This window comes from Pseudomonas sp. AC229, assembly GCF_979254655.1.
On sequence record NZ_CEEDHK010000007.1, the window covers coordinates 113,065 to 170,023 of the forward strand.

The following is a 56,959-nucleotide window of genomic DNA, read 5'->3' on the forward strand; positions in this document are numbered from 1 at the left end:
AGCGAAACACCAACGCACTCGTGCCCGAGCCGGACACGTAGGTGGCAAAGCGCGTGGTTGCGCCGACCGTCAGGGCAATTCGCGGCGTGCCGCCGGAAGAATCGACGGTGACGGCTTCGCCGAAATTCACCGTGAAGTCCAGGTAGTCGCCGGTGTGGTAAGTGGCACTCGGCGGTACCGCCACCGCTGTGGTGGCAGGTGCCGAGGTGTCCAGCGTGTACGCCTGAATGCTCGTGACGCTGTCGTTTCCCGCCAGGTCGGTGACGCGAAAACGCAGGGTCGAGTTGGTGGAAACGAGCGTGGCGCCCGTCCACGTTAGCGTTGTGCCGCTCACTTTGCTGGTGACGTTGGACCAGGTAGTGCCGTTGTCGGTAGACGCCCACACGGTATCCGTGCCGCCTGGCACTGCGCTGAGGGTGGCTTGAATGGTTTGGCCGGAGAGGTTGGTGACCAGATCATTGGATGACGACCCGGTATCGGCGGAAAACGTGACGTTGCTGAACGAGATGGTGGGCGGTGTGGTGTCGAGGGTGTAGGTATGCGTGTAAGGCGTAGTGGTGTCGCCGTTGGCAGCGATGACGCGTGCCTGAAAGGTATTGGAACCGGCCAACGTGGTGCTGGTGCTCCAGGTATTGCTGCCCACGGAGTAGGTGGAAGCATCCGCCCAGTTGGCCCCGTTATCGAAAGAAACCTGTACCCGCTCGCCGGTCGAGAGGTTCCCGGAAAGCGTGCCACTGATCGTTTGTGCCGCCGTCTTGGTGACGAAGTCGGTATTGGTGGTGCCGTTGGCGGCGGTGTCGGCCGATAGCGTGGCGCTGGCCACGGTCGGCGGTGCGAAGAGGGTGATGCCGAAGTCTTGAAAGGTGGTGTAGTTGGCCGCGGTAAAAATAAGGCTGGTGACATTCTGCAAATTAAGCGTGATCGGATGAAGCAGGCCGTCGGCCGGGCCGAGGTTGACCGTCACATTGTCGGTGGTGCCGTCGGCCCGGGTGAGGGCAATATTCATTGAACTAACGAACGAAGCCACTTGAACGTTGCTTAAGTTGAAGCTCGAGCCGTTTTGGATGGTGACCTTTAAATAAATACTGTCTTGGTCGGCAGACATCGAATACAAACCCGAGCCGTCGCTATAGACATACAGCTCTGGCCCGCCGCTTTCGAATCGGATCGGTGTTCCACCGACCACTTTGTTAATGGAATTTACCTGTCCGTTGCCATCGATATCTGCGCCGTTGTCATCGCCATCCTGGCCGTTAACAAAGCTGACCGTTTGCAGCACGCCGTTGTAGTCTGGCAGCGAAAGCGCTTGCGCTTCGATAGCGCCGCTATGCGCTTCCAGCACCCAGTCTCCTCCCTGTTTCGCGGCGCCGGTCAGGTCAGTCGATGCCGCCACATCCGCCCCGGTTGCTTGCGCCAGACCATTAAGCAGCGCGGCGCTGTCACCGGTGTCGCAGCCGTACAGCAGTAAATCGCCTTCACTGCCCAATGCCTGACCTAACTGCGCGAGTTCGGCTTTGGTGCTCGCATCGCTCAGCGACGCTTCGGTGATGTGCGCGGTGCCCAGGTTGAGCACGCCTTCGGAGCCATGGGAAAGGATATGAATGGCGTCCAGCCCGCTCTGGGTCGAGGCCCATTGGGCAATCTGCGCCAGGCCGTCTTTGCTGCCGTCGAATTCGACAATGCCCACGCCATCGCGCACGCCCGCTTCCAGCGCTTTGTAGTTGGCGAGCGAGGTGTCGACCAGCACCACTTCCTTCTTGCCGTTGTCTTTGGCCGGCTCCGCCTCACGCACGGTGACGGCTGGCGGCAAGGCGGGTGCGGCGGTGGCGGCAGCGTCCGGGGTTTGCGCGGCGTGGGCAGCATCGGCCACGGCGGCGCCGTCGAACATAAAGCGTTGTTCCAGAGACAACAGCTGCGAGTTGCGCCGCAAGCGCGGGCCGGCCGTTGCGTTCATGGCAGAACGAAGCAGGGACGCGATGGACTGGTTCATGGCTAACTCCTGAGACAGCTGTTCGGAACAACGCTGATCACGTAAAGGCGGCTCGGGCCGGTTTTGTTGTTTATTGCGACGGCGGGTTCATCACCACGTTGCCGCTCATGCCGGCCATCAACTCGTCAAAGCGGCCGTCGATCACCGCGCTGAGTTTGATCGACTGGGTTACAGCGTCCACCCGCGCGCCGATTCGCTGCACCTTGGCCGGGTAGGTTTTGCCGGTTTCATCGATGTTCACGTCAAACGTGGCGCCGGGCCGTAGCCACGCCAGCCAGCGCGAGGGCACGATGAATTCAAGTTCCAAGGTGCTGTCATCGAGAATTTCCAACAGCGCCTGGCCGGGCTGAACGAACTGTTGCTCGCGCACTTTCTGCTCGGCAATTCGACCGGGGAAGGGCGCGGTGATCTGGCATTTGCTGAGCAGCGTGCGGTTGGCTGCCACCTCGGCCTTGGCTTTCAGCGCCTCGGCTTTGGATACATTCAATTCGATGTTGCCTACCGAGTTGAGCTCCGCCAGTTTCTGGTTGCCTTTCCAGCCGACGTCGGCGGCCATTTGCGCGGCCTCGGCCTTGTTCAACTGCGCTTGCTGGAGCAGGCAATCGAACTGCACCAGCGTTTGCCCTTGCTTGAACGACGCCCCTTCAGCCAACGGCAAACGGGTGATCTTCGCGCCGATTTCTGCCGAAAGCGTGGTGTAGCGCTGTGGCGTGAGCTGGGCGCGAATCTCGCGGTTGTCCAGAGACGACTCAGCCGCATTCACGCTGCCGGTCGCGAGCATGGCGACCAGCGTCAGCGCTGTGCAACCCGCTTTCATTGGGCCGCCTGCACCGGCGGCAGTTGGCCCTGGTTCCAGGTGTGCAGGGCGTTGCCGACCACATCGGTGAGCTGCGCCAGCGGCATGCTGTCGGAGCCTTCAACCACCGGCTCCAGACCCAATGTAGCTTGCAAGCGCGACGCCGCGGCCTGGCTGTTGGACAGCGCCTGGTAACGACGCAGCTGCGACAGCACCGCCGCGCTTTGCTGCGAGACGCGGTCCAGCGGGGTGAGCTTCGAGGCCTCAGCCTGGTTGCTGATTTGCGTAGACATGCGCTCGTCTACCGAGGCAATGGCGTCCGCGCGCGCCAGTTGGCGAGTGGCGTTGGCGTATTGCAGGCGGGCGATATGCAGTTTGGTCAGCACCACCATTTGTGTGGCCATGCGGCGCTGATCGGCCAGGGCGACGCCGGCATCGGCCAGACGCATTTGCGCTGGTGCGGCCAGCAGACCCATCAGGTTGTACGAGATCTGCACGCCTGCGTCGGTCCAGTGGCGGTTGATCAGGTAGTCGTCATCGCTGGTGCGGTAGCTGTAGTTGAACGACACCCCGGGGAACAGTTTGAGCAGGGTGCGGCGCGTTTCTTCCTGTGCGATGCGGCCGTTATAAATACCTTCGCGCAGGTCCGGGTTACGCAGCAGGGCATATTGTTCCAGCTGGTCCACCGGTTGGTTGAGCCAGGCGCCGTTGTTGTCGTTAGCCGGCTCGACCACGGTGAAGTCGGCCACCAGCGGCAGGTTGGTCAGCGCTGCCAGTTCGATGCGCGCGGTCGACAGTTCTTGCTGAATCATCTCCAGCAGGCGCAGGTTTTCCAGCAACTGACGCTGGTAGCGCAGCGGTTCGAGCGGCGAACGGATTTTCTCGTTTTCGGCGGCTTGGGCGTCTTTAAGTGCTAACTCGGAATCGGCAATGGTGGTACGCAAAACCGGCAGCAGCTTCTGCGCTGCCACCACGCGCCAGTAAGCGCCGCGCACCTCTTCCATCAAGTTATGCAGCGCCTTGCGGCGACGCTCGCCAGCGATAAACGCGCGGTCGGCGTTCTGTTTGGCGGCGTAATAGCTCTGGCCGAAGTCCAGCAGGCTCCACGAGATACCGACGTCGGTGGTGATCGCTTCGCGGCTGGAGGAAATGTACGGGTTAGCCAGGGACGGTTCGCCGGTCACCGAATCTTCGCTGCGCGAGATCAGTTCTTTATCACGGCCACGGTAGCCGGCGGAGGCGATGAGCTTGGGCAGCATGTCGAATTGGCCGACTTCAAACGTGCCTTGCGCCACCGCTTGTTCCATCGCGTGGTAGCGCTGCTCGGCGTTGTACTTGATGGCCCGGGCTACGGCGCCTTCGAGGGTGAGCGGGCCGATGAGCGGCTCAACGTCGCGCGCCAGGGCGGCCTTGTCGGCGGCGACGGTGCTGCGCACTTCGTCTTCGGTCAACGCGGCGGTGCCGAAATTCAGCGTGGAGCAACCCGCCAACATCAGCAGCCCCCCAACAAAGACAAAGCGTGTAGACATGCGCAACGTTGATGCTGGGAAGGACAGGGGCATTGAGGGCTCTCTTATTCGAAGTCACAAAGCGACCTGTCAACGAACTTCCGTGGTCGCACAGCGGTTCGCGAGTGTAAGCGCAGCAATATTTCGATGAATAGAGGGGAACTTTAATAATTGTGCTGGTTCTAAGCGCGTTTTTTTCGACGACGCGATAGATTTGGCGGCCAGCACCGGTCAGCGCCGCGTGCGAACCCATCACCACAATGGGCATCCACTGTTGAACACCCCCACAAACAGGAGACCAGCATGAGCCAGTACCAGCCAATGAATTGCGACTTGTACGACTACCTCGAAATCGCCTGCATGCACGCTTATCCGTTGCGGATTGAGCTGGTCGATGGCGGCGAACTTCAGGCCACTGCGCTAGACACCCGCACCGCGCCAAGCAAGGAAGAGTTCCTGCGGGTGCGTGACGAGCAGGGCGAGCGGGAGATTCGTCTGGATCAGCTACTCGCCATAACGCCACTTAACGAAGGTGCGCAGTTTGGCCGGGTGGAATTGTCCGGCCAGGCGTGCGAAGCGCCGAAGTCGTAACGCAAATAGAAAAGCCGCCCACATGAGGCGGCTTTTTTACGGGTTAACCGAGCTTCACGTTCATGGTGATGCGCGCCGTAAAAACCTTCACGCCGCCTTCGTCGAAGATCTCCACCGGCACTACTTTGTCGCCGCCGGTTTGCCAGTCAATGGCGCTGCCGTCGGCGATGGCGCGTACCGAAGTTTTGGCTTTGGCCAGGTATTCGACGGTCATGCCTTTGGGAATCCAGCGCGCACCGGCTGGAATCGACACTTCAGTCATCATGCCGCCCGCCAGTTCGGCTGCGTTGCACAGGGCGATGGCGTGAACGGAGGCGAGGTGGTTGGTGATTTCCTTGCGAAACGGCACGTTGACTTCGCCACGGCCGGGTTCAAGCACGGAAATTTCCGGGGTGATGGTGCTGAAGTACGGCGCCATTTGGCAGGCCATGGAACTGAACGCCGAGGCGCCAACGCTTTGGTACATGCTGAGTGTTTGACTCATGGACGGTGACCTTTAACGAGTGAAGAAAGCGAAAATAAACACAGAAGTAGAATTCTGTTCTAGAACAATATTCTGGTTATTCGATTCTGTCAATCACTCGTCGGGTCGATGCGTTTGTCTTACCATCGCGCTTTTTCCGGACGCGACCATGGAACCTGTTGATCTGCTTGAGCGCTGCTACCCTGGGCGTCGCGCCGAGACCAAGCGGCAAATCCTGCGCACGGCGTTGGCGCTGTTCAATTCGCAGGGTATTGAAGCCACCACCATCGACACCGTGCGCGCCGAAAGCCAAAGCAGCGTCGGTTCGATCTATCACCATTTCGGTAACAAGGAAGGGCTGGTGGCGGCGCTGTACCTCGCTGCCCTCGACGATCAGGCGCGGCTGAGAGATGCGTATCTGGCTGGCATCACCTCCACACAGGCGTGGGTGCATGCGCTGGTGCACAGCTATTTGGATTGGGTAGTGAGCGAGCCGGACTGGGCGCGCTTTCAATACCAGGCCCGCCACAGCGTGGCGCAGGGCGCTTTCAGTGAACAGCTCAAGGAGGCCAACCTGGCCAGAAGCGCGCAATTGCGCGACTGGTTCAGCGACGCCGCGCACCGCGAAGAATTGCTCGATCTGCCGCGCGAGCTGATTCCCTCGCTCATCATCGGCCCGGCCGAAAACTTCTGCCGCGCCTGGCTCTCGGCGCGGGTCAAACAAAGCCCCGACGCCTATCGCCAGCCATTGGCCGAGGCGGCGTGGCGGGCAGTGGGAAGGCTGTAGCGCGGCAGCAGCGCGGGCCCAGACGACTCTCGTCAAATTGGGCAAGAAACGAAACAAATCAGGCAAGAAGCCGCCAACCGCTGTGCGCATACTTCCGCGATCCATTCGTAGGAGTCGCCTGTGAAACATGCCGTCAAATCCCCTGCAGGTGAAAACCCCAACGTTGCCGTATTGGCGGACGCCGTGGCCCGGCTGTTGCGTGCCGACGACGACCTGGTAACGGCCTATCCCGCCCTCAGCCTGTTCCGTCGCCGCTCGGTCACCGAGCCCATGCATTGCCTCTACGGGCTGGGCATTGGCTTGGCATTGCAGGGCGCCAAGCGGGTGATGGTCGGCGACGAGGTGCTGCATTACCGGCCGGGCGAATCGATTGTCACCAGCGTCGACCTGCCGGTTCTGGCCCATGTCACCGAAGCCAGTGCGGCCAAGCCGTACCTCGGGTTGATGCTGACGTTCGACCGCGCGCTGGTGATGCAAGTGGCGGAAACCCTGAACCTGGCCCCGCGCATGAAAGACGAGCGCTTCCGGCCCATTACCGTGCAAGCCCTGGATAGCGACGTGGTAGATGCCCTGATCCGCCTGGTCGCCTTGCTCGACAACCCGGAGCTGTTGGCCCCGCTGGCGCCGCTGATTCAAAGCGAAATCATCGTGCGCTTGCTTAGCGGTGTTCACGGCCCGCAGCTGCTGCACATCGTGGCGGCAGGCTCGCCCAAACAGCACATCGCTAAAACCGTGGCCTGGCTGAAGAAAAACTTCCGCGAAACCCTGCGCGTCGACGACATGGCGCAGAGCGCGCACATGAGTCCTTCCACCTTTCGCCAGCACTTTCGCGCGGTCACCGGCATGAGCCCGCTGCAGTACCAAAAGCAACTGCGCCTGCAGGAAGCGCGGCAATTGATGCTCAGCCAGAACGTCGACGCCAACAGCGCCGGTGCCATGGTCGGCTATGAAAGCTCGTCGCAATTCAGCCGTGAATACAGCCGCCTGTTCGGCGCGCCGCCGCAGCGCGACATCCGTCGCATACGCCTATAACGCGCGGCTTGCAGCCCAACGGTTGTGTCTGCAAATTTCGTTGAATCAGGCAATTGCGCGCGTGGATCAGGCAAGTGATCCGCGTGCTCGGCCGCGCATACTGGCCGCCAGCTATTCCCTCGACCATGCCGCACCGCGTTCTTCGCGCCGGAGGATTTCATGCTCACGCTCACCGTCAATAACCAAGAAATGCGTGTCGACGTCGCCCCCGATACGCCGCTGCTGTGGGTTCTGCGCGACACCTTGCAGCTCACCGGCACCAAGTTCGGCTGCGGCATGGCGATGTGCGGCGCGTGCACCGTGCACCTCGACGGGCAGGCCATTCGTTCCTGCGTAACACCGGTGTCGGCGGCGGTGGGAAAGCCGGTGCACACCATCGAACGCATCGGTGAAAACGGCACCGGCAAGGCGGTGCAACAAGCCTGGCAACAGTTGGATGTGGTGCAGTGCGGTTACTGCCAGTCGGGGCAGATCATGAGTGCGGTGGCGTTGCTGGAGAAAAACCGCACGCCCACCGATGCCGATATCGACCAGGCCATGGCCGGCAACGTATGCCGCTGCGCCACCTACGTGCGCATCCGCGCCGCCATTCACCAAGCCGCCAAGACGCTGGCGTAAGCGAGGGATCGGCCATGAGCCACTCGATAGAAAACCAGAGCCGTCGCCGCTTCCTGCAAGGCTCCGCTGCGGGGCTGACCTTGGCGGTGTACTTCCCCTGGGCGATGAAACCGCAGCTCGCCCTCGCAGACGGCCAAGCCGCCGCGCCGGCATTCGAGCCCAATGCGTTTGTGCGAATCGGCGAGGACAACAGCGTCACCGTGTACGCCAAGCACCTGGAGATGGGGCAGGGCGCCTACACCGGTCTGGCGACCATCGTGGCTGAAGAACTGGACGCCGCGTGGTCGCAGGTGCGGGTCGAAAGTGCCGCCGCCGATGCCAGTCGCTACAGCAACTTGCAGTGGGGCTCACAAGGCACCGGCGGCAGCAGCGCCATCGCCAACTCGTGGGAACAACTGCGCAACGCCGGCGCCTCGGCGCGCGCCATGTTGGTGGCAGCCGCTGCCCAGCGCTGGCAGGTGCCAGCGAGTGCCATCACGGTCGCCGACGGGGTGGTCAGCCACGCCGCCAGCGGCAAAACGGCGACCTTTGGCGAGCTGGCCAACGCCGCCGCCGAACAGCCAGTGCCGGCGCAGGTGCAGCTCAAAGACCCGAAAGACTTCAAGCTGATCGGCCAAGCGATACCGCGCAAAGACTCCGCCGCCAAGGTCAACGGCACCGCGCAGTACACCCAGGACATTCACCTGCCCGACATGCTCACCGCCGTGGTTGCCCACCCGCCGCGCTTTGGCGCCACGGTGAAATCCTTCGACGCCAAACCGGCGTTGGCGGTGCCCGGCGTGGTCGACGTGGTGCAGATTCCCAGCGGCGTCGCCGTGCTCGCACGCGACACCTGGAGCGCCAAGCGTGGGCGCGACGCGCTGGTGGTGCAGTGGGATGAGACGGCCGCGTTCAAATCCAGTTCGGCCGAACTGGAGGCGCGCTTCAAAAAGCTCGCCGAAAAACCCGGCGCGGTCGCCCTCAAGAAAGGCGATGCCGACACCGCCATGACCCAATCCAAGCACGTGCTGGAGGCCGCTTACGACTTCCCGTACCTGGCCCACGCCGCGATGGAGCCGATGAACTGCGTCATTCGCGTAGGCAAAGACCTGTGCGAAGCCTGGTTTGGCGCGCAGATGCAAACCTACAACCAGCAAGTGCTGGCCGAGCTGTTCGGGCTGAAGGTCGAGCAAGTCAAAATCAACACCCTGTACGCCGGCGGCAGCTTTGGCCGACGCGCCAGCAAGAATGCCGATTACATTCTGGAAACCGCCCACATCGTCAAAGCCATCAACGCCCGCGCCCCGGTGAAAATGGTGTGGCTGCGCGAAGACGACATGCAGGCTGGCCTCTATCGCCCCATGTTTCACCACACCCTGCGTGCCGGTCTGGACGACAAGGGCAAATTGCTGGCGTGGCAGCATCGTCTGGTCGGCCAATCGGTGCTCGCCGGTTCCCCATTCGGCGCGGGCATGAAAGACGGCATCGACCCCACCTCCGTCGAGGGCGCGTCCAATCTGCCGTACAGCATCGACGCCATGCTGGTTGATCTGCACACCCCCGACGACATCCCCGTACCGGTGCAGTGGTGGCGCGCAGTGGGTTCCACCCACACGGCGTTTTCCACCGAAACCTTTCTCGACGAACTGGCCCAGGCCTCGGCGCAAGACCCCGTCACCTGGCGCCTGGGCATGCTGGACAAACACTCGCGCCATGCCGGTGTGCTGAAACTGGCCGCCGAGAAAGCCGGTTGGGACAAACCGCTGCCGCCCGGCAAAGACGGCGAGCGCCGTGGCCGTGGCGTCGCGGTGCACGAAGCCTTTGGCTCGTTTGTCGCCGAGGTGGCGGAAGTGACCGTGCAAAGCAACGGCCGCTTCAAAGTCGACCGCGTGGTGTGCGCCGTGGACTGCGGCATTGTCGTCAACCCCGACGTGGTCCGCGCCCAGGTTGAAGGCTGCGTGGGCTACGGCTTGTCGGCGGCACTGAGCGAAGCCGTGACCTTCACCGACGGTAAAGCCGACCAAAGCAACTTCCACAACTACACGCCGCTGCGCATCAATGACATGCCTGTCGTTGAAGTGCATATCGTGCCGTCGGCCGCCGCGCCCACCGGCATTGGCGAGCCGCCCTTGCCGCCACTGGCACCTGCCGTGGCGAACGCCTTGGCGGCAGCGACGGGCAAGCGCATCCGGCGTCTGCCGATTGGCAACCAGTTGGTCGGTTGATCATGCAGCACCTCGACGTGCACGTCGCCGAGCAGGCGCTGGCCTGGGCTAGCGCCGGCGAAACGGTGTGGCTGTGTACCGTGCTCAGCACCTTCGGCTCATCGCCTCGCGAACCCGGCTCCATGCTAGCTGCGCGTGCCGATGGCCAGCACGTCGGCTCGCTGTCGGGCGGCTGTGTAGAGGAAGACTTTCTCGAACGTCTGCAAGCCGGTGCCTTCGAGCGTGACGTCAGCACCGTGCGCTACGGCGACCCGGATGGCCCACAAGGCGCGCGAATCGCCTTGCCCTGCGGCGGCATTCTCAACGTGCTGGTGGAACGTCTGGCGCCCACCATTGCCACCCGCGAGCAACTGGAAACGCTGCTGGACACGCTGCTCGGCCAGCGCCACGTGATCCGCCAGATCGACGTGCGCAGCGGCGCGGCAACGGTGCTCGCCGATGACGGACTGGGCCAACGGGTGACCGAACTGCCCGACCAGCATCAGGTACATATTCGCGTTGGCCCGGCGGCCCGGCTGATCATTGCCGGCATCTCACCGGTCTCGGTGGCCTGCGCCGAATTTGCCCGCACCCTGGGCTTTGAAGTGATCGTCTGCGACCCGCGCGAAGATGCGCAGGCCGGCTTCACGGTACCGGGCATTGAGGTGCGTAAGGAACTGCCGTCATCGTTTATCGCCGCTGGCGGTTGCCACGGCGCCACCGCCATCGTCGCGCTCACCCATGACCCGCGTATCGACGACTTGGCCATGATCGAAGCGGTGCGTACCTCGGCGTTTTACATCGGCGTAATGGGCTCGCTGCAAACCTCACAAAAACGCGCTGAGCGTTTGCGTCGTTCTGGTGGTTTGAGCGACGCCGACATCGCCCGGTTACACATGCCTATCGGGCTGGACCTGGGCAGCAAAACACCAGCCGAAATCGCCCTGGCGGTGATGGCCGATATTGTTCGGGTACGGCGGGGGAGGTGAATATCTTCTGTGGGAGCGGCTTCAGCCGCGAGCTTTTGATTTCTCGCTCTTGACCCAGCTTTTGATCTCGCTTTTGATCTTTCGCTCTTGATCTACCCCGCACCGTTCATCGCAGGCCGAGTGGAGTCGTTGCGTAGGGGGTTGAGCGGCCGGGAGCCGCGAAAGGAGCATCGGGCCATGGATGGCCCGTTGTGACGGCCCCCGGAGCGGCGATGGAATGAGGGAAGTCGAAGCGCAGCGGAGACCCAAGGTAGGGGCTAGACCTTTTGCTGACTTTTGGGGCAATGCCAAAAGTCAGTCGCGCGTAAGGCGCGAAACAAAATGCCGCGCCAACGTGGTAACGAAGGATTGCTCCGATTCGAAAGCAAAGCTGAATACCAAGTTTTGCGCAGATATTCTTTACCGCGTGCGCTGAACGTTTTGTTTCGCGCCTTACGCGCGAGCTTCTTTTGGCATTGCCCCAAAAGAAGCCAAAAGGTCTAGCCCCGACCTTGGCCCTCCGCTGCGCTGCGGGTTCCCTCGCTCCGTCGCCGCTCCGGGGGCACGGTGCAACGGGCCGTCCCTGGCCCGATGCACCTCTCGCGGCTCCCGGCCGCTCAACCCCCTACGCAACGACTCCACTCGGCCTACGCTGACGGTGCGGGGTAGATCAAAAGCGTAGATCAAAAGCGAAAGATCAAAAGCGAAAGATCACAGCCTGGTAAGGCGCAATTGATTAAAACTTCGCGGCTCACGCCGCTCCCACCGGAGCGCGGTTGCCCGCGCCAGCTATTTCCGTTTCGGCCGCTCAACCCGCAATGCATCCAGAATCAACGAAAACGCCGGCGAAGGCTGGCGGCGTGACGGATAGTACAAGTGATACCCCGAAAACGGCGGACACCAGTCTTCCAACACACGGCGCAGTAAGCCCTGGCTCAGGTAAGGCTCGAATTCTTCCTCTGGCAAATACGCGATGCCCATTCCGCCGAGCACCGCGTCGGCCACGTGGGTGGTGGTGTTGAACACCAGTTGGCCGTCGACCCGCACTTTTACCGGCTGCCCACGGCGCTCGAATTCCCAGGCATCGACGCCACCGTAGGTGGGAAAACGAATGTTGATGCAGCGGTGATTGGCCAGGTCGCGCGGCGTTTTCGGAATCGGCCGGTCGGCGAAGTATTCAGGCGAAGCCACCGCCGCCATGCGCACGTCCGGGCCGATGGCGACGGCGATCATGTCTTGCGCCACCGTTTCGCTAAAACGCACACCGGCGTCGAAGCGGTCGGCGACGATGTCGCGAAAGCCGTAGTTCACGTCCAGCTCCAGTTTGATATCCGGGTACTCACGCAGCACGGGCATCAGCTTGGGCAGCAGGGTGGTTTTGATGATGTGGTCGCCGCAGGAAATACGCACGGTGCCTGCCGGTTTGTCGCGCAGTTCGGTGAGGGCATCCAGCTCGGCCTCGATTTCATCGAAGCGATGGCCGATGGCTTCCAGCAACCGTTCGCCCGCCGCCGTGAGCGAAACGCTGCGGGTGGTGCGGGTCAGCAGGCGAATTTGTAGACGCGCTTCCAGCGCCGATACCACCTGGCTGATGGCCGGCTGCGTGACGCCCAAGTGCGCCGCCGCCCGGGTAAAACTGCCCTCGCGCGCCACCGTCACGAAGGCCACCAGGTCGTTGAAATTGTGTTTTGTCATCGCCGTATGCGCCTTGTGTCCGGTAACGAGATCGCAGGGTGCGCCCAACCTGTAGGAGCGACTTCAGTCGCGATCCCTGGCAACGAAATTCTCGCCCATTTATGGCTCCGTTATTCATCAGCTTAGCTTATAGCCCAAGTAAGCATTCATCAGCTAATCATTAGCTGCCTGCGCCGTCACAATGGCCACCTCGTAGAACCGACGCCTACAGCCGGCGCCGCAATGCGTGCTTGCCCATTCCTTTCAACAGGTGCGTCCGATGAATCGATTCAGCGTTCTGCTCTGCCTTTTGCTCAGCTCGTTTACCGCCATGGGAGCCGACATGTCCAACGGTGCCAATAACTTCTACACCAGCGAAAACGTTACGGTGCAGAAGGTGCAGTTCAATAACCAATACCAGATGCGCGTAGCCGGCAATCTATTTATGCCCAAGGGCATCAAGCCTGGCAGCAAGAACCCGGCGATCATCGTCGGCCACCCGATGGGCGCGGTGAAGGAGCAGAGCGCCAACCTGTACGCCACGAAAATGGCCGAGCAGGGTTTCGTCACCCTGTCGTTGGATTTGTCCTTCTGGGGCGAAAGCGAAGGGCAGCCGCGCAATGCCGTGTCGCCCGATATTTACGCCGAAGACTTCAGCGCTGCCGTGGATTTTCTCGGCACCCACGCCCTGGTGGATAAAGAACGCATCGGCGTGATCGGCATTTGTGGCAGCGGCAGCTTTGTGATCAGCGCGGCGAAAATCGACCCGCGCATGAAAGCCATCGCCACGGTCAGCATGTACGACATGGGCGCCGCCAACCGGAACGGCCTCAACCACGGCTTCAGCCTGGAACAGCGCAAACGCGCCATCGCCCAGGCGGCGGAGCATCGCTATGTGGAATTCACCGGTGGCGACAAGGCCTACACCAGCGGCACCGTGCACAAGCTCGACGCCAATTCCACCGCGATCGAACGCGAGTTCTACGACTTCTACCGCACCCCGCGCGGCGAGTTCACGCCGGCTGGCCAGTCGGGCGAACTGACCACGCACCCGACGCTGACCAGCAACGTCAAGTTCATGAACTTCTACCCGTTCAACGATATCGAGACCATTTCGCCACGCCCCATGTTGTTTATCACTGGCGCCAACGCGCACTCCCGCGAGTTCAGCGAAGCGGCGTACAAGCTGGCCGGCGAACCCAAGCAATTGGTGGTCATTCCTAACGCCGGGCATGTGGATCTGTACGACCGCGTCGAGCTGATTCCTTTCGCCACCCTGACCGACTTTTTCCGAGCGAACCTCAAGTAATGACTGTTGCCGACAACCCCACCACCCAACCCGCTGCGCACGGCTGGAGTGCCGTGCTGGCAATGTCGGTGGCTGCCTTTGCTTTGGTGGCCTCCGAGTTTTTGCCGGTGAGTTTGCTCACGCCCATCGCCACGGATTTGCACATCAGCGAAGGCCAGGCGGGGCAGGCGATCGCGGTGTCTGGCGCGTTTGCGGTGATCACCAGCTTGAGCATCGCCAAGCTCGCACGGCAGATGGACCGCCGCGTGTTGCTGCAGTGGCTGACCCTGCTGATGGTGGTGTCCGGCACGATGGTGGCGGTGGCGCCGAGTTACCCGATTTTCATGCTCGGGCGCGCGTTGATTGGCGTCGCCATTGGCGGCTTCTGGTCCATGTCGGCCGCCACGGTGATTCGCCTGGTAGCGCCGGCCAACGTGCCGCGCGCCCTGGCGATTCTTAACGGCGGCAACGCGCTGGCTTCAGTGGTGGCGGCGCCGGTGGGCAGTTACCTCGGCGCGATCATCGGCTGGCGCGGCGCGTTCTTCGCCGTGGTGCCACTCGCTGCCATTACATTCGTGTGGCAGTGGCTGACGCTGCCGCGTTTGGTGCCCCTGGCAGGCGCCAATGCGCGTGGGCTGCTGACGGTGCTGAAACGGCGGGAAGTGCTGTCTGGGTTGTTGGCGGTGAGCCTGTTTTTTATGGGCCAGTTCACCTTGTTCACCTACCTGCGGCCGTTTCTGGAAAGCGTCACCCACGTCGGCCCGTCGGGGTTGTCGCTGATGCTGCTGGTGCTGGGTGTGTGCGGGTTTATCGGCACGGCGCTGATAGGGTTGCTGCTCAACCGCACGCTGTTCCCGACGCTGGTGATCATTCCGTTGCTGATGGCAGTGATTGCGGTGGTGCTCACGCACTATGGCGACTCGCAATTGCTCACCGCCGGCTTGCTGGCGCTGTGGGGGTTGGTCGCGACCTCGGCGCCGGTGGCCTGGTGGACCTGGCTGGCCAGAACCCTGCCCGACGACGCCGAAGCGGGCGGCGGCCTGATGGTCGCCATCGTGCAGTTGGCCATTACCTTTGGCGCCACGGCCGGTGGCGTGGTGTTCGACGCCCACGGCTACCAAGCCACCTTCGGCCTGAGTGCCGGCATTTTGGTGGTGGCGGCGGTGCTGGCCGTTTGGGCGGCGGCATGCGCGCGAAGCAGCCGCCAGCCGTTCAGGCCCATTGCAAGCTGTGAGGCGACGGTCAGGAATTTCGTTTGCAGGGATCGCGACTAAAGTCGCTCCTACAAAGGCGGTGCGTGGTGTTTGGTTTTTTTGTAGGAGCCAGCTTGCTGGCGAACCCTGCAAACGGGATTCCAGGACTTCGTTTCCAGGGTTCGCGACCAAGGTCGCTCCTACAAGAGCGGGGCGCCGTTGAGTAATGCAGTAACGCCATCCGCTTCCAACGGCCGACTCAGAAAATACCCCTGACCTTCGTCGCAGCCCACGGCGTTGAGCATGGCCAAATGTTCGGCGGTTTCGATGCCCTCGGCGGTGACGGTCAGCGACAGCGCGTGCCCCAGGCCAACGATGGCGAGGATGATGGCTCTGTCTTCTTCGCTGCCTTCGATGCAGTTGAGAAAGCTACGGTCGATTTTCAGGCCGTCCAAGGGGAAGGTGCGCAGGTAGCTGAGGGACGAATAGCCGGTGCCGAAGTCGTCCATAGCCAGGCGCACGCCCAGCTGTTTCAGGGTTTCCATCATTTCCAGGGCGCCGGCGGCATCCTCGATCATCACGCTTTCGGTGATCTCCAATTCGACCCGCCCGGGGCTGATGGCCGTTTCACGTAGCGCGGTTTCGATGCGCTCGACCAGGTCGCCGCTTTTGAATTCGATGGGCGACAAGTTGATGGAGATAAACACGCTTTCCGGCCAGGTGGCGGCCTGGCGGCACGCGGTGCTGATGACCCAGTTGCTCAGCGCGATGATCAAACCGGTTTGCTCGGCAATCGGAATAAAAGTGTCGGGCGGTATCAGCCCGCGCTCTGGGTGCTGCCAGCGCACCAAGGCTTCGACGCCGACCAGGCGGCCATCTGCGATGCAGTAGCGCGGTTGGTAGTGCAGGCGCAATTCGTTGTGCTGGATGGCGAAGCGCAGGTCGGTTTCCAGACGGCGCCGTTCGATGATCTTCGCGTTCATTTCCCCGGAATAAAACCGCCAGGTACTGCGGCCACCGGCTTTGGCTTCATACAACGCGATGTCGGCATAGCGCAGCAGTTCGCTGGCTTCCATCGCGTCGTTGGGCGCCATGGCAATGCCGATGCTGGCGCTGACGAAGGTTTGCTGACCTTCAACGTCGATGGGCTGTTCGATGGAGTCGAGCAAGCGTTGGCACAGGGTTTCGACATGGCTTTGGGTGGTCAGGTCGGTGAGGATCAGCACGAACTCATCGCCGCCAAAGCGGGCCACCAGATCGTCCTGGCGCACGCATTCGGTGAGCCGCGCCGACACCACGTTGAGCACCACATCGCCGGCCGCATGGCCGAGCAGGTCATTCACTGGCTTGAAGCGGTCGAGGTCGAGGCTGAGCATGACCAAGGGTTTTTCACGGGTTGGCACGGCCTTGAGTTTGCCGTCGAGAAACTTCTGCAAGCGGGTGCGGTTGGGCAGGCCGGTGAGGGCGTCGTGCTGGGATAAAAACTCGATTTGCCGCCGCGCTTCCACTTCGCCTGTGACGTCGGTGGCGGTGCCGCGAAAGCCAGCGCTGGTCATGGCGCGGGCCGACACGCGGGTGATGCGTTGCTGGCCATGGGTGCCGACATAGCGACAGTGGATGCTGGTGTCGGTGCGCCGGTGGCCGCTGCTCAGCCACTGCGACAGGGTGCCGTGTTCGCTGGTCAGCAGGGCGTCGATGTGGCTGCCCAGCCACGTGCCGCGCGACAGCCCCGTGACCGCTTCAAAGCGTTCGGACAGGTAGGTGAAGTGGCCGCTTTGGTCGATTTCCCAGATCCAGTCGGAGCTGATTTCAACGATGTCGCGAAACCGCGCTTCGCTTACGGCCAGGGCGCTCTCGCTGCTTAGCAACGAGTGATAGCTTTCGTCCAGCGCCTTGGCCCCCGCCGTGGTGCGGCGCAGCAGAACCCAGGCCATCACGCACACCAGCAGCGCCACGCCGCCGAGCAGGGGCAAACCCAGGCCGAGCAGGCGCTTGCCTGGCTGCTCGGGTTGCCAATGCAGGTACCCGGCGACGCCGTTTTCACCCAGCGGCAAAATCGAGCGTTCGTTCAACTCGTTCGGGGTTGCCAGGCGCAAGCCGTCCACGCCGAATTCGCGGCCGACGGTGGCCAAGCGGGCGTTGTCGAGAATGTCGACGAAGATGAGTACCGAGTTCTGTCGCTCGTCTGCCTTCACCGTTGGGTCGGTGCCGGGCGTAATGGCAGCGGCGGCCACCAAGGCCGGGGCGCCATCAACGTTGATAAATCGGGTGGTTGGCGATTCGTCCTCGGCGCCGGCACGGGCCTCGGCGACGATGGGCGCCAGCGACTCTTTGAGCCAGTCGCTTGCCGGCACCTGTTGCAGTTGACCGCGGATAACCGCGTACACCGTGCGGTCGGTGTCATCGACCACGAACAGCGCCTGAAAGCCGAAGTCGTCGTACAGCGAGGGACCGATGTTCTGCCGCACGTAGGCCCAATCGGTGTCTACCGTAACGTGCAGGTGTTTGTAGGCATCGCCCCAGAAGGCATAGTCCTTGACCACCGAGCGCAGGGATTTTTCAAAAGAATGCACGGCCTTCTCGGTGTAGAAAGTGCCTTCGGTTTCCTCCGTGCGATCCATGTCGCGGGCCAGGTAGACCAGCAGATAACCGGCAAGCAGGAACACGCTGACCAGCAAACCGATAAATTTGAACAGTGAAATACGCGTGAGAGCCACGCTGGTGCGGTTAAGGGGAGCGACAGGCTGGGGCGGTTTGGCTTGGGTCATAGGCTAGGTACAACTCTTAATCTGATTTTTCTAATGCACCTTCAGTTTATGCAACCGTCATAAGAGCGCTAGGGGCTGAATGTTGAAACATCACCCGGGCTTGCGCTGAGGGGCTTGACGTGGCGCTTTGCGCTTTACAAATCAGGGAAAAAAACTAGCGTACACACCCTGTGGGCCCACCCATATTGCGCCGCTGCCGGCGCTGGCTACCGTTATTCAGGAGAGAAAAACATGGCTACGTTTACCCCCGGTCACCTGCACATCGAGCGCCACGCGCTGACGCCCAACGATGTGAGTTACAACATTTGCATCGACTACGAAGTTTCTTCCGATGAGCAAAAAGGCAAGGGCATGCTCTTCACCCTCCATGGCAGCATTCAAGGCAAAGACGTGCGCGAGAGCTTCTTTCTGCCACGGGAAGAGGCGTACAACTTCGCCAGCAACGTGACGAAAATCGCCGAAAAATACGGCATCCCGAAAAGCCAGAGCAGCATTGGCTCGATCCACAAACACTACGACGCCATGTTCGAAGACGTACGCGCGCAACTGGCCATGAAACCAGGCGAGCCGGTAAACCCTGAGCATTTTGAGTGAGTAATCGATGGCGTTAACCGAACAGCGCTGGCCAGCGGATGCACGCGAGCTGGCAGACATTCAGCGCTTCAACTCCAAACTGAAATGGATGCCGCGCTTTCGCATCCGCAACCGCATTGCCCCCACGCTGCTGCAAGCGCTGTTGCGGGTCGGCCAGCTCGGCGGCGGGGCGAAATTGGCACGTCATGGGCTGAGCGCGCATACGCGTTACGTCACCACGCCGGAAGGTCGAGTGCCGTTGCGTATTGTGCAGCCCAAAGGGCCGGTCAAAAGCGTGGTGCTGGATTTTCACGGCGGCGGTTGGGTGATCGGCAACGCGCAGATGAACGATCACTTAAACAGCGCCATGGTGCGCGACTGCGATGTCGCCGTGGTGTCAGTGGATTACCGCCTGGCCACCCACACGCCCATTCAGGGTTTGCTGGCCGATTGCCTGGCCGCCGCGCGCTGGCTGCTGAGCGACCAGACGGGGCTGTTCAAAGGTTTGCCGGTGATTGTGGTGGGCGAGTCGGCCGGCGGGCATCTGGCGGCGGCCACGTTGCTGGCGCTTAAAAGCTCGCCAGAATTACTCCAGCGGGTGAAAGGCGCAGTGCTCTATTACGGCGTCTACGACCTGACCGGAACCCCCAGCGTTCGCAACGCCGGCCCCGACACGCTGGTGCTCGACGGCCCCGGCATGGTCGATGCGCTGCGCCTGCTAACGCCGGGGCTGACCGACGAACAACGGCAGAAACCGCCGTTGTCGCCGCTGTATGGCGACCTGAGCGGTTTACCGCCGGCGTTGATGTTTGCCGGCGAGCTTGACCCGCTGCGCGACGACACCTTTGAAATGGCCAGACGCTGGGGCGTGGTGGCCGACGTTGAGGCCAATCTGCTGCCACAAGGGCCTCATGGCGTGGTTCAGTTTCCGACGGTGATGGGCAAGCGCGTCACGGCCTATGCCAGACGCTGGATCAATCAAAGGCTGGCGTAGCGCCCACACTCTTTGTAGGAGCCAGCTTGCTGGCGAACCCTGGAAGTATCGGTTACGAATCGCGTTTGCAGGATTCGCCAGCAAGCTGGCTCCTACGAAAAGCGTCGGCCTTAATCGGTCACTTTGACCACTTCGGTATCGCTCGGCGCAACGGGTGCGCCGTTCAATGTGGTCGGTATCAGCGGTGCCAGCGTCTGGCCGCTGGCTTTGTCGATCAACTGCGAATGCACTTCGCCCTCGCCAAACAAATGCGCTTCCCCCCATTGGCGTAACGCCACCACCACCACGAACAACTGTTCGCCCCGTTCCGTCAGCACGTATTCCTGATACGCACTGCCCTCGGCCACCGGGCGGGTGGTCAACACCTCGGCCTGTACCAGCAGGCGCAAACGGTCGGCCAGAATATTTTTCGCCACGCCCAGGCTGCGCTGGAAATCGCTGAAGCGGTGCTTGCCGTCGAAGGCATCGCGCACGATGAGCAGGCACCAGCGATCGCCCATCACCTCGACCGCGCGGGCAACGGGGCAGTGTTCGAGGGGGTGGCTTGGGTCTGTCGGCATGGGAATTGGTCGTCGTAAAGGGGTATGTGGTTGCACTTTAAAACCAGAAAGCCTAGCCTTCAAATGGTTTTAATTTGAAACCAGGTGAGGCGTTATGACGTCAGCAGGATCTCAGGCGTTGCCGTTGGCCGACGCCAGCGCGAGCCGCACGCCGCGCGCGATGGTGGCGTTGTTCGCCACGGCGAGCGGGCTTAGCGTGGCCAATGTGTATTTCGCCCAGCCGTTACTGGACGCGCTCGCTGCAGATTTCGCTATCAGCCACGCCAGCGTCGGCGGGGTGATTACCGCCACGCAAATCGGCTGTGCTTTAGCGCTGTTGTTGCTGGTGCCGCTGGGTGATCGCGTGGACCGGCGCCGACTGATGCTCGTGCAGCTAGTCGCCTTGGTGCTGGCCTTGGTTGCGGTCGCCGTGGCCGACAGCACGGCGCTGTTGCTCGGCGCCATGTTGGCCATTGGCCTGTTGGGCACTGCCATGACCCAGGGCCTGATTGCACTGGCCGCCAGCACTGCCAGCGACCATGAGCAGGGGCGGGTGGTCGGGGCGGCGCAGGGCGGCGTGTTTGTCGGCTTGTTGCTGGCGCGGGTGTATGCCGGGGCGGTCAGTGACCTGGCGGGGTGGCGTTGGGTGTACGGGCTGGCGGCGATTCTCATGCTCACACTCGCCGTCGCGCTCTGGCGCTGTCTGCCGCAGCCGAAACGGGCACCGGTGACGCTGGGTTATCGGCAATTGCTCGGTTCGATGTTCAGCCTGTTACGCCATGACCGCGTGCTGCAAACGCGCGGCATGTTGGCGTTTTTCATGTTCGCGGCGTTGAACGTTTTCTGGAGTGCCTTGGTGCTGCCGCTGAGCGCGCCGCCCTATGGGTTTTCCCACACGGCCATTGGCGCGTTCGGCCTGGTTGGCGTGATCGGCGCGCTGGCGGCGTTTCGCGCCGGCGCCTGGGCGGACAGAGGGTTTGCCCAGCGCAGCACTTTTGCCGCCTTGCTGGCGCTGTTGCTGGCGTGGTGGCCGTTGTCGATGCTGGATACGTCGCTTTGGGCGCTGATGCTCGGCATCGTGCTGCTCGACCTCGGCGGCCAGATGCTGCACGTGACTAATCAAAGCCTGATCTTGCGTAACCATCCGCAAGCACCCGGCCGGCTGATCGGTTTGTACATGCTGTTTTATGCCGTGGGCAGTGGCGCGGGGGCCTTGGCTACCACGTGGGTGTATGCGAGCGCTGGGTGGCAGGGCGTGTGCGGGTTGGGGGCGGGAATTAGCGCGGTGGCGATGGGGTTTTGGCTGGCGACGCGTTGATGAGGTGGGATCTTCGTTGCGGCCAGCCCTCTCCCCCAGCCCCTCTCCCGCAAGCGGGCGAGGGGAGACCAGCGGTGATCGGCTCCCTCTCCCGCTTGCGGGAGAGGGCTGGGGAGAGGGCCGCTTGTAACCGGCGCTTAGGACGCCAGGCTGCGCAGCATCAGATTGGTCGCCGCGTTGACGCCTTTCTCCAGGTCTTCCCAAGAACGTTGGTTAAGGCAATGGGCGTTGGTGTACGGCAAAATCATTTCGGCCAGACCGTCGGTGACTTCATCCAGCGGCGTTTTCTTTTCGAATTCGCCGGCTTTGCGGCCGTCATCGGCCAGGCGCTCAAGAATCGCGTAAAGCTGTGCCTGGTGGCCGGCGGCCGTGCACCAGTCGCCGTTAATGGCTTCCACCACCACTTCATTCACGCGGCGCTCGACCACCAGCAAGTCGTAGCTGAATTTCAGCGCGCTTTTCATAAACAGACGCAGGCGCCGAGTGGCGGATAAATCCTGATCGGCAATGGCGCGTAATTTGTCGCCCATTTTCTCCAGCGTGTGCGCACAGATGGCTTCGCCGATGGCTTGTTTGGATTCGAAGAAACGGTAGATGTACGCCGTGGAAATGCCCAGGGCTTTGCCGATGTCGGCCACCGACGTTTTGCGGTAGCCGAACTCGCGAAACAAGCCTTCCGCCACGGTGATGATCTGCGCGCGGCGATCATGCTCCGCCGGGCCGCGTTGGCCGGAGGTGGGAAGGGCGCTGGAGTCGAGTTCGCTGTGCATAGGCCTGGTAACTGAATAAGGGAGCCGGTGGCAGGTGGGCGATTCTAGCGCAAACCGGCCAGCGGGCGCCGCGTCGGCAACGCCCGCTTAGTGCGCTCAGGTGGCGGCGGGTTGCGCTGCCGACGCTGCCGGGGCGTTGGCCGGCGGCGGTTTGATCTTGAACCAGATCGCATACAGCGCCGGCAGGAACAGCAGCGTCAGCACCGTGCCGATGGCCGTGCCGCCAATCAACGTGTAGGCCATCGAGCCCCAAAACACCGAGAACGTCAGCGGAATAAACGCCAGCACCGCGGCCAGCGCCGTCAGCACTACCGGTCGCGCGCGTTGAACCGTGGCCTCAACCGCGGCGTGGTACGGGTCGAGCCCTTCTGCCTGATTGGTGTGGATCTGACCGATCAGAATCAGCGTGTTGCGCATCAGAATGCCCGACAGGCCAATCAAGCCGAGAATCGCGTTAAAGCCAAACGGCTGGTTGAACAGCAGCAACACCGGCACCGTGCCCACCAGGCCCAGGGGCGCGGTGAGCACCACCATGGTCATGGCGGCAAAACTGCGCACCTGAATCATGATCACCACCAAGGTGAACAGCAGCATGATCGGGAAAATCGGCGCCAGCGCCTTGTTGGCCTTGAGTGATTCTTCGACGTTGCCGCCCATTTGAATCTGATAGCCCAGGGGCAGGGCATCGATCACCGGCTTTAGCTCGGCCAGCACCTGCAGGGACACCTGCGGCGGTTGCATCTGCTCGTTGATATCGCCGCGCACGGTGATGGTCGGCATACGGTTGCGGCGTTTCAGCACCGGGTCTTCGGCGCGCACCTCCACGTGGCCGATCTGGCGGATCGGCACGCGCTGGCCGGTGCGGCTGGTGAGCGTCATGTCTTCCATGCGCGCAGGGTCCAGCCGTTCTTCATCGCCGGTGCGCGCCATCACGTCAACCGTGCGAATGTCTTCACGCACCTGCGTCACAGTGGTGCCGGTCAGCAGAAACTGCAGCTGTTGCGAAGCCTCGGCGGAGGTCAGGCCCATGACCTGCAAACGGTCTTGGTCGAGCACGAAATGCAGGGTCGGTTGTTTCTCCGACCAGTCGGTATTCACCTGGCGCATGTTCGGGTTGTGGCGCATCACCTCGGCCACCTGCTGGGCGATGCCGCGCAGCTTCTCGGCGTCTGGGCCCATGACGCGAAACTCCACCGGGAAGCGTGTGTACGGCCCGAACACCAGTTGCGTGACGCGCACCCGCGCTTCGGGCGCCATCTGGTTTTCCACCGCCACGCGCATGCGCTGCTTCAGGGTGTCGCGGGCCGTCTGGTCGGCGGTCAGCACAATGATTTTGGCGAACGAAGGGTCGGGCAGCTCTGGATTGTACGAGAGGAAAAACCGCGGCGCGCCCTGACCGATATAACTGGTGACGATCTTCGCCTCCGGCTGGGCCTTGAGCCACGCTTCGACCTTTTTCGTCGCCTCGCTGGTGGTGTTGATCGAGGTGCCTTCGGGCAGTTGCACTTCAATCAATAACTCGGGGCGGTCGGAGCTTGGAAAAAACTGTTGCTTCACCGCGCCCATGCCCACCACCGCGAGCGCGAACAGCCCGAGCACGCTGCCGGCCACCAGGAATTTGTGCTTGATGGCGCCGCTCACCAGCCGGCGCAGGCGCTGAAAGTTCGGCGTGGAATAGATGGCCACGTGGCCGCCCTCTATTTTCTTGATGTCCGGCAAAAGCTTGACGCCCAGGTAGGGGGTGAAAAACACCGCCACCACCCAGGAGATGATCAGCGCAAAACCAACAATCCAGAAAATATTGCCGGCATATTCGCCCGCCGTGGAGCGGGCAAAACCCACCGGCATCAGGCCGATCACGGTCACCAGCGTGCCCGCCAGCATCGGCGCTGCCGTGTGGCTCCAGGCGTAAGACGCCGCCGCCACGCGCGAATAGCCTTCCTCCAATTTCACCACCATGATTTCGATGGCGATGATGGCGTCGTCTACCAGCAGCCCGAGGCCCAGAATCAGCGCGCCCAGGGTGATGCGGTCGAACACCCGGTCGGTGGCCAGCATCACAATCAGCACGGCGGCCAGCGTTAGCGGCACGGCGGCCGCCACTACAATGCCGACCCGCCAGCCGAGGCTGAGCAGGCTGACGATCATCACCACCGCCAGCGCGACGACGAACTTGATCATGAATTCATCGACCGACTCGGTGATGTTCACCGCCTGGTCCGTCACCTTGGTAAAGCTGATGCCCTGCGCCAAATTGGCCGAAATTTTCTGCTCCTCGGCTTGCAGCGATTTGCCCAGGTCGAGGCCGTTCCAGCCTTCTTTCATCACCACGCTTAGCACCAGCGCGTCTTCGTCGTTGTGGCGAATCAGGAAGGTTGCCGGGTCTTCATAACCGCGTTTCACCTCGGCTACATCGCTGAGCTTCAGCGTGCGGCCTTGGGAGGCGGCGATAGGCGTGTTGCGGATTTTCTCCAGGTCATCGAAGGCGCCGTCCAGGCGCACAAATACTTGCGGGCCTTTGGTTTCGATGGAGCCGGCCGGCGTGATCGCGTTCTGGTTGTGCAACTGATCGAAAATCGCCTGCGGGTTCACGCCCAGGGTGGTCAGGCGGGCATAGGAGAACTCGACGAAAATTCGCTCTGGCCGCTCGCCCAGAATGTCGACTTTCTTCACCCCCGGCACTTGCAGCACTTGCTGGCGAATGTCCTCGGCCTGGCGCGCCAGAAAGCGCTGCGGCAGGCCATGGGCTTTCAGCGCATACAGGGCAAACGACACGTCGGAATATTCGTCATTCACAAATGGCCCGAGCACGCCTTGCGGCAGCTTGCGCGTTTCATCGAAGAGCTTTTTGCGTGCCTGATAAAACTGATCGGGCACGGCGGCGGGCGGCGTGGTGTCGAGCAACGTTAGGGTCATCAGCGCCATGCCGGGGCGGGTGATGGTTTCCACGCGGTCGTACCACTTGAGTTCTTGCAGGCGCTTTTCCAGCGGCTCGGCCACCAGATTTTGCATGTCTTGTGCCGTGGCGCCGGGCCACACGGCCGTGACGGTCATCACCTTGACGGTGAAGGCGGGGTCTTCGGCACGGCCCAGTTTCATGAACGCGATCAGGCCGGCAAGGGTGACGGCCATAATCAGAAACAGCGTGACCGAGCGTTCGCGTACTGCCAGCGCGGAGAGGTTGAAACCACTCATGGCGTCACCGCCAGCGCGTTACCCAGGCGCACTTTCTGGTTGGCATGCAGCAAGTGCGTGCCCAGTGCCACCACGGTTTCGCCGGCTTTCAGTTCGCCGCTGATGCGCGCGGTTTCAAGGCCGAGGCCGATGACGGTGACGGGCCGTGCCTGCAACGTCAGCGCCACGGGGTCGACCACCCACACGCTGTACGCGCCGCCGTCATTGCGCAGGGCGCTAAGGGGTACGGTAAGCGCCGCCGGCGTGTTCGCCGGGTCGCCGCGCAGGGTGATTTTGATGGTGGCGCCCAATGGCGCGTTGTTCAGCGTGTCGTCCAATACGTAACGGGCAGCGAAGGTGCGGGTGATGGGATTGGCCGCTTCCGACAGCTCGCGCAGCGTGGCGCCGGTTGGCTGGCCCTGGCTGCCATACAGCTGCGCGTCGGCGCGCGATTGCAGGGCAGGGCGCAAGGTTTCCGGCAGCTCAATGGCGGCCTCGCGGGCACCGTTCTTGGCCAGCTGCACCACGGTTTGTCCGGCGATCACGACTTGCCCAGGTTCAGCGGCGGTATTGACCACCAGGCCGTCGACGTCCGCTTTAAGCTCGGCGTAGTGGCTGGCATTGGCGGCGACATCGGCCTGCGCTTGCGCGGCCTCGACCTGCGCCTTTGCGCTGTTCAGCGCGGCCACCGACTGGTCGTAACTCATCGCCGAAATGGCCCCGGCCGTTACCAGCGTGCGCAACCGCGCTTCATCCGCTTGCGCCTGCACAAAGCGTGCTTTGGCGGCGGCCACCGCGCCTTTCTGATTGGTGATGGCGAGGTTGAGATCAACCGGGTCGATCTTCATCAACGTCTGCCCCTTGCGCACCCGCTGGCCCACATCCACCAGGCGCTGAACCACCTTGCCCGACACGCGAAACCCCAGATCGCTTTGCACCCGGGCGGCCACCACGCCGGTAAAGGTTTGGCTGCGCGAAGTGTCTGGCCGCACCAGCGCCGTGCTCACCAGCGGGTCGGCCACGCGCGGGTCGCTTTGTGGCGGCTGGCCGCAGCCAGATAACACCAGCGCGCTGGCAGCGAGGGAGAGAAGGGCAGCGGGACGTATCGACATGACGAGCTCCGGAAAATTCAGGCTCGCATTATTCGTGGTTGTTTACGGTATTGTAAATGCGTAACTAGATTGCTTTGCTCTGATAGCGATAATTAGCCATTTTGGTGGGTTGCGCATTGGCATAATCATTTTGACGAGTTACTGTTTTGCGAGTTAGTAAACAAAAAGCCGAACGCGACCACAGGAATCACCATGCCGCCCTTTGCCCTGCGCCCCCTCTGGATGGCGCGTCTGTTGCCCGTTTTCTTGCTAGCCGGTTGCGCGGTGGGGCCCGATTACCAGGCGCCGCCAACTGCGGCGCCGGCGCCTTTTCGAAACCAGGCCTTGCTTGAGCAACGCGCCGTAACCGGCCAGGCGGCAGACATGACGCAATGGTGGACAGGCTTTGCCGATGACGGTCTGGTGACCTTGGTCAATCAGGTGTTGGCGCAGAACCTCGACCTCGCACAGGCCGTAGCCCGCGTCTCGCAGGCCAGCGCGCTGAACCTGTCGGCCCGTTCCGCCCTGTTGCCCTCAGGCGACCTGAACGCCCAAGCCAGCCGCGCCCATCAATCCCTCGAAGACCCCATGGGCCGGCTCGCCAGTTCGGCGCCCGGCTATGACCGCAACGCCAGCCTCTATCAAGTGGGCGCGGGCGCCAGCTGGGAAGTCGACGTGTTTGGCGGCCTGCGTCGGCAACTGGAAGCGGCCGATGCCGAGCAGCAAGCCAGCGTGGCGCAGGAAGCGGCGGTGCGCTTGATGGTGACCTCGTCGGCCGCGCGCGGGTACATCCAACTGCGCGCCCTGCAAGCGCGGCAAGCCGTAGTGGAAAACCGCGTTCGCACGCAAACCGAGCTGGTGAAACTGATGCGACTGCAATACGCCAAAGGCGTGATCGCCAACCTGCAACTCAAACAGGCCGAAGGTGTGCTGGCCACGGTAGCGGCGCAAGTGCCGCCGCTGCGCAGCGCCATCGAAAGCACCCTTAACTCACTGGAAGTGTTGAGCGGCGTCGCGCCCGGCAGTTTGCACAGCGCGCTTGCCGTCGCTACTGCCATTCCGACCGCTCCGGGCATCGACACGGCGGGCGGGCAAACCCAGATGCTGCGCCGTCGTCCCGACGTGATCGCCGCCGAGCGCACCCTGGCCGCCTCCAACGCCCGCATTGGCGCCGCCATTGCCGACTACTACCCCTCGTTCTCCTTGGGCGCGTTGCTTGGCTCGGCCACCACCGTCAGCGGCAACCTGCTCTCCAGCGACGCCAACCTGGCCCAGGGCGTGCTCGGCTTGCGCTGGCGCCTGTTCGACTTTGGCCGCGTGCGTGCCGAAGTCGACTACGCCAAAGGCCGCGACGCCGAGGCGCTGGCCGTCTACCAACAGACCCTGCTGCAAGCCACCGCCGACGTGGAAACCGCCATGACCCAACTGGTGCAAAGCGAACAACAAACCGCGCTACTCGAAGCCGGCGTAACCGCCCTGACCGACGCCCGCACCGCCGCGTATACCGCCTACCAACAAGGCAGCGTCAGCTTCCTCGAAGCCCTCGACGCCGACGACCGTCTGCAACAAGCCCAGGAACAGCACCTGCTGGCTCAGGCTGCGGCGGCCAGTGCGGCCGTGGACTGTTTTAACGCGCTGGGAGGGGGATGGAATGCGCCGGGGGACGTGGCGGTTAGTGATCAAAAGCATCGCGGCTGAAGCCGCTCCCACAGTATCTATATCGTCCCTGTGGGAGCGGCTTTAGCCGCGATGCACTTGATCTATCGCTTTTGATCTGGCTTGTGATCTGGCTTGTGATCTACCCGCCCCATTCATCGCAGGCCGAATGGAGTCGACGTGTAGGGGGTAGCCGCGAAAGGCGTGTCGGGCCAAGGATGGCCCGTCTCGCCGTGCCCCCGGAGCGGCGACGGAATGAGGGAAGTCGGAGCGCAGCGGAGACCCAAGGTAGGGGCGAGCGTTTTTGCTTACTTTTTCCGCGACTGGAAAAAGTGAGTCGCGCGTAAGGCGCGCAACAAAACGTTCAGCGCACGCGGTAATGAATACGTTAGGCCAGCTCGGGCGTACGACTGGAAATTCTGGATCCCCGCGTGCGCGAGGATGACGGGGGGTTGGTTGAAACGCGCGTAAGGCGCGAAACAGGTCTTTCAGCGCACGCGGCAATGAATACCTACGCATTTCCGTCGGTGTACGACTGAAAATTCTGGACCGCCGCCTGCGCGGGGATGACGGTCGATCACTGATCGGCCGGTGACGAAACACCAAACAAAGGAACCCCGTTATGCCCAACACCCGCATCGTCATCACCGGCATGGGCCTCGTCTCGCCCCTGGGCCTTGGCATTGAACCCGTCTGGCAGCGCCTGCTCGCCGGCCGCTCCGGCATTCGCGCATTGCCGGCCGAAACGGTCGACGACATCACCTGCAAAATCGCCGGCACCGTGCCCACGCTCGAAGAAGACCCCGAAGCGGGCTTCGACCCCAACGCCTTTATCCCGGCCAAAGAACAGAAAAAGATGGACCGCTTCATCATGTTCGCCCTGGCCGCCGCCCAGCAGGCATTGGCGCAAGCCGGCTGGCAGCCGAGCACCGACGTCCAGCGCGAGCGCACAGCGACCATCATTGCCACCGGCGTTGGTGGCTTCGGCGCCATTGCCGATGCCGTACGCACCACCGACAGCAAAGGCCCACGGCGCTTGTCGCCGTTCACGATTCCCTCCTTTCTCGCCAATCTCGCCGCCGGCCATGTGTCGATCCAGCACGGCTTGCGCGGCCCCATCGGTGCGCCGGTAACGGCGTGCGCTGCCAGCGTTCAGGCGATTGGTGATGCCGCGCGGTTGATCCGCAGCGGCGAAGCGGACATCGCTGTTTGCGGCGGCGCCGAGGCGTCCATCGACCGCGTCAGCCTGGCCGGCTTTGCGGCGGCGCGGGCGATGTCCAGCGCGTACAACGACACGCCAGCCAAAGCCTCGCGCCCCTTCGACAAAGCCCGCGATGGTTTTGTCATGGGCGAGGGCGCCGGGCTGTTGGTGATTGAGTCGCTGGAACATGCCCAAGCGCGCGGCGCCACGGTGATTGCCGAGCTGGTGGGCTACGGCACCAGTGCCGATGCTTATCACCTGACCGCCGGCCCGGAAGACGGCAACGGCGCGCGTCGGGCTATGCAGCAGGCCATCGCCCAAGCGGGCATTACGCCAAGCCAGATTCAGCATTTGAATGCCCACGCCACGTCGACGCAGGTGGGCGACAAAGGAGAGTTGGCCGCCATCAAAGCGGTATTCGGGGAGGATTCGGGCGTGGCGGTGACGTCGACCAAGTCGGCCACCGGGCACTTGTTGGGTGCGGCCGGTGGCCTTGAAGCGATCTTCACCATCCTCGCCATCCGCGATCAGTTGGTGCCCGCCACGCTCAATTTCAGCGACCCGGACGACGCCGTCGGCGGGCTGCATATCGTGCACGGCGGCGCGCGGGAAATGGCCATCGACTATGCGCTGTCGAACGGCTTCGGCTTTGGTGGCGTGAACGCCAGCGTGTTGTTCAAGCGCTGGGTGGATTGATGCGCTGGCCTGGCCGGGCGCTCAGCTCGACCATTGCGACTGGCGAATCACCTGGCAGAAGTTGCCGGCACTGAAGCGCGGGTCTTTGTCGGCCAGCACGTCGGCTTTGACGTTGCCGAACGTGCTGTCTGGCTTGTGTTTGATGCCGTCGTAGAACGCTTGAATGATGTCCTCTTTAAACTGCGCGCCGCGCGGATGGGCGCGGGTCACGGCCTCGCGCTCTTCGGCGCTGTAGTTGGGGTAGGTCAGGCCCAGCACATCCATTTCCACCCCAGCGGTCACCAGCGCGACCACCGGGTGCATGTGTTGGGGAATGCCCGGCGTGGTGTGCAGCGCGATGGATGTCCACACCGTGTCGATGTCGTGTTGGGCGATGCCGCGTTGTTGCAGGAAGTCGCGCGCGGCATTGGCGCCATCCACCTCGAAGCGCTCGCAGGCGCTGCTGTGCTGGTGGGTCAGGCCCATGTCGTGAAACATGCAACCGCAGTAGAGCAGCTCGGGGTCGAATTTCAGGCCCATGCGCTGACCGGCCAGCGCGGCGAAATAAAACACGCGGCTGGAATGGTGGAACAGCAGCGGCGAGGCGGTATCGCGTACGCATTCGGTGATTTCCCGCGCCAGTTGGCTGTCGGGGATGGTGATGCCGGCAATGATCGGGTTCATGACACGCTCCAGAGAAGAGTAGGGGGGCGTTGTCAGTTTCATGGTCGGCGGCTATGGCATCAAACGGCGTGTAGCGTCATATACTGCCATTTCGCGTGATACCGGGACGTGCACCATGCCTGCATCGAAAAGCAGAAAAACCATCGCCATTCTTGCCTTGCCGGGTATGCAGTTGCTCGACGTTTCCGGCCCGCTGGATGTGTTCGCTCAGGCCAACCTGGAAGCCGGGCGCGAGGTGTATGCGCTTTGCGTGGTGGCGTGCGAAGCGGGGCCGATCAGCAGTTCTTCCGGCGCGCGGCTGCTGCCCGACGCCGTCGTCGGCGAACCGCTGGAAGCCATCGATACCTTTATTGTTGCTGGCGCACCCCATGCGGCCACCCTGCATTACAAGGCCGAGCTGCTCGACTGGATTCGGCACAGCGCGCGCCAGGCACGGCGGTTCGGTTCGGTGTGCACAGGGGCGTTCGCGCTGGCTGCGGCGGGGTTGCTCGATGGCCGACGCATTACCACGCACTGGGCCTCAGTCGACACTCTGCTTGCCCAGTACCCGCGCGTAACCGTCGAGGCGGATGCCTTGCATGTGCGTCATGGCAAGTTGCGTACTTCAGCCGGCGTAACGGCAGGCCTCGACCTGGCGTTGAGCCTGGTGGAAGAAGACCTCGGGCGTGACGCGGCCATGGCCGTGGCCGCGCAACTGGTGATGTTCTTCAAACGGCCGGGCGGCCAGTTGCAGTTCAGCCGTCGGGGCGAGGCGGGGCCATCCGGGCGCTCAGCGTTGCAAGAAGTGCAGCGCTGGGTCGCCGCTCATCCGCAACTGGCGCACTCGGTCGAAAGCCTGGCGGCCCATGCCGGGCTGAGTGCGCGCCATTTTGCCCGGTTGTTTCACGCCGAAGTTGGCGTTACGCCGGCCGCCTGGGTGGAAGCCACACGCATTGCTGCAGCCCGCGCCCTGCTTGAAAACGGTGGCGATGCGCCGAAGCAGGTGGCGGCCAAATGTGGCTTTGCCAACGTCGATACCCTGCGCCGCGCCTTCGTTAAACACGTGGGCGTGACACCCGCCGATTACCGCCGGCGCTACGGCTGAGCGGTGCTTCGAGCGCTTCGGTTGGCGTGATAATCTCGCGCCTCGCATACCGAGGCTAAGCCAGTGATCAACCCCGAATACGCCGCCTCCGTCGAGGCCATCGCCCATATCGAAGCGGTGCCGCTGATCCTCAAAATGGTCAAAAACCTCACCGGCATGCGCTTCGCCGCCGTGGCGCGGGTGACGGAGAAACACTGGGTGGCGTGCGCCGTCGACGACTCGATTAATTTCGGCCTGCAGCCTGGCGGCGAGCTGGTGCTGGATTCGACGATTTGCCACGAGATTCGCGGCCACCGCAACCCCGTGGTGTTCGGCCACGCCAGCGTGCATCCCGAATACGCCACGCACCACACGCCGCTGCTGTACGGCCTGGAAAGTTACATCTCGATTCCCATCATCACGGCCAACGGCGAGTTCTTCGGCACCCTGTGCGCGATCGATTCCGTACCCGCCGACCTCGATGACCCCACCATCGTGCAGACGCTGACCCTATTCGCCCAGCTCATCGCCATGAACCTCGACACCCAAGGCCAACTCAGCGCCTCGCGGGCCGACCTGGCAGAGGCGAACAACACCAGCCGCCTGCGTGAGCAATTTATTGCTGTGCTCGGCCATGACTTGCGCACCCCGTTAAGCGCCATTCGCATGAGCGCCGACCTGATGGACAGCAAACCCACCGACGCGCGCTCATCGCGATTGATCGCCGCCATCCGCAACAGCTCGGTGCGCATGGGCCATCTGATTGAAAACGTGTTGGACTTCGCCCGAGGCCGGCTGGGCGATGGCATACCGGTGCAAAGAACCGTCGTGGACGATCTTGAGCACACCCTGCACCTCACCCTCGACGAAATTTGCGCCTCGTACCCCGACGCCACCCTCGTTCGCCATCTGTCGCTGCCGGCCGGCGTTTACTGCGACCCGCTGCGCCTCAGCCAGTTGCTGTCCAACCTGGTCGGCAACGCCGTCACCCACGGCTCCGTCACTGCGCCGATCACCGTCAACGCGTACGCCGAGGGGTCGGAAATCGTGCTCTCGGTCAGCAACCAGGGCACACCGATTTCGCCCGAGTTGATGCCGCTGCTGTTCAAACCCTTCACCCGCTCCGAAGGCGGCGCCCGGGGCGAAGGCTTGGGATTGGGCTTGTACATCGCCTCGGAAATTGCCCTCGGGCACAACGGTAGTTTGAGTGTGGCGTCTACGGCGCAAGAGGGGACGTGCTTTGTGGCGCGGTTTCCGGCGCAGGTTCGCTGGGCCTAAAAGGTTCGCGGAACTCCCTTAAAAGCATCGCGGCTAAAGCCGCTCCCACAGGTTGTGCTGACCGTAGGAGCGGCTGGGCGGCATTCCGATTGGCCGCGATGCTTTCTACACTAAAGCGACGGCCGCACCTGTCGCTTTTACGCACCCTTGGCGCGCTGGCCGGTCTGACCGTTATGGCAACCAGCAGGATCACTGACATGTGCGGCCGATACGCAAAAGAGCAAGACCTGAACCGCTGGCGTGACGTGCTGGCCATCATGCAGCCCATTGACGATCGCACTGATCCCACAGCCGGTGCGCGCTACAACATCGCACCCACCCAGCGTGCGCCGATCATCTACAACACCGGCAATGGTCTGGCGCTGGAAAATGTTCGCTGGGGCTACGCGCCGCACTGGGCGAAGGGGAAAATGCCACGGGCGATCAATGCCCGGGTCGAAACACTGGCCACCGGTAAGTTCTTCCGTGGCATCTGGAAGCAGCGCGCATTGGCGCTGGCTGACGGCTGGTATGAATGGGTCAAACACCCGGACGACCCCAAGCTCAAGCAGCCGTACTTCATCAAGGCCCGGGACGCTTCACCGCTGTTCTTTGCCTCGCTGTGCCATGTAACGCAAGGCCTGGAGCAGGGTGAAGACGACGGCTTCACCATCGTTACCGGCGCCGCCGACGCAGGGCTGCTCGACATCCACGACCGACGCCCCGTTGTACTGCCGCCAGACCTCGCGGCCGAATGGCTCAATGCCGAAACCGATCCGGTTCGAGCGCTGATCATCGCCGCTGAGCACGGGCTGGGTGCCGAGGCTTTTACTTGGTATCCCGTGCCTAAGGCGGTCGGCAATCCGCGTAACGACGGGGCCGAGTTGATACAGCGCATAAATGACCCGGTGGTTACCGTGGCTGGACCGATTTAGCCGCGATGTTCAACGTGTGAATGACGCCCTGAACGCTTTTCTGCGAAACTGATTCCCGGTCCTGCCCGGCAGGGGAGGGGCCTGTTCGGCAGACGTTTGCAGTCTGTGGAAAGAATTCTGTGGCGTGCCTTGGGAGATCGGTTTGCCTTCTGTTCCGGTAGATATAGACAGCGATGAGCGCTTGTCTCATGTGCTGAACGCCAGTGAGCGGCTGGTAATGGCCGGCACGGTGGACGAGGTGGTGCAGGTGCTGCGCGACACGGCGCGGGCCACGGTCGGCGCGCAAGGCATTACCGTGGTTATCGCCGACGATGGCTACTGTTCCTATGTGGCCGAAGATGCCATGTCTGAGCTGTGGCAAGGCCAGAGCTTTCCCGCTGACCACTGCATTTCAGGCTGGGCGATGCGTCACGGTGAGACGGTGATCATCCCCGACATCCGGCTGGACGCTCGCATTCCGCAAGAGGCCTACGCGCCCACTTTTGTTCGCAGCTTGATCATGGTGCCGATAGGCAGGCCGGTCGCGGTTGCGGCACTCGGCGCTTACTGGTCCGAGGTTCATACCCCGGACAGCGGCACCGTCCAGCGTTTGGAAAGTCTGGCACGGCTGGCCACCATTGCCATCGAAAATGCGCGGCTCACCCAAGCACGCAATCGTGCAGCCGAACAAAGAGCCGCGCAGAACCGCATTCTGGAAGTGGCGGTAGAAGAGCACTCACTCAACGTGGCGCTGGACGCCATGGTCCGCGAGGTTGAGGTGTTGTCGCCGTCCGGTTTTGTCGGCGCCATTGTGTTGTTCGACGAGGAGGGCGCGCGCGTGCAACATTGCGCCGCGCCTAGCTTGCCACCGGCGTGCACCGATCCCGCCGCCATGCTCGTGCGCCCTCACGCCGAATCTGCGAACACTCCGTTATGGTCTGGATTCCAGGCGTTGGCTGGCGAACAGGGGCTGCACCTGTGCTGGTCGACCACCATTTGTTCGGCGCAGGGCGGTGTGCTCGGCACCTTCGTGCTGCTTCACCCGGAACCCCGCAAGCCGCTGCCGGCAGACACTGAAATCGTTGACTTCGTTGTGCAGACAATCGGCTTGGTCGTACACCGCGCCCGAGCCGAGGCCGCCATTCGGATCAGCGAGGCGCGCTACCGCCAAATTGTCGAAGGGGCTGAGGATTTCGCCATCATCACCTTCGACGCCCAGGGCACGGTCACCAGCTGGAACATCGGCGCGCAGCGGATCGTTGGGTATGAGGGCCAGGAGGTGTTGGGCCGTGCGGGGGATCTGTTTTACACGGACACCGACCGGGCCGCCGGTGTGTTTTACGGCGAGCTTGAGCTTGCTCAGCATCAGGGGCGGGCAGTCAACGAACGCTGGCATGTGCGCAAAAACGGCACGCGCTTCTGGGGTTCCGGGCTGATGATGCCGCTTGCGATGGATCATGGCGGTTTCGTGAAAATTTTCCGCGACCGCACCGTCGAGCACGAAGCGGACGCGGCCCTGCAAGAGAGCGCGGCGCGCTTGCGGTTTCTGGATGAACTCGACAACCAACTGTTCAACATTCGCCAAGCCGAAGACGCGATGCTCGCCGCCACCAGTTTGCTGGGGCGCAGGCTTAACGTCTCGCGATGCGCCTATGCCGATGTGGATGCCGACCAGGACCGCTTCTGGATTCGCAGCGACTACACAGCGCCAGGCATCGACAGCTCGGTCGGTGCGTATAGCCTCGATCTGTTCGGTTCAAGGGCGGCGGCGGACATGCGCACCGGGCGCACGCTGGTGGTCCATGACGTGAGCGCAGAGTTGGCGGCCGAAGATGGACGCGAGACGTTTCAAGCCATCGGCATCGACGCCATCATCTGCTGCCCGTTGGTCAAAGACGGCCGGCTCACAGCCATGATGGCGGTGCATCACAACCAGCCACGAGATTGGACCCCGGCTGAAATTTCTCTGATTCGTGAAGTGGTGGAACGCTGCTGGGCGCATGTTGAACGGGTAGGCGCGGAGATGCGCCTGCGCGAAAGCGAGGAGCGCTTGCGCCTGGCCGTCGACCATGCCGAGGTTGGCTTCTGGGACGTGGATCACGTGCAGAACGCACTGATCTGGCCGGCGCGAACCAAGGCGATATTTGGTATTTCTCCGGACGTGCCGGTAACCATCGACGACTTTTACAACGGCCTGCACCCCGAAGACCGACAGGCCACCATCGAGGCCTTCGCCGCCGCCGCTGACCCTGAACTGCGCGCCCTGTATGACGTCGACTATCGCACCGTCGGCAGAGAGGATGGCGTTATTCGCTGGGTAGCGGCCAAGGGCCGAGGCGTGTTTGATGCGGCCGGTCGCTGCTTGCGCGTGACCGGAACGGCCGTCGACATCACCGCGCGCAAAGCGGCGGAAGAGCAACTGCGCGAACTCAACGCCAACCTTGAAAGCAGAATCGCCCGGGCCGTTGCCGAGCGCGAAGAAGTGCAAGCGGCACTGCGTCAGAGCCAAAAAATGGAAGCCATGGGGCAGCTAACCGGTGGCGTTGCCCACGACTTTAACAACCTGCTCACCCCAATCGTTGGCACCCTCGACTTGCTGCAACGAAGGGGCGTAGGCGGTGAACGGGAACAGCGCCTGATCAGCGGCGCCATGCAATCGGCCGACCGAGCGAAAACCCTGGTGCACCGGCTGCTGGCATTCGCCCGGCGTCAGCCACTGCAAGCGGTTCCGGTCGACGTGGTGAAGCTGGTGAGCGACATGGGCGAACTGATCGCCAGCACCAGCGGGCCGCAGATAAAAGTGGTGGTCGATGCGGCGGACAATCTTCCTGCCGCGATGGCCGACCCCAATCAACTCGAAATGGCGCTGCTAAACCTCTCCGTCAACGCGCGTGACGCCATGCCCGAGGGCGGCATTCTGCGCATATCCGCTCGCGTGGAGTGGGTGAGCGCAGGTCACAGCTCCGGTCTGGAACCGGGTGACTACCTTTGCCTGTGCGTGACAGACACGGGTGTAGGCATGGATGCGGCAACGCTTGCGCGTGCGGTTGAACCGTTCTTTTCCACCAAGGGCATCGGCAAAGGCACCGGTCTCGGGCTTTCGATGGTTCATGGCTTGGCATCGCAGCTGGACGGCGCGCTGACCATTCAGAGCTTGCCCGGATCAGGCACGACCGTAGAGCTTTGGCTGCCCCGCAGCATGGCAGCGCCGGCAACCGCAGCCCCCGTTTACCTGGCGCCAGAGCCGCTATCAGCGCACGGTGTCGCGCTGCTAGTCGACGATGAGGAATTGGTGCGCACCAGTACCGCTTACATGCTCACCGAACTCGGCTACTGCGTGATTGAAGCCGCATCAGGCGAGGAAGCGTTGCGCCTGTTGGACACCGGACAGCAGTTCGATTTACTCGTCACCGACCATTTGATGCCCGGCATCAGCGGGACTGATCTAGCCCGACGCGTGAGCAACTCCAGACCCGGCACTGCAATTCTGCTTGTTTCAGGCTATGCCGAACTCGACCAACTAGACCCGAGCCTCGCGCGGCTGGCCAAACCGTTCCGTAAGGTAGAGCTTGAAATCGCGTTATCGGCGCTCGGTAATGGGGCTTGAAAGGCGTGGCGCAAGAAAGCTTCACTCGCTGTTGGGGCGATAGGTAGAGATCGGCCAGAAGTGGCCATTCGCGTGCCGTGCCGCTGGATAGCAATCTGAAAAACAGAGCAAGCGGAAAAACTGCACTTCCACTCGACATTTGCAGAGAGAATCAACCCGTCCACAGAGGGCTTGGGGAATTGTTCTCCCAACTGGGCGTCGATTGGGCTTCATAAGAAACTGGGTTCCACGAAAATAGGGGTTTTCGATCAGCACGGTCAGAAGAATGGCCAGATTCATAATCTCTATCTGGCTGCTAGAACCTTTGTAAAACTCGATCCCTTACCATGCAGCAGCGGGATATAACGTGCTCTTCGCGGCGTTCGCTATCGGCAGGAGCGGATGGTTAGAGTAGAAAAATAAATCTGTCGCTTTTTCTGTTAAACACGTCGACAAGCCGTTGAGCCGCAGGAGTTACAACTCTAAATGGACCATTGCCAGCCCCACACTACGCCATCCCTCAGCCCTATCGACCAAGCAATTATCGCCCAGGTAAACCAAGCATTTGCTGCCATTGAACGACCCGAACACTGCGTCGCCAACCATCAACATTGCGAAGAGTGCGCCGAATACGATGAGCTGCTGCAAACCCATGACCGGCAAACGCTGACCGGCGAACACGTCGCCAATCCCGCCGCCGATCCTTTCGCTTTCTGTACCCCACAGGCCAAGGCTTACTACCTGCCCAGCCTGGTGTGCTTCGCGTTGGAAGGCACCGACGACAACAGCACGTACGCCATGCAATTAATAGGTCACTTAGAAGGCGATGGAGAGGACAATGCGCTGATCGTCTACTGCTCGTTAGCTCAGCGTCTAGCGATCAGCGCCTTCCTTGCACACTTTATCGAAACCCGCGCCTCGACCCTGGATAGCTACAGGCTCTCCGATCAGGCGTTACGAACTTACGAATATTGGGCGAACGCGGCTCGGTAGGGTTTGCTAGACCTACCAAGCTAAACTCGATGGTGGATTCGAGCAGGTCGATTTTGGATGCAAACAAAAGGGACAGACTTATTAAATAGCTCTAAGTAGAGTCGTTTAATAAATCAGTCCCCTTTGCCGCTCTATTATTTATCAGTTGTTGAGCGCGACTGATTGGGGTGGAGCTCGAAGATACTATTGCTGAAGAACTGGTTGACCGGGGCAAAAAGTTGGCTGAGAGCGTCGCTGAACGCGCCGGCATGTGCACGGAGGATGATTGATGACAGAAACTATTTCGCAGGTTTACAAAAATCTTGACGATCCGAATTCGGCAGAGCGTCGTGCTTTATACGATCAAGTGTCTGAATTTTGCGACCGTTTTGTAGGGCGCGCTTCTAAAGAGTTCGATATACGCTTGAAGCACCTGCACTTTACAGGGGAGTTGCGATTACAGCGCGAAGGGGGTGAAGGGATGACTCCTGCTTTCGCGCCTTTAGTTCTGTGCCTCAGCGCACCGACTGTCTCCGAGGAAGAGTTCACGCGCTATTTCGATGCGTATGGATCAGCCCATTCCCGCGAGACCATTACGGATCTTATGGATTCTCCAATAAAGTTCGGGAAGCTGTTGGAGTACCCACTGCTTCTAGAACGTTGGGAAATGATCGTGTACGTTCATCGAGATTTTCTAGCTTCTCCGTCGCAGTTGCGCAGACGCCTGCAAGGGGTCTTCTGGCACCTCGCCTATCGGGGGAAAGCTGCCGAAAGTCTTTCGCCAGTCCTTTTCGATGAGGTCGAAAAAAATTTCACGCTCGAGTTACTCGATGCCGACAGAGAGGCGTTTGACGAAGGGGCCAGTCAATTCCTGTTTGCTCTTTTCAGCGGGGGGGCTGGGGCGTCATCTGCTTACGAAGATCTTTGGTTTATAGATTTCTGTCGCCGCTTTTTTACCCGCGATTTCGCGCCTGACTTACAAGCCTATTTCGACGGCGTTTACGAATCGATCAATGAATCTGAGCGGATAACCTTTGATGGAAAGCGCATTTTACTGCCTGCTGCGTAACGAAACCGCCACAGCTTCTTCGCTCGTCGAGTTTTACATTAGTGAAGCCAGACCGCTTTTCGAAAACGATGTGAACGTTGAGCTGCGTTCGGTTTTCAATGCTCTTGAATATTCCGCTGAGCCCGTCACCTTCCATCGTGTGGATGCGTTCACCGCGCAAGTTGGCTGGAACGTGGAGTTCGACCACTCGCCGGTCCATGAGCTGATTGTTTCGCTTCAAACCGCTGGTTGCGTGGTGAAGTCGCCGGTTCTTTGGCTTGAGTCCGGGGAACTGCTGCGCATTGTTCATGTAGACGCGGAGCATTGGCATCTTGCGCCCGTTCTTGAGGATGGCGAAGAGCAGATGTTCGATGATGAAGAACTGCTTCAGTACATGTTGAAGCATGGCGATTAGCTGCCGAGCAGGTGCTAGTTAGTAGAAAAAAAGAGAAAAAAGGGGGCAGCTTTATTAAGCTGCTCTAATTTAGAGTCGTTTAATAAACAGTCCCCTTTGTTGCTCTACCCGCGCCGCTAACGCGCCGCCACACTCTTGGGTTTGTAGAACTTGAAACTACCAATCTCCTTGGTCTTGATATAGGTCTTGGACCAGTCCACCGAAGCGCTGCGGTCGTGGAAGAACAGCGCACCATTAGTGCGGTCGGGCAGTTGCTGGTTGAGGGCTTTGCGAGCGATCTCCTTGGCGACGGCGTAGCGGCTTTCTTCCTCGACCTGATCGGGTCGACCGTCACACCACCAGGAAAACTGACAAGGGCTTTTTTCCGAACCCTGCTTGACCACCGCGCAGACCGTATCGGGAAACTCCTTGCGACCGAGGCGGTTGAGCACCACATTCGCCACGGCCTCCATGTCCTCACTGGCACCGCCCTTGGCTTCCCAGTAAATCGTGCGCGACAGGCAGGTGATAGCGTCGTCCATCGGCGCCTTGCCGGCGGGGTCGACTGCCTGGACTTCGGCTTTGCTCAGGGGCGACGTCTGCGGGGCAGCCTTGAGGCTGTCCTTGTCCGCAGCTTTCTGCTCCAGTATTTCGGCCTTGTCTTCGGCGGCGGCTTTTACCGCTGGCTGGACTTCGGCGGCTTGGAGTTGGGCCACCCACAACACCAGGCTGATACCAATGATTTTTGAGAGGAGGTGCATGATCGGTTCTTCCTGTTAAACCGCATGGCAGTGAGAGCGCCGAGCACAGTCGGCGCACAAAGCAGACAGCCTAGTTCCGTTTTCTTTCCCGTACGATGTGCTGTACGCACCGCAGCGATCACCCTTCAGAAAAGGGGACAGATTTGTTCGGTAGCTCTAATTAGAGTCGTTTAATAAATCTGTCCCCTTTTGCCCCACACTTAGGGCCAGAAGCGGACATTCGGTATAATGCGTGCTTCCAGCCAAAAAAAGGGTTATTCCCCGCAGACTTGTGCTCCTAAAGTTCGCGCTTCCTAAGCCGAAAACCTTCGTTCTTATTTCACGGATGATCTCAAATGTTCCGCTCTGTTTTTTCCGGCGTTGCTTTACTCGCCGTCGCCGCTGCCGGTGTCGTCCAGGCTCAGACCATCACTACTCCCGAACAACTGCTCACCGAACTCTCTCGTTGTGATGCGCAGTTCTTCGAGAGCCTGCGCGACGCTCGCCTGCCTGCCGATACTTTACGTCTGAGTGAATACGGTTCGGTCAAGGCGCCGACCATCATGAATCCATTGCAGGAGGGTGGCACTTATCAACGCTTCGAAGCGCCCCTGATCGTCAACGGCGTGAGTATGGTGGGGTACTACAACCAAGTCCAAACCATCAATGATGTTGGCGATTTTCTGTTCTGGGGTTTCGTAGCCGATGGCTCGCCAGACGAGGTGGCCGCGAAACTCAAGCCGCTGATTGTCGATAACGCACGCTTTGTCCGCCAAGGCAAAGCCATTACCCGCGCCGAAACTCGTCGCGTCGGTGACCCGATCGGCCAATGGCGAACCGAAGAATTGACCGGCCCCGGCGTCGCCACGCCATTTGGTTTCGTAGACCGCGTTTTCATGGTCGACGCGGGCGCCGCTACACCGCCACTCGCAGGCCACACCACTGTGTTCTGCTCGCTACAAGGTACCGTGACCGCGCCGCTTTTGCAGGTCTATCGTCCTGACCTCAACGCTCGGCTGCTTGACTAACAAGGAGGTGTTTTCATGAATGCTTGCTGGCCCGCACTGATCGCATGTGCCTTTATTCTCACCGGATGTGCCGGGGTGCCGAACCCGCAAAAAGCCAACGTCGCACACTGCCAAAGTCAGTTGAAGGCGTACAAAGCCGAAAACTACGCGCTGGCGCTGCAGGAAGGTGATCTATGCCTGCAGAAAAACACATTGCCCGCCTCGCTTCAAAGTCTGGTTTACGCGGTGCAGGCTGAATCATACAGCGGCCTCAAGCGCTTTCCTGAAGCCGTGACCGCCAAGGAAAAATCTATGCAGCTGGCGGGCAAGCCTAACCCACGCGACAACCTAGACTTGAGCGCCATGTACCGCGATGCCGGCAACCCGAAAAAAGCCCTTGAACTCGTGCAGTACAACTTGGACAACGGTCTGGGAGAAGCCGGAAAGGGTTCAGGCTTCCACATGCCGACCTATTATCATTTGGGCCTTGCACTGACAGACCTAGGCCAGTACCGAGAGGCCGCTGAAGCATTCAGCGCCGGCCTTCAGCGCCAGGCGGACTTTGCCTGGGCTTATTATCGACGCGGGATCGCCTACGACCATTTGGCTGACAGGGCGAATGCAAAGGCAGACTTCATGAAGTTCTCGCAGATCGTCGACCAGAAATACGTGCAGCCGGAGCACAAGGCCAAGCTAGCAGAATACGGCGTTTCCATGCCCTAACAGGAGCGCGCGCCTTCTCCTTCCTCTCGCTACAAGCGAGCCGAATGCGTCGGGGCCTCTTATAGCCCTGGCGCCACTAAGTTTTCAGCATCGGTCGCTATTCATGGCAGCTTTATGTCCCAGCCCTAATGTAAAGATCGGCTGCTTTTGGCCGGAAGCTGCCGGTCGTAGACGGCCGCAATCGGCCAAAAGCGGAGGCTTAGAGTAGAAAATCTGTGCCCTTTTTCACCAATCGACAGACAGCCCTCGACCAAAATCCGAAGTCTCGAATGCGCAAATTGAATCTGCGCTCTGCCCAATCAAAAACGCGTTTTTGAAGACGACGTCCCTCATCTCAGTTGGCGCTCGATGGGTACGGTCCGGGCGCTGACTTCCTCTCCCGTATGACGCGTGGTGACGGTTTCGATCAGCACAATGCCGCATTCTTCGGACGCTACCGGGTTGTGCCGGACACCCTTTGGAATCACGAAAAATTCGCCGGCCTGCAAAACGACGTCGCGGTCTTCCAGCTGAATATTCAGCGTCCCGTAGACCACCATAAACATCTCATCTTCATCCGCGTGGGCGTGCCACATCAGTTCGCCTTTGAGCTTGGCCACTTTGATGTACTGGTCGTTGACCTGGCCAATAACCTGCGGAGACCAATGCTCGGTGACGTTGGCCAAAGCTGCTGCGATATTGGTGCTGTTGCCGCTGAGCATCATGAATAAGACTCCAAAAAAAGGAGCCCCACCATACGTGCGCAGCGCGACGCCCCGTATCGAATGTTTATAATAAGGCCATTAGCAACCCTAATGGATGCCGGCATGCCCGCACCTCTCCGTACCGTCGATTTAGTGCTCGTTCGCAGCTTTGTCACCATCGCTGAAACAGGCAGCATCAGTGCCGCCGCTCGCCAGTTGCATCTGACGCAAGGCGGTATCAGTCAGCAGATCAAACGGCTCGAAACCTTCTTTGGATGTCAGCTTCTCGAACGAGACTCCAGCGGCGCGAGGCTGACAAATCGCGGCCTGCACTTCTTACCCAACGCGCGGCGTTTGCTCGACCTCAACGACCGCCTGTGCCGCGAAATGATCGGCGCAAGCGTGCCGGAGACCGTCAAGGTGGGCGTGCCACATGACATGGCCGGATCGCATTTTGCGGATGTTCTAAAAGCCTTTGCCGCCAGGCATACCGAGGTCGAAGTCATTGTTGTGCCTGGCTCATCGTTCGAGCTGATGAATGCTTTCTCCAAGGGGCAGATCGATTTGACGGTCAGTCAGTGCCTGGCGAACGAAGCGGTCGGCGAGCGCCTGTCTGTGGAGTCGCTGGTCTGGATAGGCGGCTTACAAGAGCCGGTTAGCCAACGACCCTTGCCGCTATGTTTCATCACGCCGACCTGCGCGTTTCGCCGTCCCGTGTTTTCACTGCTAGGCGAATCCAGCATCAGCTGGCGCGTGATATTCGAAAACTCCTCGGTTGAAACCACCCTCGCCACGGTAAAAAGCGGCCTGGCACTGACGCCGTGGCTTCGCTCGCTTGTACCGGATGATTTTCAGGTGCTGGGCGATGATTCAGGACTGCCGAAGTTGCCAGATTTCGCGGTCGAGCTTCATGTTTCGCAGAGCGCTGCCCAGGGGGCATTGGATATGGCGGAGATCATTCGTGCGCAGTTGTCTTGCTCGACGCGTGAGCGAACAGGGGACCGTGATTGTCAAAAACCTCATCCCCAGCCGCCATGTACGCCCGCATAAACTCATCGCCGCTCGATCAGTTCCCTCACTCCCGTACAGTGCTTAAACGCCAATGCAGAAATGGATTAGCGATCACGCGTTTAGTCAGTAAGCGTGGCCAACACCTTACCGTCTCTGCGCTGCACGATGGTCTTAGGGGCTACGGGCTGTGAGCCGTCGGCGCCCGGAGGCGGGGTGATCAACCAGGTATCCGCATAGTCTTCCCGGACATGCCGCGGATTGAAGCGGATAGCGCTTGCCGCCAGATAACGGCGCTCTGCGAGTGTCGCACCGCTCGAAAGCACCGCACTTTTGACTTCATAGAGCTTTCGCTCTGCGTCGAGCGCAATACTGGCATCCGCAAGCTCGAAACTATCGATACGCACCGGCACGTCTTCTGGCGTGTCGAGAACCCAGCGGTCGGGATCTACAAACCCATCGGTATAGACATTGCCGGTTGAAGCACGGAGCGACGTGCCTTTGGGGAAAGTGATGCCATCGACTGCATTGCCCTCGGCAAGCGTACAGCTGCTGAAAGCCGAAACGCCGCCATCAGGCTTGAGCTCAAACTCCACCGGTTGCAGCGCATCGCACCGCCAGCCGTTCTGCATCGTCGTGCCGTGGCCGGTTATCCGCATGTTCTGTGGCGTGAAGCCAACCGTTTCGTATTTTTCATTGGTTTGAATTGCGATGTAGCGGGCTACTTCGAGGGCATCGATGTCGAGCATACGCACAGGGCTTGGAAATACGGCTCGCTTGAAGGATTCCGTTTGATCCGCAACGGCTAGTTCGAGTTTGGTGCCTTTGGGCATGTCGATCTGGCCAAGGCGCGTCGGCTCTACTAGTTCCGGGCGATAACTTGCCTCTCTCTGCCGTTCAGAGCTACGCATCTGAAGATAAAAAGCCGCGCACTGCCACAGGGTAAAAAGCGCACACGCGGTGATAAGCACGTAGGGCAGGAGGACGGGGCGGCGCCAGCGACCTGTGGAATATCGAACCACCAGCCTTATCGTCCACCCGAACCAGAAAACCGTCGCGGCGAAGAAAAAGGCGAGGTAAAGCAGTAGTTCGACTGAGGGCAGTGCAACGGGGATCATGCGAGCCAAACTTCCTAAATGGGAACAAAGAGGAGTGGGAACGAAGGGGACAGCTGATCAGACGGGCGGGCTGACAGCTCTTAACGTTCAGCGATTAAAAGAATCACCAGGCAATGGGTTTGTCGTTCCAGTCCCAGAAGGTTCCGCTGTCGGACGGCCCATGCTTTCCTACCACATCGATTACGCAAGCCGCTGAGAAAGCCGGTTCGAACAGTTGGCCATCAGGCACGTTCGCCTGGAAGGGTTGAGACAGCTGCGTGTCAGTCGTGCCTGGGTGTATTGCCAGGACAGTAGAGGCAGGGTTCAGACGTTTCAATTCGATACTGGCCGTATGCAGCAACTGATTCAGCGCGGCCTTGCTGGCTCTGTAGCTGTACCAGCCACCCAGTCGATTGTCGCCAATAGAGCCAACTCTCGCCGAGAGCGCCGCGAAGGTAGAAGGTTGTTTGCGCAATAACGGGAGTAGGTGCTTAAGCAGCAGGATTGGAGCAAACGCGTTGGTCGCAAAGCTCGCTTGCAGGCTCGCAAGGGTAAGTTGAGACAGACCCTTTTCTGCTTTTGCGCCGTCCTGATGAAGAATGCCCAGGGTACTGATGACAAGGTGCAGATGATCGCATCCCTCAAGCGTCTCGCTCACGAGTGCTTCGAGGGATTGCTCATCGCGCGCGTCGCAGTCGACTCGTTTCAAGCGTTCGCCATACTGATCTGCAAGCTCTGCCAGATCGGCGCAGGTGCTAGCTTTTCGCGCTACTGCCCATACCTGAGCCACATCATGGCGAGCGAGCAAAGCCCCGCACAGCGCCAGGCCAATGCCTCGGCTGGCTCCGCATATCAGCACATGGGCTTCGCTGTTCAGTTCGGGTATCAAACTCATAAGGCACCTTGAGCAACATGGCGGAAATGTTGATGATTTCGAAGCCCTTGTTAAGACTGCTTCTGGCCCTTAGCAGCCTGCCGCGCTGGGCGGCAAACGGCCAAAAGCACACTTCATCGTACTGCCCGATAAATTCACTGTGGGCACACTGTAAGCGCGCCTATTCACGCCGTCCGCAAACCTCCAGGATCAAGTTTCGGAGCCATTGATGAGCAGGATCAGCGCTGAATCTCGGATGCCAAAGCAATGAAACGCTGAACTGCGCAACAGGCAAAGGCAGCGGAAAACTATGCATGCCCTCGCGCAAGCTCGCGGTATGGCGTTCGGGAACACTGGCGATCAGATCTGACCCGCGGGCCAGCCCCAGCGCGATCGAAAAGCCACCGACGATCGTAACGATCTTTCGCTCCAGTCCGAGGGGCCGCAGCGCGTCATCTATGGGGCCTTTATCTATCCCTTCCCGCGACACGGAGATGTGCATAGCTCCTGCATACTTTTCCGGCGTAATTTTGCCGCGACTTAGCGGATGCCCGGCTCGTACAACACCCACGTATTTATCCCTGAACAAACACTGGCCCCTCAGCTCGGGAGCAGAGGCCAGATTTATAACGCCGGTTTCGAGATCAACGACCCCATCGCGTAATGGCTTACTGTCCTTGTCTGGCTTGTGCATAAAGAACAGCCGCACTCCCGGAGCCATTTCCCCAATACGCGCGATAAGCGCGGGGCCGAAGTTTTCAGCAAAACCTTCACTGGTCCTGATCGCGAATGTCCGGTCGAGTTTTTTCAGATCGAGAAGCTCGGTTGGGCGCAAAACTTCCTGCGCATCGCGAACAAGCTGAGCAACACGCTCACGCAGTTCGATCGCCCTGGGAGTAGGAACGAGCCCACGTCCGGCCCTGACCAATAGTGGATCACCTGTGGTTTCTCTGAGTCGCGCAAGTGCCCGGCTCATCGCCGAGGGGCTGAGCCGCAGGCGTTTGGCTGCGCGCGTGACGCTACCTTCAGCGAGCACCGCATCGAGGGTAATGAGTAGGTTGAGGTCCGGATTTGACATGGCTGTATGGTAGCCCAGCTCGTTCGATGTATGGCGTCAGGCGCAACAATAAAGTGCAAGCCGTGCGCCTTCCGCCATACCTGGAAGCTTCATACAGTTCGCTGCATCGGCACATGTGTACCGATGCGGATGAAGAGGTGGCGTATGAATTCGTTAAGCAGGTTTGTTGAGCGCGTCCAGTCAGTCTGGGGCCCGCTCAGCTCTGAAGTGGTCGCAGGCTGCCAGCAGCAATTAGGTGAGCTCGTAGAAACGCCTGTCACCGAACCGTGGTTGAGCGATCTCCACCAGCAGGCATTGGCTCAGAAGGAGCTGTATCGAGATCCGGTAAACGGGTTTTTGCTGTTGGCGCACACCGAACCTGAAGGGCTCTACCGGCCGCCACATGATCACGGTCGTGGCTGGGTCATTTACGCGGTGCAGCGCGGTGAAATCGAGATGGGTAGCTATGCCAGCGTGCAGGCTCCGGATGGCCGGGTGAAACTGGTAAAGCGCGGTTCCGCCCGTGTGAGCGCCGGCCAAACGCAGGTCTATCTGCCGGGCGATATTCACGATACGCAGTGCATCTGCGGACCGGCTTTGCTCTTTCGCTTCACCGAGCGGGATTTGAGGATTGAGGATAAACAGGCCCGCAAGCTGACACGGTACATCGAGCAGGGTGGTGATTGGGTTCCGCAAACCGGCGCACTGCGCAATGGTTGACATCGTGCCGCGCCGCCCAGCCTCAAGAGCCGGTCGCCTCGGCACGCAGATTGAACGCACCGCCTCATTGGAGCATGCCGTCGAGGCGATATCAGTCGGCGCAAAACCGAGGCAGCTGGCTGCCGTTAGCTCAGTGCTGGCCGCCATGGTGCTGGTGGTGCTCAACACGGCGATAGTCAACATGGCGTTGCCGGCCATCGCCCAATCGCTGCACGTGACACCTGCGCTGTCCATGTGGATCATCACGGCCAACCAGGCGGCGCTGTTGGTGGCTTTGCTGCCCTGTGCAGCGCTAGGTGAAGGCCTTGGTTACCGCAAAGTATTCAGGTGGGGATTGGTGCTTTTTCTGGGCGCCACGCTGATGTGTGCACTGGCCCCTACGCTGTATTGGCTTATCGCAGCGCGATTGCTTCAGGGGCTTGGCGGCGCTGCGATCATGGCGCTCGCGGTGGCACTGCTTCGCCACGTGATACCGAGCCAGCAACTGGGCGCCGCCATCGGATGGAATGCCCTTGCGGTCGCCCTGGCATCAGCAGCGGGCCCCGCAATGGGCGCAGCAATTCTCAGCGTGGCAGCCTGGCCTTGGCTGTTTGTTGCACTGCTTCCCTTGGGGCTTTGGGTGATGCTGGCGAGTCGGGCTTTACCCGCGGTGGACGGCACCGCGCGCGTACCCGATCTGTTGAGCATTGCACTGAATGTCGGCGCCTTTGCTTCGCTGGTCATAGCCGCAAGCGCCATCTCTAGCCACCCTCTATCGGCTGCAGCATTGCTGGCCATCTCAGTTTTTCAGATGAGGCTTTTGGTTAGGCGGGAAGGGCACAAGGCGGCGCCACTGGTTCCGCTTGATTTGCTTAGATCCGGCGCGTTCCGCATTTCAGTTATTGCCTCTTTGCTCTGCTTTGCCGGGCAGACTGCAGGGCTGGTGGCGCTGCCTTTCTACCTTCAACACCGCCTTGGCCAAGAGGTGATGACAGCAGGCTTTTACATGATCCCCTGGCCGCTAACCGTCGCGCTGATAGCGCCATTGGCTGGTCGCTTTTCAAACCGATGTTCGCCCGCCTGGTCTTGTTTAATAGGCGGCATGTGTCTTTCGTCAGGGCTCGCTGGAGCTGCGCTTTGGCCTCTGCAGGAAAGCCTCATGGCGCTTGTGCCATTGACGATGCTTTGCGGTTTTGGCTTCGGGCTTTTTAACGTGGCCAATAACCGCAACATGTTCTTCTCGGCTCCGATAAGCCGAAGTGGGGCGGCCGGGGGAGTGCAGGGCACCGCTCGCTTGCTCGGGCAAACTGCTGGCGCAGTCATCATGGCGCCGATATTTGATCGGTTCCCTGTCGATGCTGCGCCTCAGCTTGCCCTTGGCGTGGGCGCTACGTTGACCTTGTTGGCAGCCCTGATGAGCACACTGCAAAGCAGACAGACATACGGCTACCCATCTTGAGTGTGAATCGCCCAGCAGCCGTCAGAAGAAACCGCTGCTATTTGCCGGGCGCTGTGTGCAGCTGGCTGACGGTTCCCAGAATCACCTTCACGTTGGATTCCACCACGAGCTCGATGGGTAATTCGTAGCGGCTGTGTACCCAGAGCATGCCGGTCTGTATGACCGAGCCGGCCAGTGCGGTGCCAACCAGCTGCATCTCCCGTGGATCATGGGCAGCCACCGGTACGCCGGCGCGGCCCAGAAAATCCATCATCAGCGCCGCAAAATCAGCGACAGACTGCATGTATAGGGCATCCACCCGCGGGCTCACGCCCAGCACTTCGCTATGGGTGATTCGCGCGAAGCGTGGGTTGGCCATGGCTTCGAAGAAACAGGTCAGGCCGGCCCGCGTGCGCGCTTCCACGTCGGCGTCGGCGTCGCTCAACACTTCGTTCAAATGCGCTCGATAGTCGCCAATCAGGTGCTCGTAGCAGGCCACCAGCAAGTCTTCCATGGTCTCGAAAGACTCATAAAAGTAGCGATTGGTAAGGCCCGTCGTGGCCGTCAGGGTGCGCATGGTGGTGCCGTGGAAACCCACGGTGCCAAACAGTTCGATGCCGACTTCGATAAAGCGGTGGCGCCTGGCGGCTGCGCGCTCGGTCACGGCGATGCCGGAGTAGGTGCGCTCGGTCGAACTTTCGATTGGGAAATTGGCGGTGTCTGTCATTCGCGAATCGTACAGCGTTGACAACGCTTGTTGCCACAATCAGAGTAGTGAGAACGAACGTTGTCACAATAAGAGTGAGCCCCATGACTGAAGCACACCGTGGCCTTGCGCCTGTCGATGTATTAATTATTGGTGCCGGATTATCTGGCATCGGCGCGGCGTATCACCTGGGCAAGCAGTGCCCGACGCTGTCGTACACAATCATCGAGGCTCGCGCGGATTTGGGCGGCACCTGGGATCTGTTCAAGTATCCCGGCATTCGCTCCGACTCCGATCTGTTCACGTTCGGGTACGACTTCAAGCCCTGGGTAGGCGAAAAAGCCATCGCCGACGGCCCGTCGATCAAGGCCTACATCGCTGAAACCGCGCGCGAGAACGGAATCGAGCAGCACATTCGCTTCCGTCAGCGGGTGGTCGATCTCAATTGGCACAGCGCCAAACGCTGCTGGGAGGTCACCTTGCGCGAGGAAGACACGGGCGAGGAGGCGACTCTCGAAGCGCGCTGGATTTTCAACGCTGCCGGCTATTACCGCTATGAGGAGGGGTTTACCCCGGCCTTTGCTGATCAGGCGCTGTTCCAAGGTCAGATCGTGCACCCGCAGCACTGGCCCGAAAACCTGGACTATGCCGGCAAACGTGTTGTGGTCATCGGCAGCGGCGCGACCGCCGTGACCCTGGTGCCTGCGCTGGCGGAGCAGGCGGCGCACGTGACCATGCTGCAGCGCACGCCGACCTATGTGCTGCCCGTACCGTCCCGAGACCCGATTGCGCGGCGCATCCGCCCACTGTTGGGGACCACCATCGCCCACTCGCTGGCGCGTCGTTTCAATATTGCCAAGCAGCGTTGGGTGTACGCGTTCTGCCAGCGCTACCCGGTGGCCGCCCGCAAGCTGATCCGCAGCATGAACACCAAGATGCTGCCGGCCGGCTACCCCGTGGACGTGCACTTCAATCCGCCCTACAACCCTTGGGAGCAGCGCATGTGCGCGGTGCCCGGTGGTGATCTGTTCAAGGTGATCTCCAGCGGCGAGGCGTCTATCGTCACCGACCAGATCGAGCGCTTCACGCCCACCGGTATCCACCTGCGCTCGGGCGAGCATATCGAGGCTGATGTGATTGTCACCGCGACCGGGCTGAACCTGCAGCCGTTGGGCGGCATTGTGCCGAAGATTGACGGGGTTCAGCTGCGCTTGGCCGAGCACGTCGCCTACAAAGGCATGCTGCTCAGCGGCATTCCGAATTTCGCCATTGCGGTGGGTTACACCGCGTCCTCGTGGACCCTGAAGATTGGCTTGCTCTGTGAGCACTTCACCCGCCTGCTCGGGTATATGGAGACGCGCGGTTACGCCGTGTGTACGCCCAAGGCTGACCCGACTATGGAAACCGAGCCGCTGCTGAATTTTGGTGCCGGTTACGTGCAGCGTTCGTTGGCGCAACTGCCGCGACAGGGCAAGGCGTACCCTTGGACCATGTCGTGGAACTACGCGGCAGACGTAAAAATTCTGCGCAACGGTGAGGTCGATCACCCGGCGTTGCAGTTCCTGCCCAAGGCGGTGACGCCATGAGCCTGGCCGCCCATAACGAACAGTTCGCCACGCTGCCCAACGGGCTGAAGCTCTGCTACGCCAGCCATGGCGATGAAGCGGCTCCCACCATTTTGCTTATCGTCGGGCTCGGGCTGCAGCTGGTCTACTGGCCGGCAACATTGATCGACCAACTCGTCGCCGGGGGCTTTCGAGTCATCTGCTTCGATAACCGCGATGCCGGCCGGTCGTCCCGCATGGCGACGCCTCATCCAAGCAAATGGCAGCAGCTCACCGGCAAAGCGCCGGCAGGTGCCTATGGCCTGGAGGACATGGCTGACGACAGCGCGCTTCTGCTCGAACATCTGGGTATCGAGAGCGCGCACCTGGTAGGCATGTCGATGGGCGGGATGATTGCCCAGGCCTTGTCGTATCGCCATCCGCGCAAGGCCAGGTCACTGGTTTCCATTTTCTCCACGACGGGCAATCGCAAGGTGGGCCAGCCTGCAGCGTCGACCTTGTGGCGTATGGCGCGGGCCAAGGCTCCGCGCACCGAAGCCGACGCGATAGCAAGCTTTCGTCAAACGATGATGCACATCGGCGATGCCACGGCCACCGGCGCTCCCGCGTTGTGGGACAGCTACGCACGGCTTGCCTGGACGCGTAACGGCGAGCGGGCCGAAGCCCGTGCGTTGTTCCGCCAGATCGGCGCTATTTTGAAGTCCGGCGACCGCACCCCGCATCTCACAACCATTCAGGCGCCGACCCTGATTGTGCACGGCGGCCAGGACCGCATGGTGAACCCCACCGGTGGCCTCGCCAGTGCACGGGCGATACCCGGCGCAAACCATGAAGTCATCGCAGACATGCGTCATCAAATCGATGCCCCTCAAGGTGAACGCCTTGCAGCGCTGATCCTCAACCACATTCACAGCCAGGCAGGACAACAACAATGAAACTCGACAATCAGGTGGCAGTGCTGACCGGTGCAGCCAGTGGCATTGGTCGCGCATTGGCGGCCGTGTTGGCTGAGCGTGGATGTCATCTGGCACTGGTTGACCGTGATGAAGCCGGCTTGCGTGCAACCCTGGCCTTACTTCCACAGCGCGGCAAAACGTACAGCACGCACGTGGTCGACCTGGTTGATCGTCAGGCCATCCGCAACTTGCCAGGCGAAGTACTCAACATCCACCCGACCGTGCACCTGGTCATCAACAACGCCGGCGTGGCGCTTGGCGGCACGTTCGAGCAGGTGAGCGAAGAAGACTTCGACTGGGTCATGGACATCAACTTCCGCGCAGTTGTCGACAGCACGCGCGCCTTCCTGCCCATTCTGCGCGGCAACGGCGCACCGGGCCGAATCGTCAACCTGTCGAGCCTGTTCGGGCTGGTGTCGCCACCGGGCCAGGCCGCCTACAGCGCCAGCAAATTTGCCGTGCGGGGCTTTTCAAACAGCCTGCGCCACGAGCTAGCACGCACCCCGATCGGCGTCACCGTGGTGCACCCCGGCGGCATCGCCACCTCTATCGCCAACAACGCGAAAGCACCGCAAGGCATTGATGCCCTGGAAATCGAACGGCATAAAAAAGAAATGAACAAAGTGCTGAAAATGCCTGCAGAAAAGGCCGCCCGCATCATCGTGCGGGCCATTGAAAGCGATAAGGGCAGGGTAATTGTGGGAGCGGACGCGTTGCTGCTGTCGATATTCGAACGCCTGATGCCGGTGAGCTATTGGCGCTTGGTGGAGCGGTTGATGAAGCAGCCGCAGCGTTAAGAATTAGCCGCGCTGTGACGGGAATAAATCCGTCCCCATTGTCCTGCTACTCAGCGAGTACAGGGCGTGCGCCCAGCCCTCGCTAGGTGCCCCGTGTGGGTAAAAAACACATTTGTATCCAGACACTGCCTACCGCGGCACCGTCCTATATCATGGCGCGCCAATTGGAGGGGGGCTACTGCGAGCGCATGGGTTGCCCGGCGCCCTTGGGGCTGACACTGATCGCAGTTTATGGAGCTGGAATGAACAGACGACAAGTTTTGACGTTGGGCGCCATCGGCGGTGCGGCGGCGCTCGGCGCAGGTTTCTGGGCGTTGCCGACCGGCGACCGCGCGGGGGCGCTGAACATTGAGGGCGCGCAAGACCTGTTGCGTACACTGGAGGGCAAGGCGCTGGTCAGCGTTCAGGGCTGGACCCCGGCTGAAGTGTTTAACCACTGCGCGCAGAGCATCGAGTACTCCATCAGTGGCTATCCCGAGCTCAAACCAAGTTGGTTCCGCAGCAGCGTGGGCCCGCTGGCGTTCAGCGTATTTGCCGCGCGTGGGGCCATGCGGCATCCGTTGCACGAGGCCATTCCAGGTGCAGCGCCGCTCAGTGAACCGACTAGCCAAGCCTTGGCCCTCAGTCGTTTGCAGCAGGCCTTTAGCGATTTCAGCCAGTATCAGGGCGAATTGCAGCCGCACTTCGCCTATGGCGCGTTGAGTCATGCTGATTACGTTGAGGCGCATGTCATGCACCTTTATAACCACATGAGCCTCATTCGACCGGCTTGATCTGGCGTGCGAGTAAAGGCGAAACCCCCTGCGAATTGGACAGGTGGATAGTGGCAGATGTGTTCTCTGCTCAATGTTCTGTTTCTGACGTTGACGACAGGCAGCAATCGGCCAGAAGCGGACATGTAAAAGTAGGGAAAAGATCGGTTTTTGTCCGCTGAATATTCGCTTATGAAGATCTTCGGAGCGTGAAAAGTAGGGCTACTAGCGCACCTACAAAAAACACTGGCGCGTGCCATGCCCAAGACAGTCTTAGGACGGTATCGTACGGCTCTGGCATCACGCAGCCTGTCATTGTCGTGTATCGGCACGCCATTGTGGCCGGAATGACAAATGCCAAACCCCTGTGGATTGCGCAAATGCCAAAAGCGATCGTAGCTAGGACCGCGAGAACCGATCTGGTATGTCGAGTCTGGTATGCAAAGGTCAGTGAGAGCGACGCGAACGCAGCCAGCCAAATCAACTGGTCGTAATTTATTAATGTCCCCATTGTCACGACTTCATTCCCTGACATTCCAGCCTCATGTAAAGCTTTGGATTGATAGCCTGAGCGAGTGACGATTTTACAGGACAAAGGGGACGGATTTATTAAACGGCTCTAAATTAGAGCTGGTTAATAAGTCGGTCCCCTTTTTTCGCTAACATCCATAAACGCCAAAAGTCGCCGCTCGTAGCCATCAGCGTTCGGTTACGAGCAGCACGGCGGTTTATACCAAAGCCATTACCTGACCGTCCCCAGGAATCAGTAGCCGACTGGCAACGCCGGCTTCGGCTGCCGCACTTGCCAGCTCCTTACGGGTAACAGGACAGTGGTTGATCGCTTCCAGGTGGTTGGCAATAACGGTGCCTTGGCTCAGACGGGTAAATTCGAGTACATCGGACAAGCCCATGATTATGTCGCCCCCCACGTCGAAACGCGCCCCTCCAGCAGGCACCACACTGACCTGAGGCTGATGCTGCAACACGATGTCACTTACCGTGGCGGTCAAAAGCGTATCGCCGGCCAGATACAGGCTGGGCTCGCCTGGCAGCTCGATCAGGTAGCCGACGCCGTGTTCCATCAGGCGTCCAACCACTCCCTCTCCATGGGTGCAACGGATTGTACGAATCACGCCGCCTAGGAAGGGTTTCGGCTCGCCATGACCTTCCGGCAATGGCTGTACATTCAAACCCAGCTTCGCCAGGTAAGCCGCGTCATGGGGCGTGCAGATAACGGGAATCTGCCGCTCTCTCAGCCACCGCGTGCCCGCTCTGTCCAAATGGTCGAAGTGGCCTTTCTGGCAGTGGGTGATCAGGCAGTGGGTGATGAGCTCCAAGGCGTCGCGAGCGCCCTCCGGGAGTTCGACGGTCGGGTTCCTCTGAAACCCAGTGAAGACGCGTAACGAAGGCAGAGCGCCTTTGCGGGCCAACATCGGATCGACCAGAATGCGGTGCGCGCCTAGTTCGAGAATGATCGTAGCGTTGCGAATTTGCTGAATGTTCATCATGAGGCTCCTGGGGTGTGGACTCATGGTGCCGGGACCGCAAAATGCTCATAATGGCGTGAACTGACATAAACCATTCATTTATGGCCATGACTACCCCTCTACGGATCGGTCTGTTGCTCTTCCCCGACTGCATGCCAGCAGGACTTCTGGCTTTCGTGGATATGCTGCATGCAACGAATCGGCGAACGGAGCGCTCGCTGTTCGAAACCTACTTCGTCGCCGAGCAAAGCGGTGCGGTCACGTGTGCTCACGGCCTGGTTCTGACGGCCAATCATGGGTTCCTGGAGCTTGCTCTGGACGCGATCCTGATCCCTGGTTATTGGGCCGAGTCCCCCCGGCAGGTGGATAAAACCCTGCATGACAATGCCTCGCTTTTGGCCGGCTTGGCGAAGCTCGGTAAGCGCTGTCGTATCTGGAGTTATTGCACCGGAGTGAGCCTTGCTGCCGCCAGTGGCCGCCTTGATGGAGAGCACGCCACCGCAACCTGGTGGCTGGCCGACACGCTGCTTCAGCGCTATCCCAAGGTGCGATGGCAGTATGAGCAGAGCTGCATCTTTAACGAACGCACCGGCACTGCCAGCGGTGTCAACGGCTACCTACCGCTCGCCCAGGCGCTGATTGAGCGACAGGTTGATGCAACGGTGTTCAACGACCTTAATCGGTTGATGGTGCTTCCCCGCCCGATTCAGTCGCACGCGGCCTTCCGGGCCCTCAGTCTGATCGAGCAACCCAGCCAACTGCTGCGTAGGTTGCACACGCTGGTGCAGGGGTTGCCAGCCGAGAGGATCACTGTTCGCATCTTGGCGGCAGAGTTGGGAATGACCGAACGGACACTGGCGCGCAAGGTCGGGGAAGAGACAGGGAGTGCGGTAGCCACCTATGCGCGTCGCATCAAGCTGAGCCAGGTGAGTGAGCGATTGATCTTGACATCCGTGCCCCTCAAAACCATCAGTAGTGAGCTGGGCTTCAGCAGCGATTCGAATCTCAGAAGAATGTTCAAGGAGCTGACCAAACTGACGCCCGCTCAGTACCGGCAGCGATTCGCCCGGTTCTAGTGTGGAAAAGGGGACAGATTTATTAAACGACTCTAAGTTAGAGCCGTTTAATAAATCTGTCCCCTTTGTCGCGCCTTTGTCGCGCTCCTGTTTCAACCGGACAGGTCTGGTTCTGCTTACTGGGACAGAGGCCGCTTATGGCCGATAGCTCCTAATTCACGCCGCAGCTATCTGCCAAAAATCGACACTCCACGCAGCGCATGGCGTTCCCTCACACCGCCGCAGTTGGGTTGGCGCTTTGTTCCTGAAACACTGCGCTTACCCAGTCCACAAAAACGCGGACATTGGGCGACAGGTTTCGTCGATCCGGAAACAGGACGGATACCGCTTTTGGCTCCGTTGGTACGTTCGGTAGAACCTCTACGAGGCGCCCGCTATCGATGTGTCGCTGCAACGCGGGGCGTAGCGCCTGAACAATCCCGATTCCCGCCAGCGCGCAGTACAACAAGGCTTCGGCATTATCGACAACGATGCCGCTGCGCATTTTGACATCCGTAGTCTTGCCGTTGACGATGAACCGCCAGGG

Annotated in this window: 49 protein-coding genes (2 of these 49 running past the window's edge); 30 read left to right on the forward strand and 19 right to left on the reverse strand. The window is 60.9% G+C overall.

What is annotated here, in order from left to right:
- The 3 genes from AC0IW7_RS11635 to AC0IW7_RS11645 form a co-directional block, all read right to left on the reverse strand.
- Window positions 1–1,990: the beginning of a DUF4347 domain-containing protein gene (locus AC0IW7_RS11635; RefSeq protein ID WP_471818060.1), read on the reverse strand. Its footprint begins 2,474 nt before the window's first position; only the first 1,990 of its 4,464 coding nucleotides appear in the window; the start codon lies at window positions 1,988–1,990; its stop codon lies beyond the left edge, outside the window.
- 70 nt (window positions 1,991–2,060) lie between these two features.
- The gene (locus AC0IW7_RS11640; protein WP_471818062.1) at window positions 2,061–2,807 is read right to left on the reverse strand and encodes an efflux RND transporter periplasmic adaptor subunit; all 747 of its coding nucleotides are present in this window, start codon (window positions 2,805–2,807) and stop codon (window positions 2,061–2,063) included.
- Window positions 2,804–4,315, reverse strand: coding sequence for a TolC family protein (locus tag AC0IW7_RS11645; protein WP_471818063.1), 1,512 nt, complete (start codon window positions 4,313–4,315; stop codon window positions 2,804–2,806). The genes AC0IW7_RS11640 and AC0IW7_RS11645 overlap by 4 nt, the downstream gene beginning before the upstream one ends.
- A gap of 282 nt (window positions 4,316–4,597) precedes the next feature.
- Here AC0IW7_RS11645 and AC0IW7_RS11650 point away from each other — a divergent pair, with 282 nt between their 5' ends.
- Window positions 4,598–4,885: a Rho-binding antiterminator gene (locus AC0IW7_RS11650; protein WP_463383327.1), complete on the forward strand. Its 288-nt coding sequence runs from the start codon at window positions 4,598–4,600 to the stop codon at window positions 4,883–4,885.
- Between the two features lie 43 nt (window positions 4,886–4,928).
- Here the strand turns inward: AC0IW7_RS11650 and AC0IW7_RS11655 are convergent, their stop codons facing one another.
- Window positions 4,929–5,369: a hotdog fold domain-containing protein gene (locus tag AC0IW7_RS11655; RefSeq protein WP_463383326.1), complete on the reverse strand. Its 441-nt coding sequence runs from the start codon at window positions 5,367–5,369 to the stop codon at window positions 4,929–4,931.
- A 148-nt stretch (window positions 5,370–5,517) separates the two neighbouring features.
- Between AC0IW7_RS11655 and AC0IW7_RS11660 the strand changes: the two genes are divergently transcribed.
- The 5 genes from AC0IW7_RS11660 (at window position 5,518) to AC0IW7_RS11680 (ending at window position 10,957) form a co-directional block, all read left to right on the forward strand.
- Entirely contained in the window at window positions 5,518–6,135 is a 618-nt protein-coding gene (locus AC0IW7_RS11660) for a TetR/AcrR family transcriptional regulator (RefSeq protein WP_471818065.1), read from the forward strand.
- 171 nt (window positions 6,136–6,306) lie between these two features.
- Window positions 6,307–7,167, forward strand: coding sequence for an AraC family transcriptional regulator (locus tag AC0IW7_RS11665; protein ID WP_463552113.1), 861 nt, complete (start codon window positions 6,307–6,309; stop codon window positions 7,165–7,167).
- A 159-nt stretch (window positions 7,168–7,326) separates the two neighbouring features.
- The gene (locus AC0IW7_RS11670) at window positions 7,327–7,785 is read left to right on the forward strand and encodes a (2Fe-2S)-binding protein (protein WP_122493688.1); all 459 of its coding nucleotides are present in this window, start codon (window positions 7,327–7,329) and stop codon (window positions 7,783–7,785) included.
- Window positions 7,786–7,799: 14 nt separating this feature from the next.
- Entirely contained in the window at window positions 7,800–9,989 is a 2,190-nt protein-coding gene (locus AC0IW7_RS11675; RefSeq protein WP_471818066.1) for a xanthine dehydrogenase family protein molybdopterin-binding subunit, read from the forward strand.
- Between the two features lie 2 nt (window positions 9,990–9,991).
- Window positions 9,992–10,957 (forward strand): XdhC family protein, encoded by a 966-nt coding sequence (locus AC0IW7_RS11680; RefSeq protein WP_463539527.1) that lies wholly within the window; start codon window positions 9,992–9,994, stop codon window positions 10,955–10,957.
- Window positions 10,958–11,725: 768 nt separating this feature from the next.
- Here the strand turns inward: AC0IW7_RS11680 and AC0IW7_RS11685 are convergent.
- Window positions 11,726–12,631: a LysR family transcriptional regulator gene (locus tag AC0IW7_RS11685; RefSeq protein WP_471818068.1), complete on the reverse strand. Its 906-nt coding sequence runs from the start codon at window positions 12,629–12,631 to the stop codon at window positions 11,726–11,728.
- Window positions 12,632–12,890: 259 nt separating this feature from the next.
- Here AC0IW7_RS11685 and AC0IW7_RS11690 point away from each other — a divergent pair, with 259 nt between their 5' ends.
- Both AC0IW7_RS11690 and AC0IW7_RS11695 read left to right on the forward strand, forming a co-directional pair.
- Complete coding sequence (locus tag AC0IW7_RS11690) at window positions 12,891–13,919, forward strand: alpha/beta hydrolase (protein WP_471818070.1); 1,029 nt, start codon at window positions 12,891–12,893, stop codon at window positions 13,917–13,919.
- Entirely contained in the window at window positions 13,919–15,172 is a 1,254-nt protein-coding gene (locus AC0IW7_RS11695) for an MFS transporter (RefSeq protein ID WP_471818072.1), read from the forward strand. Before AC0IW7_RS11690 ends, AC0IW7_RS11695 begins: the two co-directional genes overlap by 1 nt.
- A 119-nt stretch (window positions 15,173–15,291) precedes the next feature.
- Here AC0IW7_RS11695 and AC0IW7_RS11700 read toward each other — a convergent pair whose 3' ends face one another.
- Complete coding sequence (locus AC0IW7_RS11700; RefSeq protein WP_471818074.1) at window positions 15,292–17,859, reverse strand: bifunctional diguanylate cyclase/phosphodiesterase; 2,568 nt, start codon at window positions 17,857–17,859, stop codon at window positions 15,292–15,294.
- A gap of 231 nt (window positions 17,860–18,090) precedes the next feature.
- Here AC0IW7_RS11700 and AC0IW7_RS11705 point away from each other — a divergent pair, with 231 nt between their 5' ends.
- Both AC0IW7_RS11705 and AC0IW7_RS11710 read left to right on the forward strand, forming a co-directional pair.
- Window positions 18,091–18,453 (forward strand): DUF5064 family protein, encoded by a 363-nt coding sequence (locus AC0IW7_RS11705; RefSeq protein WP_471818076.1) that lies wholly within the window; start codon window positions 18,091–18,093, stop codon window positions 18,451–18,453.
- A gap of 7 nt (window positions 18,454–18,460) precedes the next feature.
- The gene (locus tag AC0IW7_RS11710; RefSeq protein ID WP_471818078.1) at window positions 18,461–19,426 is read left to right on the forward strand and encodes an alpha/beta hydrolase fold domain-containing protein; all 966 of its coding nucleotides are present in this window, start codon (window positions 18,461–18,463) and stop codon (window positions 19,424–19,426) included.
- Window positions 19,427–19,536: 110 nt separating this feature from the next.
- On the opposite strand, the gene AC0IW7_RS11715 is transcribed toward AC0IW7_RS11710, so the two are convergent.
- Window positions 19,537–19,986 (reverse strand): winged helix-turn-helix transcriptional regulator, encoded by a 450-nt coding sequence (locus AC0IW7_RS11715; protein ID WP_471818080.1) that lies wholly within the window; start codon window positions 19,984–19,986, stop codon window positions 19,537–19,539.
- 94 nt (window positions 19,987–20,080) lie between these two features.
- On the opposite strand from AC0IW7_RS11715, the gene AC0IW7_RS11720 reads away from it, so the two are divergent.
- A complete protein-coding gene (locus tag AC0IW7_RS11720) occupies window positions 20,081–21,283 on the forward strand; it encodes an MFS transporter (protein ID WP_471818082.1) in 1,203 nt (400 codons plus the stop codon).
- Between the two features lie 137 nt (window positions 21,284–21,420).
- Here the strand turns inward: AC0IW7_RS11720 and AC0IW7_RS11725 are convergent, their stop codons facing one another.
- From AC0IW7_RS11725 to AC0IW7_RS11735, 3 genes are all read right to left on the reverse strand, one after another.
- On the reverse strand, window positions 21,421–22,053 hold the full coding sequence (locus AC0IW7_RS11725) for a TetR/AcrR family transcriptional regulator (RefSeq protein ID WP_471818084.1): 633 nt from the start codon (window positions 22,051–22,053) through the stop codon (window positions 21,421–21,423).
- Window positions 22,054–22,149: 96 nt separating this feature from the next.
- Window positions 22,150–25,248 (reverse strand): efflux RND transporter permease subunit, encoded by a 3,099-nt coding sequence (locus tag AC0IW7_RS11730; RefSeq protein WP_471818085.1) that lies wholly within the window; start codon window positions 25,246–25,248, stop codon window positions 22,150–22,152.
- Window positions 25,245–26,339: an efflux RND transporter periplasmic adaptor subunit gene (locus tag AC0IW7_RS11735; protein ID WP_471818087.1), complete on the reverse strand. Its 1,095-nt coding sequence runs from the start codon at window positions 26,337–26,339 to the stop codon at window positions 25,245–25,247. The genes AC0IW7_RS11730 and AC0IW7_RS11735 overlap by 4 nt, the downstream gene beginning before the upstream one ends.
- A gap of 192 nt (window positions 26,340–26,531) precedes the next feature.
- On the opposite strand from AC0IW7_RS11735, the gene AC0IW7_RS11740 reads away from it, so the two are divergent.
- Together AC0IW7_RS11740 and fabF are read left to right on the forward strand one after the other, a co-directional pair.
- Entirely contained in the window at window positions 26,532–28,016 is a 1,485-nt protein-coding gene (locus tag AC0IW7_RS11740; RefSeq protein WP_471818089.1) for an efflux transporter outer membrane subunit, read from the forward strand.
- A gap of 580 nt (window positions 28,017–28,596) precedes the next feature.
- Window positions 28,597–29,871, forward strand: a complete 1,275-nt coding sequence (gene fabF, locus AC0IW7_RS11745) for a beta-ketoacyl-ACP synthase II (RefSeq protein ID WP_471818091.1) — start codon at window positions 28,597–28,599, stop codon at window positions 29,869–29,871.
- A 21-nt stretch (window positions 29,872–29,892) separates the two neighbouring features.
- Here the strand turns inward: fabF and AC0IW7_RS11750 are convergent, their stop codons facing one another.
- Entirely contained in the window at window positions 29,893–30,534 is a 642-nt protein-coding gene (locus tag AC0IW7_RS11750; RefSeq protein ID WP_471818093.1) for an HD domain-containing protein, read from the reverse strand.
- A 115-nt stretch (window positions 30,535–30,649) separates the two neighbouring features.
- On the opposite strand from AC0IW7_RS11750, the gene AC0IW7_RS11755 reads away from it, so the two are divergent.
- From AC0IW7_RS11755 to AC0IW7_RS11785, 7 genes are all read left to right on the forward strand, one after another.
- Window positions 30,650–31,618 (forward strand): GlxA family transcriptional regulator, encoded by a 969-nt coding sequence (locus tag AC0IW7_RS11755; RefSeq protein WP_471818095.1) that lies wholly within the window; start codon window positions 30,650–30,652, stop codon window positions 31,616–31,618.
- 63 nt (window positions 31,619–31,681) lie between these two features.
- Entirely contained in the window at window positions 31,682–32,875 is a 1,194-nt protein-coding gene (locus tag AC0IW7_RS11760; protein ID WP_471818096.1) for a GAF domain-containing sensor histidine kinase, read from the forward strand.
- A gap of 197 nt (window positions 32,876–33,072) precedes the next feature.
- Window positions 33,073–33,789, forward strand: a complete 717-nt coding sequence (locus AC0IW7_RS11765) for an SOS response-associated peptidase (protein ID WP_471818098.1) — start codon at window positions 33,073–33,075, stop codon at window positions 33,787–33,789.
- 142 nt (window positions 33,790–33,931) lie between these two features.
- Entirely contained in the window at window positions 33,932–37,375 is a 3,444-nt protein-coding gene (locus tag AC0IW7_RS11770; protein ID WP_471818100.1) for a PAS domain S-box protein, read from the forward strand.
- A 465-nt stretch (window positions 37,376–37,840) separates the two neighbouring features.
- On the forward strand, window positions 37,841–38,347 hold the full coding sequence (locus AC0IW7_RS11775) for a hypothetical protein (protein WP_471818102.1): 507 nt from the start codon (window positions 37,841–37,843) through the stop codon (window positions 38,345–38,347).
- Between the two features lie 268 nt (window positions 38,348–38,615).
- Complete coding sequence (locus AC0IW7_RS11780) at window positions 38,616–39,395, forward strand: hypothetical protein (RefSeq protein ID WP_471818104.1); 780 nt, start codon at window positions 38,616–38,618, stop codon at window positions 39,393–39,395.
- Window positions 39,364–39,789: a hypothetical protein gene (locus AC0IW7_RS11785; protein ID WP_471818106.1), complete on the forward strand. Its 426-nt coding sequence runs from the start codon at window positions 39,364–39,366 to the stop codon at window positions 39,787–39,789. Before AC0IW7_RS11780 ends, AC0IW7_RS11785 begins: the two co-directional genes overlap by 32 nt.
- 116 nt (window positions 39,790–39,905) lie before the next feature.
- Here the strand turns inward: AC0IW7_RS11785 and AC0IW7_RS11790 are convergent, their stop codons facing one another.
- A complete protein-coding gene (locus tag AC0IW7_RS11790; protein ID WP_471818107.1) occupies window positions 39,906–40,529 on the reverse strand; it encodes a cell wall hydrolase in 624 nt (207 codons plus the stop codon).
- A gap of 335 nt (window positions 40,530–40,864) precedes the next feature.
- On the opposite strand from AC0IW7_RS11790, the gene AC0IW7_RS11795 reads away from it, so the two are divergent.
- Window positions 40,865–41,536, forward strand: coding sequence for a hypothetical protein (locus AC0IW7_RS11795; RefSeq protein ID WP_471818109.1), 672 nt, complete (start codon window positions 40,865–40,867; stop codon window positions 41,534–41,536).
- 15 nt (window positions 41,537–41,551) lie between these two features.
- Complete coding sequence (locus AC0IW7_RS11800; protein ID WP_471818111.1) at window positions 41,552–42,238, forward strand: tetratricopeptide repeat protein; 687 nt, start codon at window positions 41,552–41,554, stop codon at window positions 42,236–42,238.
- Window positions 42,239–42,567: 329 nt separating this feature from the next.
- On the opposite strand, the gene AC0IW7_RS11805 is transcribed toward AC0IW7_RS11800, so the two are convergent.
- Window positions 42,568–42,942, reverse strand: a complete 375-nt coding sequence (locus AC0IW7_RS11805; protein WP_471818112.1) for a cupin domain-containing protein — start codon at window positions 42,940–42,942, stop codon at window positions 42,568–42,570.
- A gap of 102 nt (window positions 42,943–43,044) precedes the next feature.
- On the opposite strand from AC0IW7_RS11805, the gene AC0IW7_RS11810 reads away from it, so the two are divergent.
- Window positions 43,045–43,971, forward strand: a complete 927-nt coding sequence (locus tag AC0IW7_RS11810; RefSeq protein WP_471818114.1) for a LysR family transcriptional regulator — start codon at window positions 43,045–43,047, stop codon at window positions 43,969–43,971.
- 80 nt (window positions 43,972–44,051) lie between these two features.
- Here AC0IW7_RS11810 and AC0IW7_RS11815 read toward each other — a convergent pair whose 3' ends face one another.
- The 3 genes from AC0IW7_RS11815 to AC0IW7_RS11825 all read right to left on the reverse strand — a co-directional run bounded on the left by AC0IW7_RS11815 (window position 44,052) and on the right by AC0IW7_RS11825 (window position 46,978).
- A complete protein-coding gene (locus AC0IW7_RS11815) occupies window positions 44,052–45,047 on the reverse strand; it encodes a hypothetical protein (RefSeq protein ID WP_471818116.1) in 996 nt (331 codons plus the stop codon).
- Window positions 45,048–45,150: 103 nt separating this feature from the next.
- Window positions 45,151–45,921 carry an SDR family NAD(P)-dependent oxidoreductase gene (locus tag AC0IW7_RS11820; protein WP_471818117.1) on the reverse strand — a complete coding sequence of 257 codons (771 nt, stop codon included), beginning with the start codon at window positions 45,919–45,921 and terminating at the stop codon, window positions 45,151–45,153.
- A 160-nt stretch (window positions 45,922–46,081) separates the two neighbouring features.
- Entirely contained in the window at window positions 46,082–46,978 is an 897-nt protein-coding gene (locus tag AC0IW7_RS11825; RefSeq protein ID WP_471818119.1) for a LysR family transcriptional regulator, read from the reverse strand.
- Window positions 46,979–47,122: 144 nt separating this feature from the next.
- Between AC0IW7_RS11825 and AC0IW7_RS11830 the strand changes: the two genes are divergently transcribed.
- Window positions 47,123–47,677, forward strand: coding sequence for a hypothetical protein (locus AC0IW7_RS11830; RefSeq protein WP_471818121.1), 555 nt, complete (start codon window positions 47,123–47,125; stop codon window positions 47,675–47,677).
- Entirely contained in the window at window positions 47,670–49,115 is a 1,446-nt protein-coding gene (locus tag AC0IW7_RS11835; RefSeq protein ID WP_471818123.1) for an MFS transporter, read from the forward strand. Before AC0IW7_RS11830 ends, AC0IW7_RS11835 begins: the two co-directional genes overlap by 8 nt.
- Before the next feature lie 37 nt (window positions 49,116–49,152).
- On the opposite strand, the gene AC0IW7_RS11840 is transcribed toward AC0IW7_RS11835, so the two are convergent.
- Window positions 49,153–49,821: a TetR/AcrR family transcriptional regulator gene (locus tag AC0IW7_RS11840; RefSeq protein ID WP_471818125.1), complete on the reverse strand. Its 669-nt coding sequence runs from the start codon at window positions 49,819–49,821 to the stop codon at window positions 49,153–49,155.
- Between the two features lie 83 nt (window positions 49,822–49,904).
- Between AC0IW7_RS11840 and AC0IW7_RS11845 the strand changes: the two genes are divergently transcribed.
- From AC0IW7_RS11845 to AC0IW7_RS11860, 4 genes are all read left to right on the forward strand, one after another.
- Complete coding sequence (locus tag AC0IW7_RS11845) at window positions 49,905–51,386, forward strand: flavin-containing monooxygenase (protein ID WP_471818126.1); 1,482 nt, start codon at window positions 49,905–49,907, stop codon at window positions 51,384–51,386.
- Complete coding sequence (locus tag AC0IW7_RS11850) at window positions 51,383–52,300, forward strand: alpha/beta fold hydrolase (protein ID WP_471818128.1); 918 nt, start codon at window positions 51,383–51,385, stop codon at window positions 52,298–52,300. The genes AC0IW7_RS11845 and AC0IW7_RS11850 overlap by 4 nt, the downstream gene beginning before the upstream one ends.
- Window positions 52,297–53,118 carry an SDR family NAD(P)-dependent oxidoreductase gene (locus AC0IW7_RS11855; RefSeq protein ID WP_471818130.1) on the forward strand — a complete coding sequence of 274 codons (822 nt, stop codon included), beginning with the start codon at window positions 52,297–52,299 and terminating at the stop codon, window positions 53,116–53,118. The genes AC0IW7_RS11850 and AC0IW7_RS11855 overlap by 4 nt, the downstream gene beginning before the upstream one ends.
- A 242-nt stretch (window positions 53,119–53,360) precedes the next feature.
- A complete protein-coding gene (locus tag AC0IW7_RS11860; RefSeq protein WP_463383276.1) occupies window positions 53,361–53,891 on the forward strand; it encodes a DUF1569 domain-containing protein in 531 nt (176 codons plus the stop codon).
- Window positions 53,892–54,598: 707 nt separating this feature from the next.
- Here the strand turns inward: AC0IW7_RS11860 and AC0IW7_RS11865 are convergent.
- Entirely contained in the window at window positions 54,599–55,375 is a 777-nt protein-coding gene (locus tag AC0IW7_RS11865; protein ID WP_471818132.1) for an MBL fold metallo-hydrolase, read from the reverse strand.
- An 83-nt stretch (window positions 55,376–55,458) separates the two neighbouring features.
- On the opposite strand from AC0IW7_RS11865, the gene AC0IW7_RS11870 reads away from it, so the two are divergent.
- The gene (locus AC0IW7_RS11870; RefSeq protein WP_471818134.1) at window positions 55,459–56,433 is read left to right on the forward strand and encodes a GlxA family transcriptional regulator; all 975 of its coding nucleotides are present in this window, start codon (window positions 55,459–55,461) and stop codon (window positions 56,431–56,433) included.
- A gap of 211 nt (window positions 56,434–56,644) precedes the next feature.
- On the opposite strand, the gene AC0IW7_RS11875 is transcribed toward AC0IW7_RS11870, so the two are convergent.
- A protein-coding gene (locus AC0IW7_RS11875; protein WP_471818136.1) for a LysR family transcriptional regulator crosses the window boundary here: on the reverse strand, window positions 56,645–56,959 show its final stretch. 600 nt of this gene lie beyond the right edge of the window; the window shows 315 of its 915 coding nt (coding positions 601–915); the start codon falls outside the window, past its right edge — the gene reads right to left on this strand; it ends in the stop codon at window positions 56,645–56,647.

Excerpts from the sequence above, each read along its gene's own strand:
- AC0IW7_RS11680 (WP_463539527.1), top strand. The coding sequence starts at position 9,992 with ATGCAGCACCTCGACGTGCACGTCGCCGAGCAGGCGCTGGCCTGGGCT.
- AC0IW7_RS11650 (WP_463383327.1), top strand. The coding sequence starts at position 4,598 with ATGAGCCAGTACCAGCCAATGAATTGCGACTTGTACGACTACCTCGAA.
- AC0IW7_RS11860 (WP_463383276.1), top strand. The coding sequence starts at position 53,361 with ATGAACAGACGACAAGTTTTGACGTTGGGCGCCATCGGCGGTGCGGCG.
- AC0IW7_RS11700 (WP_471818074.1), bottom strand. The coding sequence starts at position 17,859 with ATGACCCAAGCCAAACCGCCCCAGCCTGTCGCTCCCCTTAACCGCACC.
- AC0IW7_RS11695 (WP_471818072.1), top strand. The coding sequence starts at position 13,919 with ATGACTGTTGCCGACAACCCCACCACCCAACCCGCTGCGCACGGCTGG.
- AC0IW7_RS11790 (WP_471818107.1), bottom strand. The coding sequence starts at position 40,529 with ATGCACCTCCTCTCAAAAATCATTGGTATCAGCCTGGTGTTGTGGGTG.
- AC0IW7_RS11870 (WP_471818134.1), top strand. The coding sequence starts at position 55,459 with ATGGCCATGACTACCCCTCTACGGATCGGTCTGTTGCTCTTCCCCGAC.
- AC0IW7_RS11845 (WP_471818126.1), top strand. The coding sequence starts at position 49,905 with ATGACTGAAGCACACCGTGGCCTTGCGCCTGTCGATGTATTAATTATT.
- AC0IW7_RS11740 (WP_471818089.1), top strand. The coding sequence starts at position 26,532 with ATGCCGCCCTTTGCCCTGCGCCCCCTCTGGATGGCGCGTCTGTTGCCC.
- AC0IW7_RS11675 (WP_471818066.1), top strand. The coding sequence starts at position 7,800 with ATGAGCCACTCGATAGAAAACCAGAGCCGTCGCCGCTTCCTGCAAGGC.
- AC0IW7_RS11655 (WP_463383326.1), bottom strand. The coding sequence starts at position 5,369 with ATGAGTCAAACACTCAGCATGTACCAAAGCGTTGGCGCCTCGGCGTTC.
- AC0IW7_RS11750 (WP_471818093.1), bottom strand. The coding sequence starts at position 30,534 with ATGAACCCGATCATTGCCGGCATCACCATCCCCGACAGCCAACTGGCG.
- AC0IW7_RS11780 (WP_471818104.1), top strand. The coding sequence starts at position 38,616 with ATGACAGAAACTATTTCGCAGGTTTACAAAAATCTTGACGATCCGAAT.
- AC0IW7_RS11715 (WP_471818080.1), bottom strand. The coding sequence starts at position 19,986 with ATGCCGACAGACCCAAGCCACCCCCTCGAACACTGCCCCGTTGCCCGC.
- AC0IW7_RS11755 (WP_471818095.1), top strand. The coding sequence starts at position 30,650 with ATGCCTGCATCGAAAAGCAGAAAAACCATCGCCATTCTTGCCTTGCCG.
- AC0IW7_RS11660 (WP_471818065.1), top strand. The coding sequence starts at position 5,518 with ATGGAACCTGTTGATCTGCTTGAGCGCTGCTACCCTGGGCGTCGCGCC.
- AC0IW7_RS11835 (WP_471818123.1), top strand. The coding sequence starts at position 47,670 with ATGGTTGACATCGTGCCGCGCCGCCCAGCCTCAAGAGCCGGTCGCCTC.
- AC0IW7_RS11805 (WP_471818112.1), bottom strand. The coding sequence starts at position 42,942 with ATGATGCTCAGCGGCAACAGCACCAATATCGCAGCAGCTTTGGCCAAC.
- AC0IW7_RS11775 (WP_471818102.1), top strand. The coding sequence starts at position 37,841 with ATGGACCATTGCCAGCCCCACACTACGCCATCCCTCAGCCCTATCGAC.
- AC0IW7_RS11670 (WP_122493688.1), top strand. The coding sequence starts at position 7,327 with ATGCTCACGCTCACCGTCAATAACCAAGAAATGCGTGTCGACGTCGCC.
- AC0IW7_RS11710 (WP_471818078.1), top strand. The coding sequence starts at position 18,461 with ATGGCGTTAACCGAACAGCGCTGGCCAGCGGATGCACGCGAGCTGGCA.
- AC0IW7_RS11705 (WP_471818076.1), top strand. The coding sequence starts at position 18,091 with ATGGCTACGTTTACCCCCGGTCACCTGCACATCGAGCGCCACGCGCTG.
- AC0IW7_RS11800 (WP_471818111.1), top strand. The coding sequence starts at position 41,552 with ATGAATGCTTGCTGGCCCGCACTGATCGCATGTGCCTTTATTCTCACC.
- AC0IW7_RS11685 (WP_471818068.1), bottom strand. The coding sequence starts at position 12,631 with ATGACAAAACACAATTTCAACGACCTGGTGGCCTTCGTGACGGTGGCG.
- AC0IW7_RS11850 (WP_471818128.1), top strand. The coding sequence starts at position 51,383 with ATGAGCCTGGCCGCCCATAACGAACAGTTCGCCACGCTGCCCAACGGG.
- AC0IW7_RS11690 (WP_471818070.1), top strand. The coding sequence starts at position 12,891 with ATGAATCGATTCAGCGTTCTGCTCTGCCTTTTGCTCAGCTCGTTTACC.
- AC0IW7_RS11640 (WP_471818062.1), bottom strand. The coding sequence starts at position 2,807 with ATGAAAGCGGGTTGCACAGCGCTGACGCTGGTCGCCATGCTCGCGACC.
- AC0IW7_RS11820 (WP_471818117.1), bottom strand. The coding sequence starts at position 45,921 with ATGAGTTTGATACCCGAACTGAACAGCGAAGCCCATGTGCTGATATGC.
- AC0IW7_RS11785 (WP_471818106.1), top strand. The coding sequence starts at position 39,364 with ATGGAAAGCGCATTTTACTGCCTGCTGCGTAACGAAACCGCCACAGCT.
- AC0IW7_RS11725 (WP_471818084.1), bottom strand. The coding sequence starts at position 22,053 with ATGCACAGCGAACTCGACTCCAGCGCCCTTCCCACCTCCGGCCAACGC.
- AC0IW7_RS11720 (WP_471818082.1), top strand. The coding sequence starts at position 20,081 with ATGACGTCAGCAGGATCTCAGGCGTTGCCGTTGGCCGACGCCAGCGCG.
- AC0IW7_RS11830 (WP_471818121.1), top strand. The coding sequence starts at position 47,123 with ATGAATTCGTTAAGCAGGTTTGTTGAGCGCGTCCAGTCAGTCTGGGGC.
- AC0IW7_RS11765 (WP_471818098.1), top strand. The coding sequence starts at position 33,073 with ATGTGCGGCCGATACGCAAAAGAGCAAGACCTGAACCGCTGGCGTGAC.
- AC0IW7_RS11645 (WP_471818063.1), bottom strand. The coding sequence starts at position 4,315 with ATGTCTACACGCTTTGTCTTTGTTGGGGGGCTGCTGATGTTGGCGGGT.
- fabF (WP_471818091.1), top strand. The coding sequence starts at position 28,597 with ATGCCCAACACCCGCATCGTCATCACCGGCATGGGCCTCGTCTCGCCC.
- AC0IW7_RS11810 (WP_471818114.1), top strand. The coding sequence starts at position 43,045 with ATGCCCGCACCTCTCCGTACCGTCGATTTAGTGCTCGTTCGCAGCTTT.
- AC0IW7_RS11795 (WP_471818109.1), top strand. The coding sequence starts at position 40,865 with ATGTTCCGCTCTGTTTTTTCCGGCGTTGCTTTACTCGCCGTCGCCGCT.
- AC0IW7_RS11840 (WP_471818125.1), bottom strand. The coding sequence starts at position 49,821 with ATGACAGACACCGCCAATTTCCCAATCGAAAGTTCGACCGAGCGCACC.
- AC0IW7_RS11865 (WP_471818132.1), bottom strand. The coding sequence starts at position 55,375 with ATGAACATTCAGCAAATTCGCAACGCTACGATCATTCTCGAACTAGGC.
- AC0IW7_RS11825 (WP_471818119.1), bottom strand. The coding sequence starts at position 46,978 with ATGTCAAATCCGGACCTCAACCTACTCATTACCCTCGATGCGGTGCTC.
- AC0IW7_RS11730 (WP_471818085.1), bottom strand. The coding sequence starts at position 25,248 with ATGAGTGGTTTCAACCTCTCCGCGCTGGCAGTACGCGAACGCTCGGTC.
- AC0IW7_RS11735 (WP_471818087.1), bottom strand. The coding sequence starts at position 26,339 with ATGTCGATACGTCCCGCTGCCCTTCTCTCCCTCGCTGCCAGCGCGCTG.
- AC0IW7_RS11855 (WP_471818130.1), top strand. The coding sequence starts at position 52,297 with ATGAAACTCGACAATCAGGTGGCAGTGCTGACCGGTGCAGCCAGTGGC.
- AC0IW7_RS11815 (WP_471818116.1), bottom strand. The coding sequence starts at position 45,047 with ATGATCCCCGTTGCACTGCCCTCAGTCGAACTACTGCTTTACCTCGCC.